Origin of the sequence: Thermoplasma sp. Kam2015 (assembly GCF_003205235.1) — an archaeon.
Taxonomy (GTDB): domain Archaea; phylum Thermoplasmatota; class Thermoplasmata; order Thermoplasmatales; family Thermoplasmataceae; genus Thermoplasma.
The window spans coordinates 1-52,744 of record NZ_QJSM01000014.1; the positions used below are offsets into that span (position 1 = coordinate 1).

The 52,744-nt window shown below is 44.8% G+C and carries 43 protein-coding genes and 1 pseudogene; 23 read left to right on the forward strand and 21 right to left on the reverse strand.

Features of this window, described 5'->3' with window-relative positions:
- Positions 1-296, forward strand: a pseudogene (locus tag DMB44_RS09380) (RNA-guided endonuclease TnpB family protein); the annotation flags it as partial.
- Between the two features lie 44 nt (positions 297-340).
- Here DMB44_RS09380 and amrS read toward each other — a convergent pair.
- Entirely contained in the window at positions 341-1,402 is a 1,062-nt protein-coding gene (amrS, locus tag DMB44_RS01295; protein ID WP_110640256.1) for an AmmeMemoRadiSam system radical SAM enzyme, read from the reverse strand.
- A gap of 175 nt (positions 1,403-1,577) precedes the next feature.
- Between amrS and menC the strand changes: the two genes are divergently transcribed.
- Positions 1,578-2,663 carry an o-succinylbenzoate synthase gene (menC, locus tag DMB44_RS01300; protein ID WP_110640293.1) on the forward strand — a complete coding sequence of 362 codons (1,086 nt, stop codon included), beginning with the start codon at positions 1,578-1,580 and terminating at the stop codon, positions 2,661-2,663.
- On the opposite strand, the gene DMB44_RS01305 is transcribed toward menC, so the two are convergent.
- Together DMB44_RS01305 and DMB44_RS01310 are read right to left on the reverse strand one after the other, a co-directional pair.
- Complete coding sequence (locus DMB44_RS01305; protein WP_110640257.1) at positions 2,655-3,623, reverse strand: Gfo/Idh/MocA family protein; 969 nt, start codon at positions 3,621-3,623, stop codon at positions 2,655-2,657. The two genes, menC and DMB44_RS01305, sit on opposite strands and share 9 nt — an antisense overlap.
- Positions 3,624-3,778: 155 nt before the next feature.
- Positions 3,779-4,546 (reverse strand): SDR family oxidoreductase, encoded by a 768-nt coding sequence (locus DMB44_RS01310; RefSeq protein WP_110640258.1) that lies wholly within the window; start codon positions 4,544-4,546, stop codon positions 3,779-3,781.
- A gap of 272 nt (positions 4,547-4,818) precedes the next feature.
- Here DMB44_RS01310 and DMB44_RS01315 point away from each other — a divergent pair, with 272 nt between their 5' ends.
- The 4 genes from DMB44_RS01315 (at position 4,819) to dph2 (ending at position 8,713) form a co-directional block, all read left to right on the forward strand.
- Positions 4,819-6,276 carry a sugar porter family MFS transporter gene (locus DMB44_RS01315; protein ID WP_110640259.1) on the forward strand — a complete coding sequence of 486 codons (1,458 nt, stop codon included), beginning with the start codon at positions 4,819-4,821 and terminating at the stop codon, positions 6,274-6,276.
- A gap of 61 nt (positions 6,277-6,337) precedes the next feature.
- Positions 6,338-6,850 carry a hypothetical protein gene (locus DMB44_RS01320; RefSeq protein ID WP_110640260.1) on the forward strand — a complete coding sequence of 171 codons (513 nt, stop codon included), beginning with the start codon at positions 6,338-6,340 and terminating at the stop codon, positions 6,848-6,850.
- 57 nt (positions 6,851-6,907) lie between these two features.
- Positions 6,908-7,594, forward strand: coding sequence for a hypothetical protein (locus tag DMB44_RS01325; RefSeq protein ID WP_110640261.1), 687 nt, complete (start codon positions 6,908-6,910; stop codon positions 7,592-7,594).
- A 99-nt stretch (positions 7,595-7,693) separates the two neighbouring features.
- Entirely contained in the window at positions 7,694-8,713 is a 1,020-nt protein-coding gene (gene dph2 / locus DMB44_RS01330; protein ID WP_237265218.1) for a diphthamide biosynthesis enzyme Dph2, read from the forward strand.
- Here dph2 and DMB44_RS01335 read toward each other — a convergent pair.
- A complete protein-coding gene (locus tag DMB44_RS01335; RefSeq protein WP_110640263.1) occupies positions 8,687-9,892 on the reverse strand; it encodes a tRNA (N(6)-L-threonylcarbamoyladenosine(37)-C(2))-methylthiotransferase in 1,206 nt (401 codons plus the stop codon). The two genes, dph2 and DMB44_RS01335, sit on opposite strands and share 27 nt — an antisense overlap.
- 234 nt (positions 9,893-10,126) lie before the next feature.
- Between DMB44_RS01335 and DMB44_RS01340 the strand changes: the two genes are divergently transcribed.
- Entirely contained in the window at positions 10,127-10,660 is a 534-nt protein-coding gene (locus tag DMB44_RS01340) for an Lrp/AsnC family transcriptional regulator (protein ID WP_010900686.1), read from the forward strand.
- 120 nt (positions 10,661-10,780) lie between these two features.
- On the opposite strand, the gene DMB44_RS01345 is transcribed toward DMB44_RS01340, so the two are convergent.
- Entirely contained in the window at positions 10,781-12,154 is a 1,374-nt protein-coding gene (locus tag DMB44_RS01345; RefSeq protein WP_110640264.1) for an aspartate ammonia-lyase, read from the reverse strand.
- Positions 12,155-12,343: 189 nt separating this feature from the next.
- On the opposite strand from DMB44_RS01345, the gene DMB44_RS01350 reads away from it, so the two are divergent.
- Both DMB44_RS01350 and DMB44_RS01355 read left to right on the forward strand, forming a co-directional pair.
- Complete coding sequence (locus DMB44_RS01350) at positions 12,344-14,110, forward strand: 2-oxoacid:acceptor oxidoreductase subunit alpha (protein WP_237265216.1); 1,767 nt, start codon at positions 12,344-12,346, stop codon at positions 14,108-14,110.
- A gap of 2 nt (positions 14,111-14,112) precedes the next feature.
- The gene (locus DMB44_RS01355; RefSeq protein ID WP_110640265.1) at positions 14,113-14,964 is read left to right on the forward strand and encodes a thiamine pyrophosphate-dependent enzyme; all 852 of its coding nucleotides are present in this window, start codon (positions 14,113-14,115) and stop codon (positions 14,962-14,964) included.
- A gap of 4 nt (positions 14,965-14,968) precedes the next feature.
- Here DMB44_RS01355 and DMB44_RS09225 read toward each other — a convergent pair whose 3' ends face one another.
- Positions 14,969-15,475, reverse strand: a complete 507-nt coding sequence (locus tag DMB44_RS09225; protein WP_153280101.1) for a hypothetical protein — start codon at positions 15,473-15,475, stop codon at positions 14,969-14,971.
- Between the two features lie 745 nt (positions 15,476-16,220).
- On the opposite strand from DMB44_RS09225, the gene DMB44_RS01360 reads away from it, so the two are divergent.
- From DMB44_RS01360 to DMB44_RS01385, 5 genes are all read left to right on the forward strand, one after another.
- The gene (locus DMB44_RS01360; protein WP_153280102.1) at positions 16,221-20,168 is read left to right on the forward strand and encodes an ABC transporter substrate-binding protein; all 3,948 of its coding nucleotides are present in this window, start codon (positions 16,221-16,223) and stop codon (positions 20,166-20,168) included.
- Between the two features lie 131 nt (positions 20,169-20,299).
- Entirely contained in the window at positions 20,300-21,391 is a 1,092-nt protein-coding gene (locus tag DMB44_RS01365; RefSeq protein ID WP_161952073.1) for an ABC transporter permease, read from the forward strand.
- Positions 21,392-21,401: 10 nt separating this feature from the next.
- Positions 21,402-22,361, forward strand: a complete 960-nt coding sequence (locus DMB44_RS01370) for an ABC transporter permease (RefSeq protein ID WP_110640268.1) — start codon at positions 21,402-21,404, stop codon at positions 22,359-22,361.
- Positions 22,358-23,932 carry an ABC transporter ATP-binding protein gene (locus tag DMB44_RS09385; RefSeq protein ID WP_161952074.1) on the forward strand — a complete coding sequence of 525 codons (1,575 nt, stop codon included), beginning with the start codon at positions 22,358-22,360 and terminating at the stop codon, positions 23,930-23,932. Before DMB44_RS01370 ends, DMB44_RS09385 begins: the two co-directional genes overlap by 4 nt.
- Entirely contained in the window at positions 23,932-25,365 is a 1,434-nt protein-coding gene (locus DMB44_RS01385) for an ABC transporter ATP-binding protein (protein WP_161952075.1), read from the forward strand. Before DMB44_RS09385 ends, DMB44_RS01385 begins: the two co-directional genes overlap by 1 nt.
- A gap of 329 nt (positions 25,366-25,694) precedes the next feature.
- Here DMB44_RS01385 and DMB44_RS01390 read toward each other — a convergent pair whose 3' ends face one another.
- A complete protein-coding gene (locus DMB44_RS01390; protein ID WP_110640270.1) occupies positions 25,695-26,636 on the reverse strand; it encodes a radical SAM protein in 942 nt (313 codons plus the stop codon).
- A 183-nt stretch (positions 26,637-26,819) separates the two neighbouring features.
- On the opposite strand from DMB44_RS01390, the gene DMB44_RS01395 reads away from it, so the two are divergent.
- The gene (locus tag DMB44_RS01395; RefSeq protein ID WP_110640271.1) at positions 26,820-27,017 is read left to right on the forward strand and encodes a hypothetical protein; all 198 of its coding nucleotides are present in this window, start codon (positions 26,820-26,822) and stop codon (positions 27,015-27,017) included.
- Positions 27,010-27,345, forward strand: a complete 336-nt coding sequence (locus DMB44_RS01400) for a hypothetical protein (RefSeq protein WP_110640272.1) — start codon at positions 27,010-27,012, stop codon at positions 27,343-27,345. Before DMB44_RS01395 ends, DMB44_RS01400 begins: the two co-directional genes overlap by 8 nt.
- On the opposite strand, the gene DMB44_RS01405 is transcribed toward DMB44_RS01400, so the two are convergent.
- The 3 genes from DMB44_RS01405 to DMB44_RS01415 all read right to left on the reverse strand — a co-directional run bounded on the left by DMB44_RS01405 (position 27,329) and on the right by DMB44_RS01415 (position 28,895).
- Positions 27,329-27,880: a GNAT family N-acetyltransferase gene (locus DMB44_RS01405; protein WP_110640273.1), complete on the reverse strand. Its 552-nt coding sequence runs from the start codon at positions 27,878-27,880 to the stop codon at positions 27,329-27,331. The genes DMB44_RS01400 and DMB44_RS01405 overlap by 17 nt on opposite strands.
- 31 nt (positions 27,881-27,911) lie before the next feature.
- Positions 27,912-28,196 carry a transcriptional regulator gene (locus tag DMB44_RS01410; protein ID WP_369907610.1) on the reverse strand — a complete coding sequence of 95 codons (285 nt, stop codon included), beginning with the start codon at positions 28,194-28,196 and terminating at the stop codon, positions 27,912-27,914.
- 429 nt (positions 28,197-28,625) lie between these two features.
- A complete protein-coding gene (locus tag DMB44_RS01415) occupies positions 28,626-28,895 on the reverse strand; it encodes a hypothetical protein (protein ID WP_110640275.1) in 270 nt (89 codons plus the stop codon).
- A gap of 221 nt (positions 28,896-29,116) precedes the next feature.
- On the opposite strand from DMB44_RS01415, the gene DMB44_RS01420 reads away from it, so the two are divergent.
- Both DMB44_RS01420 and DMB44_RS01425 read left to right on the forward strand, forming a co-directional pair.
- A complete protein-coding gene (locus tag DMB44_RS01420; protein WP_110640276.1) occupies positions 29,117-30,517 on the forward strand; it encodes an RtcB family protein in 1,401 nt (466 codons plus the stop codon).
- Between the two features lie 257 nt (positions 30,518-30,774).
- Complete coding sequence (locus tag DMB44_RS01425) at positions 30,775-33,600, forward strand: CARDB domain-containing protein (RefSeq protein WP_237265217.1); 2,826 nt, start codon at positions 30,775-30,777, stop codon at positions 33,598-33,600.
- Between the two features lie 20 nt (positions 33,601-33,620).
- Here the strand turns inward: DMB44_RS01425 and argS are convergent, their stop codons facing one another.
- The 5 genes from argS to aroB are packed head-to-tail and all read right to left on the reverse strand — an operon-like array spanning position 33,621 to position 39,173.
- On the reverse strand, positions 33,621-35,261 hold the full coding sequence (gene argS / locus DMB44_RS01430; protein WP_110640277.1) for an arginine--tRNA ligase: 1,641 nt from the start codon (positions 35,259-35,261) through the stop codon (positions 33,621-33,623).
- 27 nt (positions 35,262-35,288) lie between these two features.
- Complete coding sequence (locus DMB44_RS01435) at positions 35,289-36,521, reverse strand: 3-phosphoshikimate 1-carboxyvinyltransferase (protein WP_110640278.1); 1,233 nt, start codon at positions 36,519-36,521, stop codon at positions 35,289-35,291.
- On the reverse strand, positions 36,511-37,317 hold the full coding sequence (locus DMB44_RS01440; RefSeq protein WP_110640279.1) for a shikimate kinase: 807 nt from the start codon (positions 37,315-37,317) through the stop codon (positions 36,511-36,513). Before DMB44_RS01440 ends, DMB44_RS01435 begins: the two co-directional genes overlap by 11 nt.
- On the reverse strand, positions 37,298-38,104 hold the full coding sequence (locus DMB44_RS01445; protein ID WP_110640280.1) for a shikimate dehydrogenase: 807 nt from the start codon (positions 38,102-38,104) through the stop codon (positions 37,298-37,300). The genes DMB44_RS01440 and DMB44_RS01445 overlap by 20 nt, the downstream gene beginning before the upstream one ends.
- Complete coding sequence (gene aroB / locus DMB44_RS01450) at positions 38,091-39,173, reverse strand: 3-dehydroquinate synthase (protein ID WP_110640281.1); 1,083 nt, start codon at positions 39,171-39,173, stop codon at positions 38,091-38,093. The genes DMB44_RS01445 and aroB overlap by 14 nt, the downstream gene beginning before the upstream one ends.
- A gap of 168 nt (positions 39,174-39,341) precedes the next feature.
- Here aroB and DMB44_RS01455 point away from each other — a divergent pair, with 168 nt between their 5' ends.
- Complete coding sequence (locus tag DMB44_RS01455) at positions 39,342-41,183, forward strand: glycoside hydrolase family 15 protein (RefSeq protein ID WP_110640282.1); 1,842 nt, start codon at positions 39,342-39,344, stop codon at positions 41,181-41,183.
- Positions 41,184-41,187: 4 nt separating this feature from the next.
- Here the strand turns inward: DMB44_RS01455 and DMB44_RS01460 are convergent, their stop codons facing one another.
- Positions 41,188-42,204: an aldo/keto reductase gene (locus tag DMB44_RS01460; RefSeq protein ID WP_110640283.1), complete on the reverse strand. Its 1,017-nt coding sequence runs from the start codon at positions 42,202-42,204 to the stop codon at positions 41,188-41,190.
- Positions 42,205-42,308: 104 nt separating this feature from the next.
- Positions 42,309-43,985: a radical SAM protein gene (locus tag DMB44_RS01465; RefSeq protein WP_110640284.1), complete on the reverse strand. Its 1,677-nt coding sequence runs from the start codon at positions 43,983-43,985 to the stop codon at positions 42,309-42,311.
- Between the two features lie 155 nt (positions 43,986-44,140).
- Between DMB44_RS01465 and DMB44_RS01470 the strand changes: the two genes are divergently transcribed.
- The 3 genes from DMB44_RS01470 to DMB44_RS01480 all read left to right on the forward strand — a co-directional run bounded on the left by DMB44_RS01470 (position 44,141) and on the right by DMB44_RS01480 (position 47,161).
- Complete coding sequence (locus DMB44_RS01470) at positions 44,141-44,671, forward strand: DUF1936 domain-containing protein (protein WP_110640285.1); 531 nt, start codon at positions 44,141-44,143, stop codon at positions 44,669-44,671.
- Between the two features lie 188 nt (positions 44,672-44,859).
- Positions 44,860-45,186, forward strand: coding sequence for an SCP2 sterol-binding domain-containing protein (locus DMB44_RS01475; protein ID WP_110640286.1), 327 nt, complete (start codon positions 44,860-44,862; stop codon positions 45,184-45,186).
- Positions 45,187-45,190: 4 nt separating this feature from the next.
- Positions 45,191-47,161: a 3-hydroxyacyl-CoA dehydrogenase/enoyl-CoA hydratase family protein gene (locus DMB44_RS01480; protein ID WP_110640287.1), complete on the forward strand. Its 1,971-nt coding sequence runs from the start codon at positions 45,191-45,193 to the stop codon at positions 47,159-47,161.
- On the opposite strand, the gene DMB44_RS01485 is transcribed toward DMB44_RS01480, so the two are convergent.
- Positions 47,162-48,754 carry a fatty acid--CoA ligase gene (locus DMB44_RS01485; protein WP_110640288.1) on the reverse strand — a complete coding sequence of 531 codons (1,593 nt, stop codon included), beginning with the start codon at positions 48,752-48,754 and terminating at the stop codon, positions 47,162-47,164. It lies immediately after the preceding gene.
- Between the two features lie 153 nt (positions 48,755-48,907).
- On the opposite strand from DMB44_RS01485, the gene DMB44_RS01490 reads away from it, so the two are divergent.
- A complete protein-coding gene (locus tag DMB44_RS01490) occupies positions 48,908-49,306 on the forward strand; it encodes a PaaI family thioesterase (protein ID WP_110640289.1) in 399 nt (132 codons plus the stop codon).
- An 18-nt stretch (positions 49,307-49,324) separates the two neighbouring features.
- Here the strand turns inward: DMB44_RS01490 and DMB44_RS01495 are convergent, their stop codons facing one another.
- Genes DMB44_RS01495 through DMB44_RS01505 form a run of 3 tightly spaced genes read right to left on the reverse strand, consistent with a single transcriptional unit; the run spans position 49,325 to position 52,636 of the window.
- The gene (locus DMB44_RS01495) at positions 49,325-50,338 is read right to left on the reverse strand and encodes an acyl-CoA dehydrogenase family protein (RefSeq protein WP_110640290.1); all 1,014 of its coding nucleotides are present in this window, start codon (positions 50,336-50,338) and stop codon (positions 49,325-49,327) included.
- On the reverse strand, positions 50,335-51,444 hold the full coding sequence (locus DMB44_RS01500; RefSeq protein WP_110640291.1) for an acyl-CoA dehydrogenase family protein: 1,110 nt from the start codon (positions 51,442-51,444) through the stop codon (positions 50,335-50,337). Before DMB44_RS01500 ends, DMB44_RS01495 begins: the two co-directional genes overlap by 4 nt.
- A 1-nt stretch (position 51,445) precedes the next feature.
- The gene (locus tag DMB44_RS01505) at positions 51,446-52,636 is read right to left on the reverse strand and encodes an acetyl-CoA C-acetyltransferase (protein ID WP_110640292.1); all 1,191 of its coding nucleotides are present in this window, start codon (positions 52,634-52,636) and stop codon (positions 51,446-51,448) included.
- Positions 52,637-52,744 lie beyond the last annotated feature (108 nt).

Consider the following 52,744-nt stretch of genomic DNA (forward strand, 5'->3'; position numbering starts at 1 on the left):
AATACAAAGCAGAAGAGAAAGGGATCAATGTCATGATACAGGAGGAGAGCTATACAAGCATATGTTCGTTTCTTGATAACGAAAGCATAGAACACCACAACACGTACATGGGAAAGAGAATAAAGAGGGGTGTATTCCAGTCTGCAAATGGAACATTAATACATGCGGATCTGAATGCATCCTACAACACAATAAGAAAGGCAATCCCTGAAGCATTTGACGGGATAGAGGGTATTGGGTTATACCCGCGAAGTTTAAGCATCAAAGAGATGATAACTTCCAGAGGTGGATGTTAACATGGTTAACAGAAACCATAACCTCGCGATATAAGCTATATTTCTCAGAAAATGTAGTCAGATGTCCTATCGCTGTTCAGTGGTATATGCGGATCAAAGCCGCATTTTTTGCACCTTCCATTTTTGTCTAGGCCTACAACCTTTGACGAGAAGATGAAGCGCTCTATGAGAAGATTGCCACAGTTAGGGCAGTACGTGTTCTCGTAGTATCCCGGCACATTTCCTATATATACGTATTTGAAACCCATAGACACGGCAAGATCGCGATGCTTCTTCAGGGTTTCAACCGGGGTTTCTGGCAGATTCATCATCATATAGTCTGGATGAAACCTCAGAAAACTTATGGGTACATATTCTCCAATTATATCCATTATCCTCTTGAGCATTAATCGCGCATCATCTAGGTTGTCACCAACTTCCGGCACGACAAGGTCTGTTATCTCCACGTGTATTCCTGCAGCTTTCAGGCTTTCTATGGTTCTGAATATGGGTTCTGCTGAGGGCACGGATATGTATTTCCTGTAGAACGCATCGCTGGCGTTTCCCTTGAAATCCACAGTAGCGGCATCTAGGAAATCTCTGGCATAATCTACTGCTTCAGGCGTTTCGAAGCCGTTGGTCACGAAGATGTTTATCAGGCCTTTTCTCCTGGCTATGACACCGATGTCGTGGGCATATTCCATAAAAATGCTAGGCTCATTGTATGTGTAGGCTATGCCGCGGCAGCCCATGCTTATGGCTTCCTCCACTATCTGCTGCGGTTCATAATGATAGCCGGTTATCGTCCTCCTCTGGCTTATGTCATAGTTCTGGCAGTACTGACATGCAAAACTGCATCCAACAGTGCTGAGCGAATATATCATTGATCCAGGGAACATGTGAAGGACGGGCTTCTTTTCGATTGGATCCACATTTATGGCGGCAGGAATCCCGTATACGAGGAGATATAGGTCTCCATCGATATTCTTTCTGACGCCGCAAAAGCCGGTTTTGCCTTCTTTCAGTTTACAGTATCTGCTGCAGGCTGTGCACTCAACCATGTCATCGATCTTCCGGTAAAGAGTCGCTTTAACCGGCCTGTTGATGACCACCTGCTCTAATGGCATAATAGATCATAATATCAATGAAATGCAAGCATTTAGCTGTTTTGTATTGGCTGAATATATACCTTTTATCTTCTTCTTTTTAAGAAGTGCTTTATAGAATGGTTAGGGATTGGGTGGCTCATGCTGAGAAATCATGCGAGGAATAATTAAATAGCGGCCTTGGAATTAGATGATCATGCAGATCAATTTCTACAGGGTTAGAATCCCATTTCTAAGGCCATTCACAACGAGTTTTGGAACAGAGGAATACAGGGAGGCACTGCTTTTCAGGATTTCGCACGAAGGCATAGATGCATATTCCGAATCAGTCACATCGGTGATACCAGACTACGGATATGAAGATAACACCACTGCCATGCATGTGATAAGGGATCTTGCGGCAAAATATATCGCAGACCTACCTGATCCAGCCACATTTATGGAGAGGGTGAAGGGGATAAAGGGACACAATATGGCAAAGGCCGCACTGGAGATGCTGCTCTGGGATTATCACAGCAAGGCTAGCAATCAGCCTCTTTACAGATATTTGGGAAAGAGCAGAGGCTATGCCAACGTTGGAATATCCATAGGCATGGCTAAGATTGAAGATATGGAGGATCAGATAGAGAAGGCCCTATCGCTGGGATACAAGAGGATAAAGGTGAAGATCGCAAGGGGAAGGGAAAACATAGTCAAAGAGATACGCGATTCGTTTCCTGATATACCCTTGAGCGTGGATGCGAACGGAGATTACGGTGCGGCCGATATACCGAGGTTAAAGGATCTGGACAGGTACGATCTTGAATATATCGAACAACCATTTCCCGGTGATGATCTGATATATCATTCCAAGCTGAAAAAGGAGATCTCAACACCCATATGTCTTGACGAATCTATAACCTCTGCGGATAAGGCTCTGAAGGCCTTCGATATAGGAGCTGCTGACGTTATAAATATCAAACCAGGACGCATTGGGGGGTTCTCAGAATCGCTGAAGGTCGCAGAGATAGCTAGAGAGAATGGAGGTCATGTCTGGGTTGGTGGAATGCTTGAGACGGGCATAGGCAGGGCATTCAACATAGCCTTTGCATCCCTGGAGATGGTTGATTATCCTGGAGATACATCACCCAACGAAAAGTACTTTGGCAAAGACATCGTTCTAAACCCATTCAAGATGAAGAATGGGATCATAGAACCGTATCATGATGCTGGCATAGGGGTAAGGATCGATGAGGGCGCTCTGATTAGGTACATGGTCGAGGCGGGCACCATATCAATCTGATGAGGCCTTGTAAATCCTGTCGATTGTTATTATGTCTCTTAGCGCTATCTCCGGAGGCATGGGTACAGGTTCGTCCTTCTCCACCGATTCAAGAAAGCCTCCGATCTCCTTTTCTATCACGTCATAAGTTTCGACGGGAATATGCTTCCCGTTGACTATTATATCTCCATAGGCCGTCTTTCTCTTCCTCTGTGTCCACGGTTCCAATGGCTTCGTTCCGACATCTTCATAGATGCTTCCATTATCACCAATAATTTCAAATTCAGGTATCAGCGGATACTCTGGATAATTCCATGAATAGAAGAATATGCCGTGCATACCGTTTTCAAAATTGAACACCGCCTCAGCCGTATCTTCACCCACATAATCCCACGTTCTGTGTACGAACGATCGAAGAGATCTGAAATTCCCGCCAAAATTAAGCAGTGTATCGATATAGTGCGTGCCTTCATCGATCAGTATACCCCGGCCTACCATCCCCTTTTCGTTTCTCCAACCCTCCAGCTTTCTGTAGGACTGATGCCTCACTATAACTGTGTGCGGTGTCCCTATCTCCCCGTTCTTTATCCTGCGGAGGGCCTCCGCAACTGATGGATCGAAGTAGAACTGTTCGGCAACCATGAACTTCAATTTAGACTCATTTGCCTGCTGTATCAGGCTTATGCCAGAATCTATGTCAGGTGTTATGGGTTTCTCAACAAGCAGATTCTTCTTTGCTCTGATCGCAAGTGTACCCATTTCGTAATGCAGGCCATCAGGTACTACAAGATCTATAATATCTGCATTTGATCGCAGAGCATCTTCATAGTTTTCGTATACCTTAGATATTCTGAACTGTTCCATGCATCTTCTGGCTTCTTCCGGATCTCTCTCCACTATTGCCACATCGTAGCCGAGCTTTGAATAGATCCTTAGGTGCTCCTTCCCGAAACCCCTGCAACCAACCAATACAATATCCATATGGGCTTAAAATTGTCCTATGACACTTAAACCTTTTGATTATAATTATTTTATTTAATGATAACGTAAAAAGATAGCATGCCACTATGACCCTTAAAATTATGACCTCTCTGAACTGAACTTATTTTCAAAATGTGAAATAATAAAAAATAAGTTTATACGCTGTGGGTCAGGTTATCGATCCTGCCTCCGTCGATCACGATGACCTGTCCGTTCATGTATTCTGAATCGTCCGAGGCAAGGAAAAGCGCTACGTTACCAACGTACTCTGGCCTGCCGATCATTTTCAGCGTTGTTTTGGATCTGAAATCGTCTTCAAGCTTCCTGATCTCATCTTGGCTCTTTCCGCCTATGGTGAGATCGGTCTCGATCCAGCCCGGCGCTATTGCGTTTACCCTTATTCCATATTCTGAGAGGTCAAAGGCAAGCCTCTTCGTCAGCATGATGACACCGGCTTTGGTTATGGAATAGAATGTTGTGTTTCTGGCGGCGGTTCCTATTCCAGCGTTTGATGCTATATTTATTATCTTTCCCTTTTTCTCCTTCAGATCCTGGAGGAATTCGAGAGTTGTGTATATCTGCCCCATGAGGTTCACATCTATCATACGCCTGACCTTGGAGTCATCATACTGGTCAAAGGGCATTAGATACCATATCCCCGAGTTGTTGACGAGTATGTCTATCTTTCCCAACTTGCTGTGGATCTCCATTGCCATCCTGTGAACCTGTTCACGGTCAGATACGTCTGCCTTGAATATTTCCCCACCGGTTTTCTTTTTCACCTCAAGGGCACTTCTTTCATCGCTGTTGTAATTTATGGCTACTTTGGCCCCTTCTTCGGAAAATTTCTCTGCAATAGCCCTTCCAAGACCCTTGCTTGCGCCAGTTATGAGCGCAATCTTTCCTTCAAGCTTTCCAGACATACATGGTTATTAGGGCATCTTTGAAAAATATTTTCCAAATTGCATTATTATATATATTTAGCATCTTTATCGATTATTATTTGATATTAGAATATTTCATTGGTTCTTCTTATTTCCATCCATGTTGATCTATATTAATTTTGCTGGTATTCATCCATTCTTTATATATCAGGTCATCTAGGTATTTATAATGATGTATGAAAATATATATATTTTAAACGTTCCGCAATTTAATGTAAGAAAATTATTAAGTATTATGCGGATTTTATAGCATGGAATCTTCAGTCAGATATTCAGAACTGATCGAAAGACTCGATATGAGCAAGGTCACCAGATTCTACTGGCTTCTGACGATACTCGCTACCATAGGCGGATTCCTTTTCGGATATGATACTGCAAATATCGGATCTGCTTTACCATTCATAGAGAGGATATACCCAGGGATATCCGGATTTGTAGAAGGTTATTTGGTTGCGGGAGCATCTCTAGGCGCTGGCGTTGGTGCACTTGTTGCTGCAGGCCTTACTGACAGATATGGAAGAAAGTATCTGCTTATAGCGGATGCAGCCATATATGCGGCTGGAGCACTGCTTTCGGCCTTCACCGTTGATCTAGTCATGCTTCTGCTTTCAAGAACTCTGATAGGTATAGCAGTGGGTGCAGACTCTGGGATAGCAACTGCTTACATAGCTGAATATGCGCCGAAGGCTAAAAGAGGAACCTTGGGAATACTGCAGCAGTGGATGATAACGATCGGAATTCTCGGCGCTTATCTTGTTGGGATGGCTACCCTCTTCTTTGCTCCAGGTCTGGCGTTCAAGTTTGGCTGGAGGATAATGTTGGGGGTTGCCGCCATACCGGCAGCCATCGGCCTTGCATTCAGGTTTATGATGCCAGAGTCCCCCAGATGGCTCCTGGTCAAGGGAAAATATCGAGAAGCAGCCACATCGCTCAAAAAACTTGGAATATCAATGAATGAAGAAGAGCTGAAGTCTGTTAAACTTACACAGCCGCATGGTATAACTCCTGGTGTGAAGAGGGCTCTGCTGATAGTTGGCCTGTTCTTCGTGTTCCAGCAGATAACAGGAATAAACATACCATTCTATTACGGTCCGGTTGTTCTCCAGAACCTGCACATAGTGGGAAAATCGACGTCGCTCGTCTACAGCATATACTATTCGGTAGCGGCTTCTGCCATACTTGCCATAATAAACGTCGCGGCCACATACATAGGTTTCAGGTATATCGATTCTGTCGGTAGGAGGAAGCTGGCTCTGATGGGCTACGCAGGCATGACGTTCTTTGGAATACTTGGTGGCTTGCTGTTATACCTAAAGCTCGACATAGGCCTGTTCATAGCATTCGCCGGGTTCATCATATTCTTTGCATTCGGGGTTGGAGGAACAGGCTGGATGATACAGGGAGAATACTTCCCAACAAGCATGAGAGGCCTTTATGCATCGCTGGGTGCATTCATAGACTGGATTGCCAATTTTGCCATAGTTGAACTCTTCCCAGTGATGGATTCAGCCATAACGATAAAGAACGTGGAGTTTGTCTTTGGAATCCTGTCCCTTATAGCTCTGATACTGTTTTACTACATAATGCCAGAGACCAAGGGCCTTTCCGTAGAGCAGATAGACACGCTGTTCGAAAACAACACGCTGGGGCAGATGAAGAAAGCCTCCATATCAATAAGAAATGAGACTGCACCAGCCGATCCAAAATGACTTATTTTATTAAATTTTTATCAAAAACATTTTAATAAGGCAATTGTGTTCTCTTGCTATAATGAGGAAGAAGATCCTACTGATAGGTCTCATCATATTCATAATCGGAATCGCAATGACTGCCGGCGGAGATTATCTCGTGGGGCATTACACGGTAACCAGTACCGTTATGATGCAGAGTAAAGTTGGAATGAGCTACTATGAGATCACCATATTTGCGCCGTCTCTTCTAACTGTTGACAGCACATTTTCACCGCTATACCTGGTGTCATCGGCGAATTTGACCGGCCTCAATGCATCTAATGTGGCATCAAGATCCATAAGCCCGCTGACCACCACTTCGGTGTCCTCAGAGCATGTGTGGGCCTACGATCTCACAGCCGCAGGATCTTACTACATAGTGGCATTCAACAGCTCTGCTGCGGCCATAACTTGGAGTTACATACCTCTAGGTTACACATATCTGTCAGTTGTGATGCTGATAGGCATAGTTCTCATAATAGTTGGAATAATAATAGCAGTGATCGGTCTTATTCTAAGGAAAAAACAGGTGCCGGAAGAACCACAGATCTGATGCTTCACTTCCTATCGTGAAAATATTTAATAAATTACGAGATCTTCAATGGGTTTAATGCTGTTCAGCTATGGGCTATTGATCGCCTCATTTTTCGTCTTCGTGATTACGGCTATTTACTCATCGCTATCAGACATGAGGAAGAGGAGCGTTAATTCATTCACCTTTCTTCCCATGTTTGCAGTTGCTGCGCTGTATTATGCCCTTATACATGATTATTATCTTACTGCTTTCACCTTGACCATTGCCGCTGCCACATTCATACGCACAGATTCCTATATTTATCTAATCTTGCCCGTGGCCGCGTTTATAATGGCCATGATCCTTGGATGCTTGAGCATCGGATCAACAATAGCTGTTGTTCTGACACTGCTGGGTTACAGAGAGACTCTCTTTGGCATCGGAGATGTGAAGGCCGAGGTCTCGTATATACTGGCTTTCCAGTATATTAGCAGGCCCTTATTTGGTGCATCAGTTTTTGCGATCAGCTTTCTGATATACCTTTCAATATTCTCCGTTCTGGCTATAGCAGCATTCTATGTCCATGCTACGATTATAGGTCTAAAATTCAGAGGTATTCATCTCGCATACGACGAAGCAGAGTATTCAAGAAACAGGCAAAAGTACAGAGTAATCGGTTCAGGCGACCAGGCAATTATGTCATACAGGATGCCATTCCTCGTTCCCATAAACCTCGCTGCCTTATTCGCAGTTCTGATTGGACTGCCACAGATGTTCATTTGATATTTCATTCGGCGAGATGTAATTTAGGGTTATTTTCCCGAAAGGAAGAGATAAAATACTGGAGGGCAATGCATCCTCGATCAGGTGCATCAATTGGCTGTGGAACAGAAAATGCCAGAATTTGTCATTCGCGATGTGGAGGAGGCCGATGCCAGGCTGAAAGAGCTTGGATCAAAGAGAATACTCCTGCAGCTGCCCGACGGCTTGAAGCCCTATGTATTTGACTATTTCAATTATCTTTCCCAGAGATACGATGTTATAGTGTCTTCGTCCCCCGTGTATGGTGCATGCGATATCGGCCCTTCGTATCTCTATGATAGGGTAGATGCGATAGTTCAGATCGGGCATTCGGTAATGCGGAACATTAAGTATCCGAAGCCAGTAATATTCATTGAACATTACAGGGATGTTGAGATAAGGGAATTTGATACGAAACCCATTGAAAAATATTCTAAGATAGGACTCATCTATTCAATACAGTATCGTTTTGCTGCTCAACGCGTTAAGAGCATACTCGAGGCGAGGTCGTTCACCGTCCTTATAGGAAAATCAGATAGAAGAATGGCCTACGACGGTCAAGTTCTTGGATGCAACTTCAGCTCAGTTCACTCCATTGAGAATGAGGTGGACGCATTTCTGATAGTTTCCACCGGTATATTCCATGCGCTGGGATCGCAGATATCCACAGATAAGCCCGTGTTTCTATTTGATCTGAACGAGATGTCGTTAAAGCCTATGGAGAAGGAGGCTGACGCCTTTATAAGAAGGCGCTATGCACAAATATACCGTGCCATGGATGCCAGAAAGATATGCTTTATCGTTGACACAAGGATAGGACAGCGCAGGGAGCGGCTTGCCAGGAAACTGATGCAGGATGCAAAGGGCCTGGGTATGGAGGCGATACTGGCCTATACGGACAATATCAGCGATATGGACATGCAGAATATGGGTTGCAATCTCATCGTTTACACAGGATGCCCGAGAGTACCAATCGACGATCAGGAGAAATTTTCCGTACCCATATTGACGCCAGCCGAATTCGGGATGGCTTTTCTCAAATCAACGAACAGATACGTGCTTGACGAGATAGTTTCAGTCGACGATCCTGCCGATCAGTGAAGTGTTTTCGAAGCCGGTTATGCGAACAAGATGCCATGTGTATTTTCTGGCACTGGCTGGTACAATAACTGGCCTGTATGCCACATCCCTCCCGATCATGGTTCCCGGCTTCCCATCCTCAGTTATCAGTATTCTCTCCTCCCTTCCGATCATGGCTGAAAACTTCTCCTGAATCAGCTGCTTGTGCAGTTCCGCTATCTTTCGATCCTGATCCTTCAACACATTTGTCGGTTTTGGTCTGCGTTCGAAATCCGCCGTCAGCTCCCTTGGGGAGAACCTTGTGACGTTGACTATATCAGGCTTTACCTTACCTATGAGATCGTAGGTCAGGTCAAAACTCTCATCCGTCTCGGCGTGATACCCTATGATGACGTCGGTCGATATGGTAAGATCAGAAAAACGCCTCCTGAACGAGTTTACTATCTCAAGAAAATCTTTAACGGTGTATTCCCTGTTCATGGCCTGAAGTACATGATCGTCTCCGCTCTGAACCGGTATGTGAAGAAATTTGAACACCTTGGGATGATCGTAAGCATTCACAAGATATTCGATTATTTCTGAGGTATTCTTGGGTTCCATCATGCCTACCCTGATCATGAAATCCCCAGGTATTTTGGAAAGCATCTCTATTAGTGATGGCAACCTGATACCGATGTCCTTTCCATAGGCTGCCGTATCGAGAGAGCTTATTCTTATCTCCTTCTTTCCAGACTCTATGATCATTCTGGCCTGATTCACAATCTTTTCTGGTCTTCTTGAAACAAGCTTCCCCCTGGCGATATGCGATATGCAGAAGTTGCATCTGCCTGTGCAGCCTTGATTTATTGGTATGCCAGACATGATTTCAGCATCTATTATCGAGGTATCATCGAGGTATTCCTGGAATTGCTGAAACCGATCCCTGTCAATGGACTCGATGACTCCTCCTGAGAGTTCCCTTCCCTTTATCGCCGACAGGCATCCTATGACCTGGACTCTTCCGTATCTGCTCAGTTCCTCTATCCGGCGCATCATATGTTCTTCGGTCTTCTGTATGACTGCGCAGGTGCCTATTATTGAGACATCGGCTTCCTCAGGTCTTTTCACCAGTGTTGATCCCTCATTCAGCAATTTATTGACGTAGAGCCCAGTTTCTCCTTGATTCAGTGTGCAACCATAGCCCTCGTAGTAAATCTTCATTTGATGTGCATTTTTATCTCGTATATTAGTGTGATTTTCCGGGGAATCGGAAATTGATAACCATTTGATGATACGTCAAGTGTCGTAATTGACCATCGCAAAAACTAAATTACGGTTGTTATCGCATATTTGTTGATAGAAAATAATCCTTTTATAAAAAAATATTATTGCATCCGTTATTTAATAACAGAATCTTAAACTCAGAATTTATATATTTAAAATAAATAACTAAATATGGAAAAGAAAGACATATCAGATCAATATCTGGAGGGCTACAGCTGCGACGTGGCCATCCGCTGGTCCAGGATCGATCCATCACTTCTGCCTGTTGATGAACTAGACAAGCAGATAATATGCTTTCTCAGGTACAACGCAAGGATCTCAAATGCGGAGATAGCCAAGGCCCTCAATACCAGTGAAGCAACGGTGAGAAGGAGGATAAATGAGCTGGTCAGGAAAAAGATAATAATAGGATTCTCGGCTCTGGTCGATCTTCAGGCAGTGGAGAACAGTATAAAGGCCTACATAATAATAGACGTAGATCCTAATAAGATGGATGATGTTGCGAATTCCATAACTGATAACATAAACGTGTTGAGCCTTTATAGGAGGAGAGGAAAGAATCAGTTGATAGCGGAAACGCTGTTCCTGAATCTTGAGGCTATTGAAAATTTTGAGAGTCAGATCTCAAAGATGAGCGGCGTGAAGAACTTCGAAACCATGATCATATCTAAAGCCTACAGGAAGAACCCATGGATAGGCATATGATTTTTTCTAAATTTTAAACTCATAACATCATCCATCTTTATTTGACATTGTTATCTGCAATAGCGAAAAGGATCATCGTTGAACAATTGATCAGAAATGAAAAGATATGAAAATATTGGTTTAATCTTTCGGTACGCCACTGTCCATTATCTTCATATACTGTTCTTCCGTGAGCTTTCCGGTGGCTAGCACAAGGCTCTTTATGGACTTTCCAGTCTCAACAGCCTCCCTGACGATCTTGGCCACATTATCATAGCCCAGATACGGGTTCAGCAGTGCGGCGGATCCAAAGCTGTTTGCCAGATGTTCCCTGCATACCGGAACGTTTGCCTTGATTCCATCTATGAGCTTCTCCTTGAACATCTTAAGTCCATTTGTCATGATGTCTATGGATCTTGTAAGCTCGTAATCTATGTTGGGCATCATCACGTTGAGCTCAAGCTGGCCTGCCTGTACGCTCATATTGACGGCCTGCTGCGATCCGATCACTGAATGGCATATCATGTTCATAGCCTCCGCTATGGATGGGTTGATCTTTCCGGGCATTATCGATGATCCCTGCTGTACAGCTGGAATTATAATCTCATGTATGCCGGTGCCCGGTCCAGAGTATAGAAGCCTGATATCGTTGGCGATCTTTTCAACATCTAGGGCAAGGTTCGTGACGGAGTTCATAACCCTAGAAAAATCTGTCATGAACTGCATTATGCCAAGCAGATTTGAACTCTTCCTGAAGTTCTCCTTTGTGATCTCATTGATGTGCTTCACAACATTTTCCTGGTAGTTCTTTGCAGTGTTTATGCCGGTTCCAACTGCAGTACCGCCTATGTTGAGCTCCATTATGTAGTCGGATGCGTCTATTATCTCATCACGATCCTTCTTCATTGCATAAGCGTAGGCTCCGAATTCCAATCCTAGTGTCACAGGTGCAGCGTCCTGCAGATGCGTCCTTCCGGGCTTTGCTATGCCTCTGAACTCCTTGCTCTTGTTCTCCAGACTCTCTATGAGCTCGTTCAGCGCGTTCTTCAGCTTCCTGATCTTTTTGGAAACTGTCAGGCGCATCATGGTGGGGTAAACATCATTGGTTGACTGGCTCATGTTGACATGATCGTTGGGGTGGATCACGGAGTAGTCACCCTTGTTCTTGCCCATCAGCGTTAGCGCCACATTGGCTATGACCTCATTGGCATTCATGTTGTAAGAGGTTCCAGCTCCGGCCTGATACACATCGATCACGAACTGATCGTGGTATTTCCCGTTGATTATCTCATCGCATGCCTTTGATATGTAATCAGCCTTCTCCCTGTCAAGAGATCCACCATCGGCGTTCACAAGAGCAGCAGCCTTCTTGACCTGCGCTATTGAAACGATGTGATCAGAATCCGCGGTGAGACCCGTGATTCTGAAATTTTCCCTAGCCCTTGCGGTGTTTATACCATAGAAAACATCATCGGGCAGCTGCACTTCACCTATAACGTCCCTTTCTGTCCTCATGAGTGATTATCGTTTGAACATATAAATTTTTGATTGCTTCATCCACACAAGCAATGATCAAATTTTTCTATATGTCCATCGGCATGACAAATATCTACAATGACCATAATTGGTATTCTCTCTATGCTATATATCAATTAGTTCGGAAAAGAGAAAAAACATATTAATATCATCCGGTGATAACAATAGATGACAATCATGAGGCAAAACGAGGTCATTATCAGAGTAGCCGGTGCAGCCGGTGACGGTGTGCAGTCGGCTGGTGAGATCCTGGTGAGAACTTTTGCAAGAAGTGGGCTTTACGCCACATCCTACAATTATTATCAGGATATAATTAGGGGTGGTGAATCCTGGTATCAGGTGCGTGCTTCTGACGTTAAGGTGAAGAATCAGGGAGACGGTCTTGACATACTCGTGGCACTGAACCAGGACGGTGTTGAGAGACATACAAATCCAGATATAAACGAGGGCGGCGCTTCTCCTCTGGGAAAGGATGGAATCGCAATATTCGATAACTCGATCAAGAATTACACGAAGAGAGATACCAACTACTGTCCAATGCCGCTCGCCGATATAGCGGCGAAGTACAGCAAGAATACGCTGCTGAAGAATACTGTTGGTCTTGGCGCAGCGATAGCGGCATCGGGAATCGATTTCAACATCTTCGCTGACGTGATAAGGGATCAGTTCGGCAAGAAGGGAGATATAGCTGAACTGAACGTCAAGGCGGCAAAGGAAGGCTACGATTATTTCCTAGCAAATTACAAACCGCTTGGAAAGAAATTCAAATTCGGAAAGAAGAAGTACATGATCTCCGGCGGTATGGCCGTTGCACTGGGTGCTGTGGCCGGAGGACTGAAGATGTATGTTGCCTATCCTATGACGCCTGCATCATCAGCCCTTCATTTCCTTGCACAGCATGCCAAAAAGTACGGTGTTTTCGTCAAGATACCTGAAGACGAGATATCCGCTATAAACACGGTTATAGGCGCCAACTATGCTGGCGTTCGTGCCATGACCGGTTCCTCAGGAGGAGGCTTTGCCCTCATGACCGAGGCCGTGGGTTTATCCGGCATGACCGAGGTACCTCTAGTAATATATGAGGCGCAGAGGCCAGGTCCTTCCACTGGCCTGCCCACTAAGACGGAGCAGGGAGATCTCAATCAGGTTCTTGGTGCTTCGCAGGGTGATTTCCCGAGAATAGTGTTTGCTCCCGGCGACATAGAAGAGGCCTTCTATCTCACGAGGGAAGCCATGAATATAGCGGAAAAATACCAGACGCCTGTTTTCATAATGTCCGATCTGTATCTGGCCGAGCATTACGATACCATAGACAGCTTCGATTTGAACTTCACGATAGATCACGGGCTCAGGGCCAAGGACAATGAGCAGGATTACAAGAGGTATCTTATAACTGAAACGGGCATATCGCCGAGGGCAATTCCCGGACAGCCTGGAAACATGCACAACGAGGATTCAGATGAACACAATGAATACGGAGACGTCGTCAGCGATGCTGTGACCAATCCCCAGGACAGAATAAGGATGATGCAGAAGAGAATGCGCAAGATGGACACATACATAGAGGAGATGAGGCCTACGCCCACATACCATATAGAAGACGCAGAATACGTGATAATACAGTGGGGAAGTACGAAGGGGACTGTCGAGGAGGCAGTAGACATACTCAGATCAAAGGGCATAAAGATAGGCGCCATAGAGGTCAAGAATGTGTTTCCGCTGAATCCTGACATAGGTACTCTCCTCAAGAACAAGAAGAAGATCATAGCGGTTGAAAACAACTATTCTGGGCAGCTTTCAAAGTACATATCAGCTCAGTTCCTCGTAAAGCCAGATCTGATAACGAAGTATGACGGCGAGGCGTTTTATCCAAATGCGCTTGCTGACGAGATCGAGGTCAGGATTGGCAAGAAGAAGGAGGTCATAAGGGAGTGATCATGATGAACATGAACGATTATAAGAACAAGAGGGTGCCACCAGACTGGTGCCCTGGCTGTGGTAATTTCGCGCAGCTTTCTGCAATAACGATGGCTCTTGCTGAATTGAAGATAGATCCTAAGGATGTGGTTGTGGCATCTGGTATCGGATGCTCATCCAACATGCCTGAGTTCCTGAACACATACGGCTTCCATGGCCTTCATGGAAGGCTTGTTCCATTCGCAGCTGGTGTAAAATGGGCCAACTCAAAGCTGACCGTCATAGCATACGGTGGAGACGGTGACGGCTTTTTTGAGGGCACTCAGCATTTCTACCACACCGCAAAGAGGAATGTTGATATAACGTACATGGTATCCGATAACCAGGTCTTCGGTCTAACGACCGGGCAGGCTTCGCCTACCGCACCCATAGGGCTCAGAACAAAGACAACGCCGGACGGAAATATAGAGACTCCGTTCAACCCGATAGCCTTTGCGCTGAATGCTGGAGCCACATTTGTTGCGAGGGCATTCTCAGGAGACGTGAAACACCTTAAGGATATAACGGTTCGCGCTATAAAGCACAAGGGCTTTTCCTTCATAGATGTCATCAGCCCATGCGTTACATGGAACAAGGAAAACAGCTATGAGTACTTCAGGCCCAGAGTCTACCACCTTGAGAATAACGATGTCACAAACTTCGACCAGGCATATAAGCTCGCCTTTGAATGGGGCGATCACATACCAATAGGCGTTTTCTATGAGGTGGAAAGGCCAACATATGAGGACCTTGACGAGGTCCTAAGGGATGGGCCACTCATAGAACAGAAGGTACATACGCTTACCGAAGAGGATCTGGAAGAATTTGCATAATTCTTCAGTCCTTTTTAAATTTTGTTAGGTAAATTGCAAATAATATTGTTCCGGCTATCAAAATCAATATGCCGATTGATTCTATATAAACATTCGAATATGCAGTTTTTTCAATCTTCGTTGAATAGATCAATGAAGTATGTGAATTATTTTTTGCCAAAATTTGCACATCATAAGGGATGTTACTATATTGTGCCGGAAGGAATATATTGTAATTCGTTCGTGGTTCCAATGTGATATTTTCAATTAACTTTGTACTGATCACGGTTACGCCAGTAAAATTCCTGTACTCTGAAATTATGTAAATACGTATCCATGTGGTGGAATTGCCTGTTGTTATGGAAAGGTTTGATGGTATTCCAAAGAAGTTATATAACGTAATGTTTGAACTTCCATTGACTGAATAATCTTCGATTGAATAACTATGATATATCGGATGCTGGGTATAGGAATAACCTATAATACCAGATCCAAGTAAAATCAGCAATACAGATAACGCTAAGAGCTTCATTCCAGGCCTCTTCCCGTCCAGGGGCTTTCTATTCTTTGCTATTTCTATTCTTATTTTGGAAATTCTATCAATCCCCGTGCTATGTTAGAGATATGAAGCATATCCATTAATATTATGGTCACAATATTCCAGGAAACAGCACATTAATGGAACGCAAGTTAAATAAGACTACTAATTGAATTAATTTGGAGATCTGATAAACTCGATAAATTTTCAATCAAGAATGTTAGGCATATATAAAGTTGGTATTCCTATCATAGTGCATAACAATGGGCAAACTTAAAATAAAGGCTGTCTAATGTGTTATTTTGACCTCAGTTATATCAAAGGTTCCCTTCGCAATGTTGGTTATTCCTATTCAATAGGCTCACCTGGAGCGTATGATAGTCAGTTGAGTATTTCTTGGATTTATATAATTTCTAGCATATAATTGTATTAAAGCACCTAGATATTTTATTATCGATTATTAAGAACGATGTTACGTGAAGCGTTAATTATAGAAACCATGATAAAACTGCGTCTTTATCTTCCAATCTCGAGCATTAAATTTTGGGCATATAATGAATTTTCGAAATCATAATTGATCTATAAAAGACAATAGAATAATGCTTAAGAGAAAATTATGGCAATGCATTAGATAACAGAAGTCACGAAAATAATTGCCTTTATCAAGTGCATATATGATGTAATAAGATTTAAATATCTAAATTTACATAAACACCTGCATAAATTGGAGGATAAGAACATGGAAAGTAATCAGCCTAATATTCCTCCTGTTGGACCGAAGACGTCCAATACGAAGTGGTACGCGATAATAACAGTTCTTGTTGTTGTTATCGTTGTCGTAAGCGTATTGGGCTTCTATCATCCGGTAACAACAGGATCTAGTGCAAAGGTAGTATCTGCCGAATCATCAGCGGTGATAGGCCAGCCCTATAACCTGACAATACAGACCAATGGAGCTTTTAGCAGTATAACAGTATACTGGGGAGATGCTACGACTTCGATCATACCATATAGCGGTAGTGATAAGGTAACAGTTTCTCATGTATATAATAATCCGGGGAACTATTATATTTACTATGTCGTGAACTTCGGCGGATCAGTTTATCAGAGCACTAACTCTCTCATATCGGTTACATCTACTAGCACATCATTACCTAGCGAGGAATCAGTCGGTGATATAGCTCTTGTTCACAGCACTTCTTCACCACTTGTAAATCAGACCCAGCTTTTCAAACCGATGACGAATCTATCCTATGTTGTCGGTTACTTCACCCCACCAGCAAATACCAACTATGAGGTTGTTTCTCAGGTGGTATATCTTTATAAAAATGGATCTCTTGTAGAGAAAGTGAAAATGCCCTATTACTACAATTTCACCGATCAGGCCTACAAGTTGCCACCAAGCCAGGCATATTTAAATCTCACCAATCTTACCTCTGGATATTATGAGATAGGCATAGCTACCTATACTGGTAGTCTGGGTTACGAGAGTTTTCCAACAGCAATATACAATAGCACCATAATGGAGTATATGAAGAACCAGATGGCTTTCTACAATTACAATTCAACGACTGGTATGACGTCCATGACGCTGGCGAACGGTACTGTAACGTTAATGTTAGTCAGCCTTGGTTATCTCAAGGGAACTGAGGTTCAAAACTACGCGGGCACTGTTTTAAACTATGTATCACCAACCATTGTCAAATATACCAACGTTGCAAAATTAAATTATAGTGCGGGGGCATCTGTGAACTATCTTAAGGGGCAGTACGCTAATTTGAGTGCAAACGATTCATTTATGCTAGTTGCAAATTCAAACTTGGCTTTTATACCTATGACTAACGTTACATTTGCGTCTGGTTCAATGCTGAATATTTCATCAAATGCATATTACAATATAAGCGCAAAATCTGGCGTCATGTTCATGAAGAACGCTACAGCTTATCTCAACCAGACACTAAGATTCCCGAAGGCTAAAGGTAACGGTGTAAATGTCACTGTAAAGGCAGGAAACTCTGTAATGATCCCCAGTGGAACTACTATAACGTTTACCACGTATGGGAACTACACCTCATCAGGAAAGCTTTACTCTGTTATACCTGGTACACCTGTTACTGGGCCTATGCTGCTATATTTCAACAATACAACATCGTTTGAGACTTCGTCAATTGAATTAATAGGTGGAAGTGCACTATACTTCGACAATAACACGGAAGTAGAACTCTCTGAGCATAGTTTAATGGTGTTCGCTGCGGATTCAACCCTGATGAATCTTACATCGGCATCAGTTCTGGGAGGTTCAAAATTGACCTTTGTGAGCAAAGCTGAAACTGAATTTATGACGAATTCGACTGTAACATATGAGGCATCATATAACACGGTATCTTACGCGGCAGGAAGCGTCATCAACTATCCAGCAACATCTGGAGTGGGCCTCAACGCAGAGACCAATTTGACGTATGAAGTGAATACATCGCTGCTATATGTCGCCCCAGTGAATGTAAAGTATTTGGGTCCGAACGATACAGTAAATGTGACGCTTACGATACAAACTACTGGAATGACGACATCGCCTATAATAACCGGTGAGCTCAATGCTACGGCTGGCGTATTCCATACATTCTTCTATCAGGATCTGGTTATTGCACCCAGTGCTGCACTCTACACTGTCACAACCGCAGTGACCACTTTCGTAAACGCGGAAGCGGAAACAGGAGCATATAAGACGCTGGATGGTGCTATAGCTTATGATACAGTCAGTGGAGAGATACTTGAAAATGTGTATCAGTTCCTAGTGATGTATAACGGATCCTCATCAAGCTCATTCGTACCACAGCTTGCAGCATATCTTCCGACCACATCTAACGGTGGTATAAATACAAATTACAAGAACTATACAGTTACTACGCCTTGGCATACAACATATACGGTCCACATCAAGCCGTATGAGAACTATACGTTCCACATAAGGGCCAACGCGACCTGGCAGAATGGGCAGCCCGTAACAGCATGGGATGTCTACTATTCATACATAAGGACTTTGCTGTTCGATGCAGGATCGCCAGAGACTCCGGGCTGGATAATAGCCCAGGTGCTCTTACCTGGTAATTACTACACTTCAAATACGTTCTGGAATATAACCCAGAATATGACCGTCAATAATGCGACGAACAATATAACATTCCACTTCCAGAGACCTTTAACACCTAACTTTGTGTTCGAACTATTATCCGCAAGTGGAGACTTCGTCATGGATGCAAACTGGATTGTCGCTCATGCAACTGCATCACAGCCAGCCCTTGCATGGAAGGCGGGACTAACACCTTACGCATTACCATGGAATGCTACTGGCTTCAACGAATACAAAGCACAGGGGAGTGCGTCCGACTATAACGAGTACTTAGTGAACAATGTTATGGCTGATGGCCCATACGAGATAGACTACATCATTCCATCATCAGCAGTTGTTCTTGTTAAGAACCCCAACTTCAATCCACCAGGCCCATGGTTCCCAAGGGCACATATAGACAAGGTCGTCCTCGAATACATAGGAGAGACCTCAACGAGATACCTGCAGCTGAAATCTGGGTATGCCCAGACTGGCGGAATACCGACCAGTGATTGGAGTCTGGTTGAAGGTCTTAATGCCTCTCACATAGACTATTATCTATCAAAGCCTTCGCTGAGCATATTCTGGTACAACTTCAATACCAATGTCAACACGACCATGCTATCTACGCTTGACAAGTCAGCGAATATGCCTTCTGCCCTCTTCAGTGTCCTCCAGATAAGGAAGGCCTTTGCCTATGCATACAATGAGAGTCAGTATCTTAACAAAGATGTAGGAAATGCTGTCTACAATGTTACTTTCGCCATACCCTATGCTGGGATGTTGGATGCTGGAATGCTTGGCTATCAGTCAATAGCTGAGCTCAATGCAGCGACGAACCATCAGGTACCATACTTTAATCTAAAGCTTGCGACTGAATACTGGCAGGAGGGAGTAGCCACTTGGAATAAGCTAGTATACAACAACACGCATAGCAGTGCTTACAATATAACGACTGCTTCAGACGGCGATTACGAATATATGGGAGCTCCGCTGAACATACCGATAATAATATTCAGCGCGGATCCTGTTGACCTAGCCGGGGCCACACAGTGGGGTACCTATCTCTCCTCATTCATAAAGGGCGCAACCTTCCCGGTGATACCGCTTGCGTTCCCGAGCATACTGGGATACCAGGTACAGGGTCAGAACCCGATGCCAATATACGAGCTTGGTTGGGCTCCAGACTACCCATACCCGACAGATTACCTGGGACCGATGGCATTGCCCGAAAATTCTACGACGTATCCTGGTCCGAATGACATGACTCCATATTGGATCGGATACAATACAAGCAATCCTGCAAGGAATACTACTGAGGCAAGGTATCTTCAGGAAATGATAGGTTACTATGACAACGGCACAGCTGCATCCAATACCAGCGTTGCGCTGATGTGGTTCCATAAGATGAACGAGGAGCTCATCAATATGACGTTCTACGTATACATAGAACAGGCCGTCGACTTCCAGATAATATCTGATAAAGTTCCTAAGAGTGTAATGATAGATTGGGAGCAGAACGTCATGTGGACCATAGGTGCGGGTGATCTACTGTACAACTATCTGTACTATAAATGATAAGGAATCAGTGTGTAATAACTTATAATATTTTTTATAAAAGCTATTTCTTTTATTTTTCTCGTTTTGATATTTTTCTATGGATTCTATTTGTTGCAAAATTCTTTTATACTGCATTTCGATGAATGCATATGGAGTTACGTTTCTTTATCATCAGAAGAATACTCCTCCTGATACCAACATTGATAGGCTTGACTCTATTGACATTTATACTTATGAGAGCTCTTCCGACATCCCTTCTACTTTCTCAATACGTCAATCCTCACAGTACGTTGCCTAGATCGGTTCAGATCGCACATGCCAGGGCATTACTGGGTCTCAATTATCCTGTTCCTGTTCAATATTTCTTCTATTTGGCTGCTCTCTTTCATGGTCAATGGGGCTTTATGGTAAGTAATTTCTATACTGGCCCTGTTCTGACAGGCATTGAAGAATTTTTCCCTAACACGCTTCAACTTACGATATTTGCGGTCATACTTTCGGTCTTGATATCAATTCCTTTGGGAACCTATATTGGATCAAAGCCGAATTCAGTAGCTGATCACGCTGGGAGGATATTCTCACTTGCCGTTTACGCTATGCCAGCTTTTGTTCTTGCGCTTCTTTTTCAGATAGTTTTTGGAAGAGGTGCTATTACTGGCAATCCACTTGGCATATTTCCGATATCTGGTACGTTCAATTATGCATTGGTTCCATTTCCGGTCCCATCTTGGTTAGTATCGCCAAACACCAGTGCTCTTGTAAGCCATCCAACCCATCTTATAATATTTGATGCTCTGATTCATCATGACTATGCAATAGCTTATAGTGGGCTTCTACACATTGTGCTTCCAGTGCTAACTTTGACGTTAGGGATACTTGCTGGTATTGTAAGATTCCTTAGGGCAGGAATGATGGATAATATGAGGCAAGAATATGTGAAGACCGCTCGCGCTAAGGGTGTTCCAGAGAAAATCATAATAAAAAGGCATATAAGGAAGAACGCCCTCATTCCAACTGTGACAGTTCTAGGTTTGCTATTTGCCAGTCTTCTGGGTGGAGTTGTTCTGATTGAGGATGTCTTTGACTATCCAGGGATGGGCCTCCTGGGCATAAATGCAATTACCAGCTATTCTATATATGGCGTGATGGGCGTAACCCTGGTGTTTGGCCTGGTTCTTGTATTTGCAAATCTTATCGTAGATGTTGTATATGCTTTCCTTGATCCGAGGATAAGGTACTGAGGTGCAGTAAATGGCAGAAGTAGAGGTGTTCAGAACAAAGCGTAAAGAAGAAAAAAAGAGATCGGCAAGGCTCGAAGATTTCTTGTTCACTCTTAAATTAATAATGCATAACAGGATAGCCTTTGCCGGTCTGATCATAACGCTTGCGTATTTCGTCATAGCAATAATAGATTATATAGATCCGAGATGGCTCGGCGTGTCAAATCTCAGCGATGCGCTGGCATTTCTTCACGGTAAAGCGTATTATCCCAGCGCTACGCTGGTTACTCCACCAACATTGGCCCATGGCTGGTATTATTGGTTAGGTACTACGGAATACGGCATACCTATACTCCCCGATATGCTTGCTGCCTTGAAGGTAGACTTGACGCTTTCCGTCGAGATAGTTCTAACTGGCGCATTGATAGGGCTCATACTCGGCACGGTATCCGCTTACTATGGCGGTCTGATCGATGAGGCGATGATGAGAATAACTGATATATTCTTCAGTATACCTGCTCTTATTCTTGCATTGGCCATAGCGTTCATTATAGGCTTGACATTCACAAATATAGCGCTCGCCTTCATCATAGTTTGGTGGCCCATATACGCTAGGTTAGGTAGATCTCTGACTTTGTCTATCAAGAACATGAATTTCATAGAAGCAGCCAATGCTGCTGGGTCTTCTTCAGCTAGAAATATATTCTATCATGTCATTCCAGGAGTACTCTCACCATTGTTTGTTCAGTTCTCGCTGGATATAGGTACTGTGGTACAGCTTTTTGCAGCGCTTGAATTCCTGGGTGTGGTTCCTGTAGATCCATTCCTTCCTGAACTTGGAAGGATGATGGTCTGGGGCGAGACCTATCTGATATATGGCAAATGGTGGGCTGTTATTATACCTGCTATATTCCTAATGATTTTTACAATATCAGTCAGTTTACTTGGGGACGGTCTTAGAGACGTTCTCGATCCGAGACAGAGGAGATGATGATGATTCAGGAGGAACAAACTAAGGAAAGAGAAGTTGAACCTGTCGTGAAGGTTTCTAACCTCGTGACGCAGTTCTTTACATACAAAGGAATTGTTAAGGCTCTTGATGGGGTCTCATTTGAGATAAAACCAGGTGAGATACTCGGGCTTGTGGGTGAGAGTGGTTGCGGTAAAAGTGTCACTGCAACCTCTATCATGGATCTCATACCGGATCCACCCGGTAGAATAATATCTGGTTCGATTTATATAGATGGCTTCAATACATTGGCGGATCTCGACAGGCAGGCTAAAATAATCATAAAATCAGAGACAAATGTAAAGGTAAAGAGAAATAAACGTTATATTAAAAGGCACAACTTTATAATGTCTCATATAAGGGGCAATAAGATCTCTATGATATTCCAAGAGCCTTCATTATCAATGAATCCAGTTATGAGAATAGGCGATCAGATCATTGAGGCCATCCTTTTGCATAGCAAAATAGAGATCGCTGATAGTATCATAAGAAGAGAGACCATGACAGATCAGGATATTCAGAAATTCTACGATGAAGCAATAAAGATAAAGAAGCATTTGGATCTGAGGAGATTTGTGCATCAGTGGTCTCAGGATTATGGAGTAGCGGAGGCAGAGGACGGCCTGATAGAGATCATTGAAAGGAACGATCAGAACGCAATGCAGGAACTTAGAAATATAATAGATGAGCAGAAGACAAAGATAAATCTCAAATATATACAGCAGGAAAGAGAATATGAAAGATATAACAACATGCTATTTGACCTGAATCTTCAATTGCTTGAGGCTGAGAGCAGAAATGATGCGCTGAAGATCAATGAACTGCGCAGCCAGATAAAGAGAGTGCAGGCTTATATACGATCCAGATTCACTGGATATAGATTCATCAAGAGGTTCATCGGAAGGAAGATAGAGGAACCATTTAGAAAGGAGGCCAGAAGAAGGGCACTGGAACTACTTAAGCTGGTTAACATTGCAGGTCCTGATCGCGTCATAAACTCATATCCACATGAGCTGAGCGGCGGAATGCTGCAGCGATCCATGATAGCTATGGCTCTATCATCGAATCCGAAGATCCTCATAGCAGATGAACCAACAACTGCCCTTGATGTTACTACTCAGGCTCAGATTCTTGATATCATGAAGGATCTCAACAGGGTTACCAAAACATCAATACTATTCATTACGCATGACCTGGCAGTGATAGCTGAAATGTGCCATCGTGTTGCTGTTATGTATGCCGGCAATATAGTTGAGGAGGCACCGGTTAGAGAGATATTCAAGAATCCGAAGCACCCATATACAGTAGGCCTGTTGAAGGCCATACCGAGACCAGATGTTAAGGTTAACAAGTTTGAGAAACTGGAATCCATAAAGGGATCTGTACCAAACCTGATAAATCCGCCATCCGGATGCAGGTTCAATCCTAGATGCCCCTTTAAGATGGATATATGCGAAAGAGAAAAACCAAAGCTTGTGGACATAGGTAATGGCCATAAGGTTGCGTGCTTCTTATTCGAAAATCAGGGTGGAACCAAAAAGGAGGCGGAATGATGGAAGATGAGATTATACTATACGTCTCGCACCTGAAGAAATATTTCGATATTCCGAATGGACTTGGAAGAAACCTTGGGTATGTCAAGGCAGTGGATGACGTCACATTTACCGTGAAGAAAGGTGAAACGCTGGGAATCGTTGGTGAAACTGGATGCGGAAAGACAACCCTTGGTCGAACCATACTTCAACTGACTAAGGCCACGGACGGCAACGTTTATTTCCATCTGGATCAGGATATAATGCGAAGAGCAATAGAGATGGAGGAAGAATACTATTCTCTCAATCAGAAGAAGGAAAAAACTGAAGAAGATAAGAGAAGAATAAAGCAGATAGAAGAGGAACTAATACCGTTTAGGAAAAAGTATTCGCTTACAAAGATGAAGCCTAAGGAGATCAGAGAATACAGGAAATACATGCAGCCGGTTTTTCAGGATCCATTTTCGTCGCTGGATCCGAGAAAACTCATAAAGGACATCATAGCAGAGCCCATGAGACTTCTCACGAAGATGAGCAAGGACGAAATAATGGAAAAGGAGAAGGAACTTATCAACGAGATAGGGCTAAGCGAAGACCATCTCTACAGATTCCCCCATGAGTTTAGTGGAGGGCAGAGACAGCGTATAGGAATAGCGAGGGCAATATCTATTGAACCAGATATGCTGGTTCTTGACGAGCCAACTTCTGCTCTTGATGTTTCTGTGCAGGCCCAGATACTCAACATGCTCAAGGAGATCCAGCAGAGAAGAAATCTCACATACCTCTTCATCTCGCATCATCTTAACGTGATAAGGAGTATGTCCGATCGCGTGATGGTGATGTACCTCGGAAAGGTAGCCGAGATAGCTGAGACGCACACGCTGTTCACCGAGATGTTGCATCCATATACGAAGGCACTGTTATCTGCCATACCGATACCGGACCCTGAGACAAAGAAACAGCATATCATTCTTGAAGGTGAAATACCGAGTCCAGTGAACCCACCGAAGGGATGCTACTTCCATAACAGATGTCCTGAGGCCATGAGAAACTGCGGATGGTCTCCTAGGGATCTGTCTGAGCCGATAAGAGATGCATTTGATGTGTTCAGGAATCCAGAAGCAGAGGCTCTACCTGAAATCTCAAAGATCGTTATTGACGAAGATAACAACGTTCTCCATGTCAGATTTTCAAACGTCGTTCAAGAAAAAGATAGAATAATGTCTGTAGTCAAAGGGATAATAGACAAGGAATCGCTGGGCAAACGTGGCATAATGTACAAGGCCATCGAAAATATTTCATGGGAACCGGATGGAAAGTCGATTGCGATCAAGATGATCGAACCAGATATTCCAAAGCTGATAGAAGCCAAGAAAGATCACTATGTTGCCTGCCTTCTTTACGAGGTCCCCGTCAAGGAGGAACTGACAAATGCGCCAAGTACAGATAATTGAGAGGGAGGAAGAGGAAGAAATAAAGGAAAGCAAGCAGCTTACGCAGAGGGAAAAACTTGAATACATATTCGGCGATTTTCTGCGAGGATTTTACTTAGTAGGTTGTCTGTTTCTGGATATACTAGTGGTCGGTTTCTCTGTAAGTTTCATCCCTAATTTTTCCTTCTATGAAGCTGCAGTTTCTAACATTTTTGGACTGAATCTGCTGTTGTTATATTCAGTAATCGCTATCGTCTTTTTAGAATGCATATTAATATATTATCAAGCAAAGGGATTCAAAAGGTTTTTCCTAAGAGAAGGCCATTATCTATAAAATAGTAAAGGTATTCTCAAAAGGGAATATCCTTCACCCTCCTCTGTTCTATATATTTTATGTGTCTCTTCTTGATGTGATTGAACCACCAAATCTTTCCGATGAGTGTCGCTGCCTCGAAGTTTCTGTCAATTGATGGCTCAAGGAAGCACTCTGTGAAGCACTGGTTGCAATGATTGTCGTATATTTCCCATTCAGGTTTTTTGTTCAACACAACCTCCACGTGATCAAAGCACGGATGTACTTTTCCCCTGTAGTCTGTATAGAATATTTCCTGACCAGCCTTGCACTGTAGCTTTGACTTCCCATCTATATAGTTCACAGCTTCCAGATAATAGGATCGCATATTCCCGAACACATGCCTGTGATAGTTCTCATAAGCATAGCTGAAAGCCTGTCTGATCATATCGTTTGTCACCTGAAAATCCTGGAAATAATAAGCATCTTGTTCGGGGAAGCACATTGAGAGCGGAACACCAAGTTCATTGTTTGCAAATTCTGCTATTTCTCCAACCTTAAAGTAGTTGAAGTTGGTGACAAGCATGTTGGCTGTAACGATCTTCACGCTGTTTTTTGCCTCCTTTATCGTAGAAACGACCGTATCGAATATCTTCAGTCCCCTATACTCATTATGTTCCTCAGGGACGTTGCTGTCGAGAGAGATCGTGACAGCATCCAGATACGGATATAGCTTTCTGAGCACATACGGATTCGTTCCATTGGATGCTATATGGGTAAAAAAGTGGTTTTCCTTCAGCTTTCTCACTATATCCACAACGGATTTGTTGAGTGTCGGTTCGCCACCGGTCACGGATACTATCTTAATACCGTTTTTCTTCATCTCCTGAATGTGTTTATCTATCTGATCTTCTGGAAAAAATATCTTACCCTGCCAGGCATTGCAGCTTTTGCATCTGAGGTTGCAAAAGTAGTCAATATTCCATATCATGGTTTTCATATACTCACGTAACCCAACAACTAATTTAATTTTTTTAATTCATCATCACGACAAATGCTCTCGGAATTCGCATTTGATCCGAGAGTCATCATGGAATGCATATTTTCTTGATATATTTTTCGTGCATCAGAAATATTGATTTTTGAATGCCAAATTTATATATGCATTAAATATATTCATTCAATGGCTGAGGAAGATCTGATACTGCGCATTAACAGAGAACGTTCGTATTATAAGGCGATGATCTTTCAGATAGAGGAGGAAATTGAATATTTAAAGGAAAATACTGCTCAGATCTATGACGATCTGAAGACTGTGAATAGAGACAAACAGATGGCCGAAAGGATTATAACATGGCTGGAGAGGGCCATTAATGAATAGGTTGCAGGGCATCAGGAAATGTATAAGCATAAGCGAAGAGGATCTTGAAAGAATAAAGGCAGATGAGAATCTTTCAAAGGCAATGGAAGAATTGATTGATGTTTGTGAGCAATATCAGGAAGCGCTGAAGAAAAAATCTGATATCGAGTCGAAATATGCCTCGGCAAAATATTCGCTGTTCTCGGCTTTGGAGGATATGAAGCGCATGGCAATACAGATCTCAGGTCTTATGGAATATACCAGGATGAGAAACATGGAGATACCGGATAATATTTTGGATTCAATATCATATATAATAGAAAAATATATGGTCACGCGGATGGATTAGGTATATCCCTCAGATTCGGATCGACATAATAGGTCATCAATACATCGTCTACGAATTGTCCCTCTATGATGAACTGTTTTTTTCTGTAGCCTTCCACCTCAAAGCCGATCTTCTTATAAGCATTAATTGCGTTGATATTCGTAGAAAAAACTTCCAGATTTAGTTTTTTTATTCCCTGATCCTCGCACCACTCAATTGCCTGTCTTATCATCTTTGTGCCGAGGCCCTTATGCCTGTGCCCTGCCATGATGGCGATGCCGAGGCTTCCGGTATGCTTGTTCTTTCTGTATATGCCGCGCTGTACGGTCAAAACACCTACAACTTTCCTGTCCAGGACGGCCACGAGCGTCAGATCATCGAGGCTCTTTATCCTCTCTTGCTCAGCTCTCTCTGTGAGCATATAGTATTCGCCCACAAGATATACCTTCTCATCCATGACGCTTTGCATGCAGTTTATAATACCGGCGGCATCACTCGGCTCAGCCTTTCTGATTACGTATTCATGTGTGAGTTCAGTAGGTTTTTTCCAAAGCATTCGATTTAAAAAATGTAAAACAACTAATTAATCATTTCTTTTGAAGCATCCTCTTTACCTGCTCTAGGATTGCATTTGCCTCCTCTACGGCTTTTTCTGCATCGCCTATTATCTGATCCTTATGCTCTATGAAATCTGGTGTCAGTATTGCACCCTCCCTTGACGGGGAAATTATGTTCTCCTGCTCCAGTATACGGAGAGAGTACCGTATCTTGTGTTCAGGAATTCCAGTCTCCTGAGATAGTTTTATTATACCAATGGGCTGCTCCTTCAACAACACATCTATGACTGAGATATGCCTTCTGAGAGTCTCCATGTCATTTATGAGCTCCCTGAATATTGAGTATTCCTTCATGTTCGTATATCACATGCTAGCATATATTTTTATAGTTATCCTACAAAATGATCAAAAATTGGTATTTTCTCGGTTCTCTAAAAATATTTGGCCATAATTTGCGTGATCCACAGTGTTGAAACCTTCAGTTCTCAGAGAACCTCAGGGTATGATTGAAAATTCTCCATGATACGATTGAAAAGTCCCTGATCCAAAAAGATCAAATCCATGCTCTATCTGTAGAACTCATATTGTACATCTCGATATTGCGAGATCATGAATTGATTCAGCAATAGCCGACCGATCCTTCTGGCCTTTCATCCATCCTATAATCCCTTGCACATCTTGAAAGATCAATGGATACCGTAAACAATGGAATACTGACTCTGATAATGATCCAGCACCAGTCCTTTAGTCAAAACTTATCTTTACATCATTGCCGTCATAATCCACTATGATTTTCTCACCTTCCTTTAGACTGAAAGAACCGGTGCTATTCAGTATTTTTTTCATTATAGCTAGTCTTTCCTCAATGTATCTATCAAATTTCGAGGGATCTTTAGACAGCGCTCTTATTCTCTGTGCATTCAGTATGAGCGCAGCTTCGGTCTTCAGTTTGAACCTTATGTTTTCATCGAAGGATGCCAGATCATAGATCTCTTTGGGCAACTTATATCTCACATCTTAAAGGAATTATTAATCATATCGATGGTCGTAGACGGTTCTTCATCCTCAAGAAGTTATATCGTTCATTGAAATGCTCAATGGGTGCATCTTCTTTATGATGTTTTTAATGGATATGTGAATCAATAACTGATGCATTGTTTCCTCATTGCGATGGTGAAGAGATGTCCGCCAGTCTTTGCCATGAAACTTTATGATTCTATTGGACATCATGGATTATGAATGTTAGGAGGATAGATGACTATACCTACATGATCGATAAGGAGGATGATATGCTGGTGCCGGGTATAGTCTATTCCAGCGAAGCTCTCTTCAAGGAAAGCATTGATGAGGGGTCGCTGAAGCAGGTTATGAACGTTGCAAAGCTTCCGGGTATAATTAAAGCGTCATACGCAATGCCAGATATACATCTTGGCTACGGATTTCCCATAGGTGGCGTGGCTGCGTTTGATGCTGAAGAGGGAATAGTTTCTCCGGGTGGCGTCGGGTATGATATAAACTGTGGCGTTGCTCTCGTTTCAACGGGTCTAACTTATGAAGAATTCAAGCCGAAATTGAAGGTGGTCACCGATGATCTCTTCAATGAAATCCCAAGCGGGCTGACCTCAAGGAAAGGCCTTAAGGTTTCATCCTCTGATCTCAGCGAAATACTAAGGTTCGGCCTGAAATGGGCTATGGATCATGATCTTGCCATACGTGATGATTTGACTCATACCGAGGATGGTGGTTCCATAGAGAATACAGGATCAAACGTATCCAAGGCAGCTCAGCAGCGTGGAATCAGCCAGATAGGTACTCTGGGTGCCGGGAATCACTTTCTGGAGGTTCAAAAGGTCTCCGATATATTCGATAAGGATGCCGCGAGTAGATTTGGCTTAATGGAGAACGAAGTCACCGTTATGATCCACACCGGATCAAGAGGTCTCGGTCACCAGGTGGCAACGGACTATATCAGGATGCTCAGAGAGAGCGATCAGGCAATAAGGACTTCAGATGCTGAACTCATATCCGCCCCCATAAAATCCCCCCTTGGTGAAAAATATCTGGATGCAATGAGATCCGCTGCGAATTTTGCCTTTGTCAACAGACAGATCGCCATATACCGTATTCGAGAGGTCTTCGAAAGGCACTTCGGTGTAAGGCCAAAGCTGGTATACAGCCTGGCGCATAACATAGCTAAGGAAGAAACTCACACGGTTGACGGTTCAAGGATAAGAGTCATTGTCCATCGTAAGGGTGCAACTAGGGCATTCCCATCTAATCTCTCTTCATCGCCTTTTGAAGATACTGGTCATCCTGTACTAATACCAGGCAGCATGGGAACAGCTTCATACGTACTTGTTGGCCTTCCAGATAATTTGACTAAGTCATTTGGTACAACTTGCCATGGGGCAGGTCGTGTGCTGAGCAGAAGCCAGGCTGTCAAGAGATATGCTGGTATTGTGGAAAAGGAGCTGGAGAGGAAGAGCGTCTATGCAAGGCCTGCGACAAAACAGGTGTTATACGAAGAGGCTCCGGAGAGCTATAAGAACGTCGATGAAGTTGTCGAAGCTGTATATGGGGCTCGCCTGGCAAGGCCGGTTGCCAGAATGATACCGCTATCCGTGGTGAAGGGCTGAAACCTTATACTCATAAATCAGAACATTTCCTTGAGGATATGCTGAAACGCTGATGGAAAAATCAAAGAATTAACGATTATCCTTGAAGAATCATACGTTATGCTATCAATGGTGTCAAAAATATTGATGGCTAGGTATCTTCTAAATTGATCGTTAATGATACATTGACAAATGATGTCAGGGAGGGGCAATGATGCAGAATGATCACAATATTTATAAGAAAAGTTTTGTTTAGCCCAAAAAAAGGGAGGATATCGGTGAACAAATCTACAATTGCTATTGCTATTGTTTCAATAATAGCATTGAGTTCCCTTGCGGGAATGAGCTTTGCCATGACGCCACAGGCTGGCTATGCCAATATAACGGTATCGTATTATGGAGGGCCAGCAAAGGTACCGGTAGAGGTACTCAATTTCAATGGAGTTGTTGTGGCGTCAGGAAGCGGCCCGCATCTTAATGTTTCTCTTCCATATGGTAAGTATTACGTCCAGGTTCCAAACTATATAGGGCCGGGTTCCACAGGAAATTTCACGATATATTATGAGAGATCAGTGGCATTCAATCTCACCTCGCCATATATGAACGTGCCAGTCTCGTTGACCGCGTTCCCCACCTATGGAATTAACGTTACATTCTCCGGCATTCCGAACGGGGCAGTAGTGCAGTTCCAGACACAGGATGGATTTGTGTTCAACCAGAGCAAGGTATTCACTAAAACCTACACATTCCAGCTTCCCATAAAAGTGCCTTTCTATGCCGTGTTGAATTACGCAGGTACAAATTCAACGTATCTGGAGGATCTCAGCAGTTCAACGGCAACCTTAACTATAAGTCCAATCACCGCTACATTCTATGGTTATCCAAATGTGAATTCTGGAACTGTGGTGGCCATCGATCCTGTAGCACCTTATAACTATACGGTTTCGCATTTTACAAATGGTTCATTTGCCATTTATGCTCCAGCAACGGATATAATACTGGTTGAATCGCCAGGATATCAGCCGTATGTTTTCAAATCGGCCAAAAACGGAGCATCGATTACCCTGACCAAGGATGTTTCGAATGTGTACTATAACTACAGCATAAGCCAGAACCTTCAGACGATGTACCAGAACATAACATTTCAGCTGAATAATGGAACGGCGTTCCCCAACTATTTCCCCAATTCAAGCGTTGGATCTCTATACTGGCAGATGAAGCTTGACGGAATAACAACAGCGGCACTTCAGAAATATTTCTATGGGCTCGCACAGAATTACACATCTAGGACATTTCTTGTAAATGGCGTTTATTATAATATAACTGGGGCGCCAACCGTAAAGGTATACAGCACTGATAACTCAGTCCTGGCCTATGTAAATGCCACATACAGAAACATATCGTCCGTCTCAGGCCTGAGCTCGGTTAATATTTACGTGTATGGTACTCAGAACACGCCTGGTTCAATACAGTACAATTTCAATCTGACATACCATAACAACAGCCTTGCAGTATCCTCGTCCAATGTTCCTCTGATATCCTCATACCGTTATGTGAAAATATCACCTCTCTCTGCAAACACAATGGTAAACCTGAAGTTTTCACCAGTACAGAAACCAGTGATATCGAACAATACCTACACGCTGTTCTGGAAGAACATGGTGTCAAAGAACTATATCCTGAACAATAATGCGTCTAATGCATACTACGTGGTACCGCTGAACCAGACGGTTTATATAAATGCATCCACGGCCTACTTCAATCCAGTAACAAATTCCAACGATTATACTCGGGCCAACTTCACATGGACCATAAATGGAACAACTGAATATGGCTACAATGTCTCTTACAAATTCTATGACAGAACCAATTCTGTCAGCGTAAGGGTGATGAGCCCATCTGGTGGTGTGGCCTATTCTAATTTCACAGTTGTAGGACTGAGCAACACAACACCCCTCACCGCCTTTAAATTCTCTGCATCCCTTAATGGAAAGGCCATAGGTGTATCACAGCAATATTACTCCGCTAACAATACGTATTTCATATCGCTGAGCGTTCCTCAGTCAGCAAGTGTGAGCTACAGCCTATATGGCACATCCCTCAAGGTATCATCATACAGCGTCTTTCTGATGTACAGCTGGCACTTCCCAGGCCAGACCTTCATAGGGCAGAACGTATCTTACGCATTCCAGCATCCGAGCATTGCACCAGGCTATCTGAATCAGTATGCGTATGCAAACGTTACCAGTGAAGTCGGAAACACAACGCACGTTATAATGCATGTGTACGTCAATGATACGACACCCCCATCTGCTACTTTCTTCATGACCTACAACGGAACTTACATAAAGAACCCGATAGCCGGTAAGACCATAGTGATAAGCGCAAACAACACAACGGATCCGTACTATCCATTCAGTCAGCTCAGGTTCCAGTGGAAGATAGAATATGTGAATGGAACCGTCGCCCAGCCTTCTTCTACAACCTTTACGAATATAACATCTATGAACATGAGCTATCTCGTTATACAGTTCAACACCGTTAACAGCATGATAGTGTCATTGAACGTGACAAATCCATCCGGCATATCTGGATATTACAATAAAACGGTCTCCATGATCGTACAGAGTCCGAGATTGGTTGTGAACTCAATATACTCACCAAAAGCAGCATATCAGGGTTCCTCCGCCAAGGTTTATGTTAACGTGTCTAACCTCGGGACTGTCAATGCATACGATGTCAACATAACTCTGTATGTGAATGGCAAGGTGGTTGGATCTACAACCGTGAGCGAGATCAAGGCAGGCAAGTCATACAATGCAACGGTCACTTGGGTGCCACCAACATCAGGAAAGATATCGCTTTATGCTACTGCCGAGGTTGGAAATGAACCTTCAGCATTCGTGAAGGCCGGTGCACTGACACAGGAGGTCAGCGTGAATCCGCCCGCCTACAGGACGCCTCTTATAGTTGTCTCGGTAATAGTCGTGCTTGTGATAATCGTCTACGTATATTACAGGCTAAGGTCAGGTGGCGGTAAATCAACTCAGCAGAAGACAACACAGCCAAAGACTGAACTGCCGAAGCAGCAGAAGAAGAAATAAAAACAAAATTTTTTGATGTTTTACATCTGTTCTATCATTTTTATTCCTATCAGATTGCCTGCATCAGACAGGATCTCCCTATACGCTTTGACTATCCGTATTCTCCTTGCATAGGTTGATGGATCTGCGCCGATGACCCTGCAGGAACCATAGAAATCATTGAATTTCTGCACAAGTGAGATGAGGTATCCGGCTATGAGATCAGGTTTGAGATCATTGGCAGCGTCCTTCAGATAGTATGGATATACGTACATCATCTTAACAAGTTCCGCCTCCTCTGGATCCATTTCCGTTCCATAGGTCTCTTCAGGTTCAGAGGCCTTTTCCAGTATGCTCGTGGCCCTTGCATAGGAATACATTATGAAGGGTGCGGAATTCGCCTCAAAGTTGAGGGCCTCATCCCACCTGAACGTTATCGGCTTCGGGGCGCTTACCCTTATTATGCTGTACCTCACAGCTGAGGTTGCTATCGCATCTGCGATCCTCTTTCTATCGTCGTCGCTTAGGTCCGGCCTCTTCTCGTTTACGATTTTCAGAGCCTCCTCATAGGTCTTGTCAACGAGATCCTGGAGCGTCACTATGTTCCCGCGCCTCGTCGACATCTTACCGGTCTCAAGCGTTATGAAGCTGTAGTAGAGAAAAGACAGCCTGTTTTCAATCCTTAGCATATGCCTCAGCACATGATCTAGGGATCTGGCATGATCCTTATGATCCTCACCAAGCACATCGATTATCCACTCGCTGTTCTCAGCCTTGAGGAGATGATAGGCAATATCTCTGGCGAAATAGAGCGTAGTACCGTCTTTCCTGGTCAGATATATCTTCTTTCCAGGAATCTCTATGAATTTAGCACCGTCGTCATCCTTCGTCTCAAGCATGCCTATTACCTTCTTCACGCTCCCATCTCTGAGTAGGTCGGATTCCCAGTCGAACTCATCGAACTCTATGCCGATCCTCTTCAGCGTTGAGGCAATACCGTCGAGCATAACGCCAGCGATCTTTCTCAGCATGCCATAGACCTCAGGATCGGCATTTTCATACCTTTCAATATTTCTCTCTATCTCCTTCTCGATCTCTGGATCCTTCTCGAGATCACGATATATCTTCTGATAATTCTCGAGGAGGCTGTCTATGGTCAGAGGGCCGCCATATCTGATATATGCCGTGTACAGGGATATCATCTGCTTTCCAGAGTCGTTTACAAAATACTGCCTCACAGTTCTGTATCCGTATCTGGACAGTATTCTGTATACAGAATCACCTATGATAGAATTCCTGGCCCTACCTATATGCAGTGGTCCGGTTGGATTTGCGCTAGTATGCTCCACGCTGACCCTGTCGCTCTCCTGGAAGACGTTTGGATAGATCCCGAATTTTTCAATGGAATCTATAACCTCATGAAGCATGTAGGGGCGCTTAATCCACACGTTTATGTAGCCGCCTTCGGAAGCCACCCTTTCAACATAATCCTTGCCGGAAAGCGATGTGATTATATCATTTATAACGTTTTCTCCCCCATCCGGAGACTTCAAGATCCTGAAAACCCTGACAGTTATGTCTGAATGACCCGTATCATCTAAGTATACATCATTCTCCGAGATCTTGAACCTCTCATTTACCGTATCAAATATTGATTTTCTCAAGTCCTGAAAAAGGAGCATGCGTGTTAATCAACACCGCATATAAAATTAATTTGATTCCTCAATCCTTGCGAATTTGGACAGTTCTTTGAAGAAACCTGGAAAGCTCTTGGATACCCTGGATTCGTTCTCTATATCTATCTCGAAACCGGAGACTGCGGCAGCGATTGCAGCGCTCATTATCATGCGGTGATCCTCATAGGCCAGCGTACCGGGGTTCTTCAGATCTCCCTTCTTTATGAAGAGATCCTTTCCGTTATCCTCAACGATTGCGCCAAATCTGGAAGCCAGGTCTATCATTGCCTCGTATCGATCGCTCTCCTTTGTCTTGAGCCTTGCATAGTTATCTATCTCGACGCCAGCGTCAGAAAATATGCCTATTACGGCCAGCGGCGGAGCAAGATCTGGGTTATGATCCGCATCCATGGTTATGCGATTCTTTATGCCCGGGAGAACCCTCACAGTATCCCTGTCTATGGCGAGGTTGTCCCTGAATATATCGAGCAGTACAGAATCAGGCTGAATTCGAGACATCCTCTTTATGTTGAAACGCATGTCCACCTCTTCTGACAGAAGCCCAAGAACCAGGAAGAATGCCATGCTCGAATAATCTGGTTCTACATCTATGGTCGTCTTCCAGACACCTGAAGGGTTTATGGTGATCGTGCGTTCCACATTGACGAAGTAACCAAGATCATAGAGAACTCTTTTCGTTATGTACACGTATCCTGGTGACCTCATGTTCTTCACCAGGAACTCGCCTCCGCCCTTCTTCGCGTAATAGAATATCATGGAAGACACGAACTGCGAACTAACACCGTCTATCTCCACATACCTTTTCTTGGACGCGGATCCGTCCACATCGTAGAATCCGTCCCCGTTGAGTGTGAGGCGCACATCGTTGGCTTCAAGAGCCTTAACGAGCGGTTCCATGGGCCTCTTTGCCAGACCGGGCTCGCCTGAAACATGTGTTATGCAGCCGGAAGAACCGAGAAGCCCCAGAACTATCCTGTAGGACGTTGCGGATTCACCAACGTATATTTCCTCCGGGCATCTCAGCGAACTCTTTATCCTTATGCTGCTGTCATTAACCGTTATATCGGCACCGGCCTTCTGAGCTATGTCGATGGCTATAGCGTCATCTCCGGTTATGGTGACGTAGTTCAAGGTGACGTTCTTGTTGAGAAAGGCCGATCCGAGTATATACCTCTGTGTGAAACTCTTTGACGAGGGTAGGACAGCGGTACCGCTGCCACCAGCTCCAAGTATTTTAACTGTCATATTTCCAGTAACGTATTCCCTGGTTGTTTATCTTTGTGACTATCCCGAAACCGATATCGGATCTTGCCTTGACGGCCGAGGATCTGTTCCTGAATATGCCGAAGACTGCCGGGCCCTTGCCGCTCTGTGATGAATACATCGATCCATTCCTCAGCATTTTGTTCATCACATCGAGGTTCAGGCCGAATATTGAACCGTAGATGAGGCCATTAGCCACAGCAGCATCAAAGACTCTCCCGCTGAATGCAAGGTTCTCAACGCTCCGTATGGAATTCACGTAATTACCGTCTATCCGCAGTTTTCCAGAGGAACGTTTGTCTCCATCTGCGCAAACCAGAACCGAGAATTCCGGAAGCATGCCGCGCCTCAGTATGCGCATCTTTCTGTTATCCGTGAGGCAGTAACCGCCGTACATGGCCTGGCAGAGGTCATCCAGCGCACCGGTTATTGAAAAGCCGGACATCTTTGATACCTCTGCGGCGGATCTCAGCAGATCCAGATCCGATATTTCCTTTCCGGAATATAGTGCCATTCCCCTGGCAAGTGCCAGTATATAAGCGCTGCTGCTCTTCAGACCGTAACCAGAGGGTATCCTGCTCTCGACGGAAAACCTGAAGCATGTGTCTATGGATAGGGACCTGCGCAGATCCTCAGATATCTTCATCTCACGATCGCATGTACCCTCCCTGACGGTAACTGTCAGCGGCAGATCGATTGAGAATGCACCGCCTATGCCGTCTATGAATGCGGATACTATGGAGATGCCTCCATGTGTTCTAACTCTGACGAATTTCATCAAGGGCCTCCTCTGAATACATCCTGAACAGTCTTTCCGGCCTGATGCCAAAGACAAGATCTAGGGTTCTCAGTCCCTGCCCTATGAAGACATCCATCCCAGATACGGCCTTTCCACCAGCAGCCCTGATCGACTCTAGAAATTCAGTCATAACCGGGTTGTAGACCATGTCTAGCCCTGTGGTTCCAGGCCTGAAGGAGAAGTATCTGAAGGGGTTTCCTTGGCCAAAAGTTCCAAGCGGTGTGCAGTTTATGAACATGTCGTAATCCTTATCGGTATCCTGAAGTATGCCTATACCTGAAAAATCCAGCTTATTTCTGGCCCTATCCACATTCCTGGTGATAACGTCAATCTCACGTGCGCCATGATCAAGCAGATATCTGATGACTGTTCTGGCTATTCCGCCTGTACCTGACACAAGCACGCGTTTACCAGTGACGCTCGCTCCATTCTTCGACAGCGCATAATCTATGCCATCATAATCCGTATTGTATCCCATCTTCAGGCCATCCCTGTTTATGACTAAGTTCACCGATCCGATCTCAGACGCAGTCCGGTCCAAGCGATCTAGAAACGGTATGACTGAGACCTTGTGCGGAATCGTGACGTTGAATGCCTCCATGAAGCCTGAGCTCTTCATGAATATCGGAAGGACAGAATCATGTACATCGATAGCTAGGTACATCGCATCGATGTCCTCATCACGGAATATCCTGTTGTAGACTATCTGACCAATTGAGTGCGATACTGGATGGCCAATGAGGCCTGTGATTCTATTTCCGCTCATGCTCTCTGATGAATGTGTTCAGCCCGTCGCTTATCATCCTCTCGGTCACCTTCATCGTTATCACGTTTCCGACCTCTGCAGGTACTGGCATATTTATGTAGCCCTCAGCCATCTTCTTGTCATTTGAAACGTATCTCACTATGTTATTGACGCCTATGTCTGATATTCTGACTCTCTCTATACCGTAATTATCTGCGAGCCTCATTATATGTTCGATGACATCGGGCTTCGTGTTTCCATATTTTTCCCCTATGTGGGCCTCAACCATCATGCCAGTTGCGACCGATCTTCCATGGCTTATCTGTCCCTTTGAAGCGCCCTCTATACCGTGCGCTATGGTGTGACCGAGATTTAGAACAGATCGTATTCCGTTCCTGTCATAATAGTCACGGTTCACTATGTCAGCCTTTATCTTTATGCTCATCTTCACTATGTCTGCGGAATGTTCGATAAAGTTGGACAGGCTTGTCTCTGATACCTTCTTGAACATGTCGCCACCTGCTATGATGCTGTACTTTATCACCTCACCCATGCCTTCCCTTATTATCTCCTGAGTGCTCTTCAGGAATTCCAGGTCATCGATGATGAGATAAGGGTTGTAGAACGTTCCGATGACATTTTTCACATCAGAGAAGTCGATGCCGTTCTTTCCGCCTATGGAACTGTCGACCTGCGCAAGCAGCGTCGTCGGCACAGCGATCATGCGTATGCCTCTTTTGTATGTAGCTGCAACGAACCCCGCAAGATCGCCCACCGTTCCACCCCCTACGTATACGAGGAGCGAATTTCTGCTGACCTTCTTCTCGACAAGCACTTTTATTATTCTCTGATAGTTCCTCAGGGTCTTAAGCGATTCTCCATCGTTGAGCGTTATCTTAATCGTACTGCTTCCATAATCTTCCAGTGGTGGAATTTTCGGACCGAAGAGCTCTTCCACCCTTCTGCTTATCATGAAGACGAGCGTATCATAACGACCAACCTCATCATTGATGTGGCCAGTGACGTTGTCCCCTATGACCACTGATATATTTTCTCCATTCATCGGCAGGACGAATCTCTGAGTATCCACATTTTGCTTATTGTTAAATGAATATAAACTTTTTTGTATTATTTATATATCTATATAATATATCGTATTTGCCAGTTGATATCACACTCCTATGACGGTGAAACGAAGTGTGTATGAACGCAGATAATGTTAATATCCATGATCTAAATACGCAATGAACTGACTACTATGGCCTTTCATGGTCTCGTTAAATATAGTGATATTACTGTTGATGGTTATCCAAAGATACAGTACCACGGTTTTATCGGCAATAACCGTACAGCCATGCTTGTGGCGATGAACGGTTATATAGATTGGGGTTGCCTACCGAACTTCAATTCTCCTGCGGTATTCTCATCCATACTTGATAAGAAGAAGGGGGGCTATTTTGCTATCTTTCCGTCAGATACCACAGACGTTTACGTGGATCAGTACTATAAGGAACTCACCAACATACTTGTGACGGAATTCATAAAGAATGGAAAGGTTTTGTTGAGACTCACGGATTTCATGCCGGATTCTGAATATGGAAAGATAAGTTTTCCAGAGGTGCACCGATTCGTCGAGACCTTTTCAGATCCAGTTCGCATAACGGTTGACTTCAAACCAACATTCAACTACGCTACCGAGAGGCCATTGATAGAGAGGGTTCAGCATGGATTCATCTTCAGCACCGAGAAGGAGAACATAGGCATATCCAGTGAGTATCAGCTGAGGAGGAATGCGGATCACGTGTATGCGGACATAGATATGGATCCGAGAAGTTCATCGTGGTTCGTTGCGCTTTACGGCATTCACCATCTCTACCGCCCAACAGATTACAAGTCATACCTCCGCCTGCAGGAGACAACCGATTACTGGAGGAAATGGGCATCAAACTCCACATATGCAGGCATGTACCACAGCATGGTTATGAGATCCGCACTTGCTCTGAAGGTTCTGTTCTATGAGCCGACTGGAATGATGGTTGCGGCTCCAACTGCGAGCCTTCCGGAGGCCATAGGCGGCGAGAGGAACTGGGACTACAGGTATACGTGGATAAGGGATACAGCCTATGTGATAGAGGCGCTGGCTTCCATAGGTTATAAGAGGGAGGCCGTATCTTTCCTCTACGATATGATGGACGTCATATCCAGGGAAAACAAGATCAGGACCATATACAGCATAGACAACTCGGATGATCTCGTGGAGAAAGAGCTTGATTTTGAGGGCTATCGCGGTTCGAAGCCTGTGAGGATAGGAAACAAGGCAGTCGATCAGCTGCAGATCGATCAGTACGGTTCCATAGTCAGGGCGATACATGCTATGGAAAAAGCCGGAGGAGTCGTCAATTCATACCTGTGGGACTTTGTGGAGGAGATGATGGCCAAGATCGAGTACCTCTGGAAATATCCTGATTCAAGCATATGGGAATTCAGGACAGAACCAAAGCAGTATGTGTATTCGAAGGTCATGTCATGGGCCGCGTTTGACAGCGCAATAGCCATAGCCAGGGATCTTGGGCTCAGTGCACCGATAAAGAGATGGAAGACCATACAGGACGAGATATGGAACGATGTTGTCAGCAAGGGATTCGATTCGGAAACCGGCAGTTTCGTTCAGTATTATGGATCTAAGAATGTGGATGCATCATTGCTGCGCTTGCCCATACTCGGCTTCATTCCTGCCAACGATCAGAGATTCATCGGGACCATGAAGCGCATCGAGAACGAGCTCATGGTGGACGGCTATCTGTTCAAAAGATACAAAGAGGATGACGGGTTAAAAGGGGATGAGGGTTCGTTCCTCATGCTCACATTCTGGTACATCGAGGATCTGATACTGATGAAGAGGCTAAAGGCTGCCAGATCGGCTCTGGAATCGATCATAGAGAAGGCAAACCACCTGGGTCTTTACTCTGAGGAGATCGACGAGAAAACTGGAGATTTCCTCGGGAACTTCCCGCAGGCATTATCCCATCTGGGAATAATAAGGGTTGCACCAAAGCTGGAAGAGGCCCTGTTGAAAAGGGTATCAAAGATAAATGAATGAGATTTCATTTCACTAAGCCTGATGTTATCTTATCGATCCTCTCCATGTCGTCGTCGCTCAGCTTCACGTCAAGCGCAGCCAGATTCTCATCGAGATAAGCCTCTCTAGTGACGCCAAGTAGCGGTATTATGGGAATCTTCTCGATCTCAGAACGCTTGATGAGCCATGCTATGGCAAGCTGGCTTCCAGTTATATCCTTCTCCTTGGCTATCTCTAGAAGATCTCGAACCACCTTTTCGTTCTTCCTGCTGAACTCTATGAGCTCTGGATAGTATGAGGATCTCGATCCGGATTCAGGGGTCTTTAGGTATTTTCCTGTGAGAACACCCTGCGCCAGCGGAATATAGGCCAGAAGTCCCAGTCCATATTTCACCGCCACCTTCAATTTATCTTTTTCTATATCGCGCTGCAGTATGTTATACGGCTCCTGCATCGTCACGAATGAATGCAGTCTGTGGTCTTCCGATAGCTTCATGAAGTCCTCGATGTCTGAAGCAGAATGGTTGCTCTCGCCCGTGTATCTTACAAGGTCAAGATCAACTAGATGGCTAAGCGTGGTCATCGTTTCAAGATGCGGTGTATTCGGATCCGGCCAGTGCATCTGATATAGGTCTACGTAGTCCATATCCAGCCTGTTCAGGCTTTCTCGTATCTGCCACATAATGTGCTTCCTAGACAGCCCCTCCCCATTTGGAAATGTGGAAACAGGTCCTCTGACCTTGGTGGCAACAACGATCGATTCTCTATCGTACCCCTTCAGAGTTCTACCGAGAATCCTCTCTGAGTTGCCGATATGATCTATATGATCCTCATTCTTTTCAACTCTGCCATGGTAAATATTTGCCGTATCGAAGAAATTGATCCCTACATCATAGGCCCTTCTAACTATCTTGTAGAACTCAGCCTCATCTACCTTTTCAACACCATCCAGATGATACTTGCCAGATCCAGGTAGATGCCAGGTGCCTATTGCCACCTGTGAAACCATCGTTCCAGAATTTCCCAGTCTAACATATTTCATGCATCTCCTATTTCCGCATGTATGAAAAAGTTTTCAGTACATCAGTTATAACATTTAAGGAAAAAGCCACCTTACAAAAAAATTGATAAAATATGGTGGTAGGATCAGGCTCTGGCGAACTGTGCCAGAGAAGTTATCTCATCAGTTCCTTCCACACCCCATCTCTTTACCTTATCTATGTCCACGCCTGCTTTCTGGGCCTTCTTCTCTATGAAGTCCATCATCAGCCTTCCTCCGAAGGAGATGAGGCCGCCGGTGGCAAGCTTCAGGAAGGCGTTTCCGTGGGCATCCTTGAAGCCGTCTCTTGCCGCCATCTTGGCCAGATGCCTGTAGGATGCGTAGTAGACAGCCAGGCCATTCACGTCCAACATGCTGGTATTGAATTTCTTCGATTTGATCCTTCCCAGCGGCACGTTAACGAGCGGAGTCACGGTGAACTCGAATGGACGGCCGTCAACATAGGAGTTGCTGAGCTTGTTGATCAGCGCGATCGTGTCCCAGAGATCCTCAGGCGTTTCACCCTCCTGCCCGACCTGTATGGTGAAAGCAGATCTCCAATAATACTTGGTTTCCACAGCAACTCCCTGCCATACGATATCCTGCCAGGATCCGTCTACGCCTATCCTAAGCGGAAGAGTCTTGTTGGGCATGTGCTTTTTTGCCAGCTCCTCGCTGCCGGTTTCAAGTCCAGTCTGAATACCTATCCAGTTCCTAGGGCCAGCCTTGAGTATCTTTGAGAATTTCTCCATCATCTCCGGGTATCCGGCCGGTATTGATATTCTTCCGTGGGTTGGATTCGAGGTTTTAACGCCTGGAACGCTCATCACTGTGGAGAACAGCTCGCTCAGCGCCTCTTCGTTTGGCTCAAAGAAATGGCCATGCTTGTAACCAAATATTTCGTCAGAATGCAGCCAGGCGTTATCTACGCCCCCTGCAACGTTGATCTTTATCTCATCCACGATCATGTTCAGCGGCATGTATCTTAACGGTCTGAGCGTGACTTCGCAGAAATCGCAGCCAACTCCGCATCCACGCATCACCTCAACCATGCCCTTCATGGATGGGTTTATGATCTCCGGTATATCCTCAAGCCGTGGATATGCTGACTGTGTTATTCCCCTCGCCAGGAATTTGTCATCCTTCTTCAGCACCTTATGGAAATTCTCATCATAGCTCATGTATCCATTGAAGAACATCTGTTTATCGATGTTGTCTTCCGCTACCTGCCTGAAAAGCTCTGCAACAACATCGTCGGTCTCTCCCTGCACATAGTAATCCACCTTGTACTTGTCGATCTCATCCCTCAATATGGTGAATTCCCATACTCCAGGGCCTCCGACTATCAGCTTGGCTTTCTTGCCCTCCCTCGCCTTGTTAACCTTTTCCATGAGGCTGTCCCATTCGCGTCTGACCCAGGCGTCCAAATCCCCTCCAAACAGGGCATAATAGGACATCGTTGTTGGTCCGAGGCCAAGTGGATCCATGGTAGATACTCCTATCACTTCAGTCTTCTCGTCAACGTATTCGCCCAGATAATCCTCATCGACGACCACTACGCTGTCTCTTCCGAAAGCTCTGACAAGCGACGCCTCTATCTTCCTTATGGCGTATGGTGCATACTTCACTATACCATTAACATTGGGAGGTTCTGGGCCTTTCAGAAAGCGGTATATTGGCCCGGGTATCGTCTTTCCAGGTGCGCATGGTAGAAAGTCCAGCAGTGGAAAATGTCTGTATTCATAACTAAGTGTGGTGTCAGATACGAGCACGAATCTGGTCATTTTATCTTCATATGTAGACTCTCTTTATTCATAAACTTTTCCTCCAAAAACTGATAAAAATTGTATTGTCTGACAGTCTGGAAATTTTTTCACTATGAAATATCCGTTTATTTTTAATTGAAAAATATTATATTTAATCATAACATCGCTAAGCTATGAAAGTGGAGAAGATAATGAATTCAAATTTCAAAACGGTCAACTGGAACGCTACAGTATTCGATGCAGTGAAGATAATGAATGAAAACCATCTCTACGGCCTCGTCGTTAAAGATGACAGCGGCAATGACGTGGGATTATTGAGTGAACGCAGCATAATAAAGCGCTTCATACCGAGGAACAGGAAGCCGGATGAAGTTCCAGTCAAACTCGTCATGAGAAAGCCGATACCTAAGGTGAAAAATGACTACGATGTTAAGGATGTGGCAGCCTATCTGAGCGAAAACGGTCTTGAGAGATGCGCAGTCGTTGACGACTCTGGAAAGGTTGTTGGAATAGTCACGCTGACCGATCTGTCAAGATATCTGTCCAGGGCATCCATAACGGACATCCTGCTCTCGCATCGTACAAAGGATTATCAGCACATATGTCCCAAATGCGGCATAGGTGTTCTCGAGCCAGTTTACAATGAGAAGGGCGAGATAAAGGTCTTCAGATGTTCCAATCCCTCCTGCGACTATGAGGAATGAGATCTCTAACCAGGCAAAAATGACAAATTTTTAGATGTCCTAGCATATAAACTGGAGTTCCGGAATAGAAATAAGAATTATATACCTTTGAGTTTATAATCTGTATATTCTGAATAAAAAGATCGTTAATTCGTGTTCATGATATTTAAACGTAAAAAATTATATTGGGTCTGGCTCTATACATAAATATGGGTTCAAAGGATCTCATAGATAAGATGATAGGGAAGGTTCCGGAAAAGGACATGTCGGATATAGCTAAATCCAGCAAGATCGTCAACATCGATCTCACGGATGCCAGCCCGTTCCAGATCGTCATTGGAAACGGCAAAATATCCATCGCGGATGGAAAGGCAGAGAAGGCTGATGCTACGGTGAAATGCACGGATCAGGTACTCAGCGATATAATAACCGGGAAGCTAAACGCGTTTTCTGCCTTCATGGGTGGTAAGGTTACGGTCTCTGGAGACCTGTTCTTCGTGCAGAAGATCATAACAGTGCTGGGCAAGGCGAAGTGAGATCATGGAGATAAAGAACGTAACTGTTATCGGATCCGGAATAATGGGGCACGGAATAGCTGAGGTCATTGCTCTGGCCGGCCTGGACGTCAATCTTGAGGACGTATCCGAGGAGGTTCTGAACAAGGCGAAGGCATCCATAAGCGCAAGCCTGGACAGACTGGTAAATTCTGGCAAGCTGAAAAACAAGGAAGAGGTGCTCTCCAGGATACATTACTTCACACAGATACCTGAATCGGTCAAAGACGCGGATCTAGTCATAGAAGCCGTTCCTGAGGTACTGGAGATAAAGAGGAGTGTCTTCGATCAGCTGGATAAGAGCACCAAGGATAATGCAATACTCGCAACAAATACATCCAACATAAGGCTGACAGAGATAGCTGAAGGCATAAAGAAGAAGGGCAAGGTCGTCGGCATGCACTTCTTCAATCCGCCGGTCGTGCTGAAGCTCGTTGAGGTAATAAGAAGCCAGTACACTGAGGACGAGGTCTTCAATTCCGTGTTCGAATTCTCCAAGAAGATCGGGAAGACGCCCATAAAGGTGTACAAGGACACGCCTGGTTTTGTTGTAAACAGGATCAATGCGCCTGAATCGCTGTACTTCTGTCTGGTTATAGATAAGGGGCTGGCGAAACCTGAAGAGGTTGACAGGTTCGCAAGATCGCAGGGTCTTCCCATGGGGCCCTACGAGCTCATGGACTATGTTGGCATAGATACAGTGTATCATTCGCTCCAGTACTACGCAAAGGAGCTTTCGCCTGATTATTCCAAGTGTCAGGTGTATACCAGGCTATTCAATGAGAAGAAGCTGGGATTGAAGACAGGCGAGGGCTTCTACAGATGGGTGAATGGAAAGGCTCAGATACCTGAAGCCAAGCCCACAAAGGCCGTAGAACTCATGGATATATTCGCTCTTGAGATAAATGAGGCTGTCAAAATCATAGAGGATGGAGTCGCTTCACCGGACGATATAGAGACGGGAGTGAAGCTGGGCATGAACAGGCCTTTCGGTCCCATAACCGTGGCAAAGGGTTTGACGAACGCCGAGGTCAAAGCGAAGCTGGAATCGCTCTATCAGAAGTTTGGAGTTGAGATATTCAAGCCTGCAAAGTCAATAGCAGAGGGCAGGTTGAAGTCGGTGATATCCATGCAGGTTGCTCCTAAGGCAGAGGAGAAGAAGGAAGAGGCTTCATACGTCTCCTCAAGCGATCCGGTGATAACTGAAATCAAAGGTAAGATAGCCATCCTCCGCATAAACAATACAAGGAACAATCTTATCAATGCAGCGGTCATGGACGGGCTGGAGAAAGCCCTGAACGATCTCTGGAACAACCGCGACATCAGCGTAATCATCGTTACAGGGAACGGATCGGTGTTCTCTGCAGGAGCGCAGCTCGATTCATTCTTCAATAGCACCTTTGACTTCATGGAATTTTCCAGGCGTGGTGAGCGCGTGTTCAAGCTGCTCAGCGAGATACCAAAGGTGACAATAGCCGAGATGAAGGGCTACACGCTAGGTGGTGGCTTTGAGATGGCGCTTGCCTGTGACATAAGGGTTGCAACTGAAGATGTACAGATAGGCTTCCCTGAGGTTACACTCGGCTTGGTTCCGGGATGGGGAGGCACACAGAGGCTCTCACGTGCGGTGGGTCAGTCCAGAGCTGCATATTACGTGCTGACAGGCGAGAGGTTCACCGGAAGGGAGGCTTACGAGATGGGCATAGTATCGAAGGTCTTCAGCAAGGACACCATAGATTCTGATACGCTGAATCTCGCCCAGACAATTTCCGAAAGGGTAGCGCCAATATCGGCCGCTCTGGCAAAGAGGCTCGTGTTGAGGAGCACGAATACCTCGCTGGATGATGGCCTTGAGATGGAAGCCATATCCATGGGGCTTCTCTACGGAACGGAGGATCTCAAGGAGGGCATATCTGCATTTCTTGGCAAGAGAAAACCAAGCTATCAGGGGAAATGATCATTTTTTAATCATTTCCCTGAGTACCTTTTTATCTATCTTTCCCGTGCTTGTCTTTGCAAACTCCTTCACATTTATAAAATCATCAGGGATCCAGAACTTGGCGATTCTACCAGCATTGACCATGTCAAGGAGGTGTTTTCTGATATCGTCTGGTTTTGCCGTTCCCGTGTAAAATGCTACAGGTCTCTCACCCCATTTCTCATCCGGTTTTCCAACGACCGCATTTTCAATCACGCCAGGACAAGAACTTATGGCGTCCTCAAGTACGAGCGATGGTATGAATTCACCGCCAGATTTGACGGCATCTTTCTCCCTGTCAACTATCCGTATGTATCCGTATTCATCCATGACAGCGAGATCGCCAGTATGCATCCAGCCTCCGCGCCACAGCGATTCAGTACCCTCGTTGTTCTTAACATATACGCTGGTGAGCCATGGCGATCTTACGACGATCTCTCCTATGGTCTTCTCGTCCTTCGGGACATCGTTCATCTTGTCATCCACGACCCTCAGCTGCACCAGCGGGATCGGAACGCCTGTCTTGAGCCTGAACTTCTTTTTCTCAGATTCAGGCATTGACTTCACGCGCTCGTTATACGTGGCCAGCGTCAGTATTGGTGCCGTTTCAGACAGACCATACCCGGAGATTGCGGTGATCCCCAACTTCTCTGCAGCGTTTGCAAGGCCTTCTGGTAGGGCACCGCCGCCGACAATGGCCCTTATTCCGCGTCCCGCTATCTTCTTCACGTTTGGATTCGTGACGATGAGATAGAGGATCGAAGGTACCATCGCTATTACGCTCACGTTGTACTTGTCTATTAGGTCTATTATATGATCGAAGTCATATCTTCCAGGAAGCACGTATCTCCTTCCTGCCAGTATGGACATGTACGGTACGCCCCATGCATGCACGTGGAACATAGGAACAAGCGGCATTATGGTGTCCCTTGAAGTCAGGTTTATTGGGTCATCGCCCAGTGCCAGACCAGATGAAATGGAATGTAGCACAATCTGTCTGTGAGTGAACTGAACCCCCTTGGGTATACCAGTTGTACCGGAGGTGTAGAATGTTGTGGCCAGATCGTTTTCCGATATTTGAGGCAGCTCTATATCTGAATAGGAATCCTTCATGAGGTCATCGTAGACGTACTTTGGAGAGAGTAAATCAGGGATCTGGCCTGTCTCGGAATACACTATCCAGCCCTTTATGAAGTAGAACGCCTCCCTGTTCTTGGATAGGATGGGAACGAATTCATCCCTCACGATGACGTATTTGTCCTCGGCATGATCCATCGTGTAGTATATGAGATCCTGCGGATACCTAACATTGACCGTATGGAGAACCGCACCCACCATTGGAACGGCGAAATACGCCTCGAGATAAACATATGTATCCCAATCGATGACTGCAACTCTGTCCCCTTTCTTCACTCCTATTGAGATGAGGGCCTTTGCGAGTTTTTCTACCCTTTTGCTGAATTCCTCGAAGGTGAATTCCCTTCGCCCAGTATAATTTATCTTCTGTGCAGGGTTCGATGATACACCGCTCTGGAGAAGCTTATCTATAGTGAGTTCGTATCTATATTCCATATCTTTATATTGCATTTGATGATAATATATTTTCTGTGACTGTATGTAGAAAAAACTACATGTTTAGATATCCAGAAATAAGATATTTGCTTTCAAATAAGATATGCGATAATGAGATCATAAAGCTTTATTGAATCAAAGAATACAGGAGCAATGTTTGATGGTGAAGACCTCAAGAAGATATTCGCCATGGATGGATTCCTCAAGAATATAGAGTTTGAAGTATCTTACATCAGGGAAGGATCCATAGAGATAAGCGTACCGTTGAGGGAAAACCTCATGCGTATAGGCAACATCATGAACGGCGGCGCCATAATGGCGATCTCAGACGCAGTTGGCGGACTCACAGTTCTGACCTATGGATCGGTGTTAAATCAGGTTACAGTGAACTTCAGCACGGAGTTCATAAGACCTATAGGCATAGGGCCGGTGGTATTCAGAAGCAACATGGTACGAATAGGGAAGAATATAGCGTATGTCGATGTGGAGGCCCTAGACGGAAAGGGAGACCTCTGCTCAAAATCCATGGGCACATATTATATATACAGATAAAAATAAAATATGATTATCCTAAATCATTCCTCCTCTCTCCCCTATCACCACCTCAGAGATGATCCCGTTCTCCCATGAATCGTCGCCAAAGTAAACTGCCAGAGCCATTGCGTCTCTATAGTACTTCTCTATCCCGAAGTCGTGTATGTATCCGTAGCCGCCGTGTATCTGCAGTGAACTTCTCGTAGCCAGAAGCGCAATCTCCTTGGCCTTTATCTTGCTCAAGGCCTTTGCATATTCACCTTGGTTTCCGTAAAGGTAGTACCTTATCAGTTCTATCTGCGTCCTTGCGGCTACGATCTCATCGAATATGGGTGTGTAATCCTTAAGCGGGTGATCGAAGGCGGTCCTGACCTTGGAATAGTCCGCGGCCTTGGCCATTGTTCCGTCGGCAACTCCAAGAAAGATGGCCGCTATCTCGCCGTCAGAGTTCTTCAGTTCTGTCCTGAGCTTCTCCTCTGAACCAACCTTCTCGTAAGTAGACGAATCGAAATCAACATCGGAAAGATCCATACCGCGCAGGCCGAGATGGTTCTTGTTAACAGCGTGCATGCCGGATCCGACCGCATATATGCTGCTTCCGTCGCTGACTATTATTGACGAAGCCGTTCCATTAATAACGTTCGCGCGCCTTCCGCTTATCTTGCCGCCCGCCACATTCAACGGCTGCGCTTTGCTGCGCAGATAGTAAGGAGAAAGATCGACCGTCACATCGATCTTACCGGATAGTATGTCCTGCTTGCCGCTGGCGTCCGGATGGATCTTCAGGTACAGGTTTGTGAGGAATATCCACATAGACACTGAGGGGGATGCCTTCGCGGTCTCCTCCAGTATTATCATATACCCTTTCTCGTCTAGTCCTGATCCTCCCTTTTCAGCGGGAAGGGTTGCGCCCAGAAAGCCCTGAGCCGCTATCTTCTCCTTCAGAGATCTCGGTATGCCGTTTATCTCTATATCCTTGGACACCGCTTCGATCTCCTTGTTGGAAAATTCTCTGACGGTATTCCTCAGTATTTCATATTCTTCCATCATTGGGTATCACCCACCTTGAGCATTCTGGCTATGACCAGTTTTTCTATCTCGCTTGTGCCCTCCCATATCTCCATTATCTTTGCATCCCTAAACGATCTCTCTATGCTTGAGGAGAGGCCGTCTATGCCCGTGATCTCCATGGCCTTTCTCGATACGTATACGGCTGTTTCAGCTGCGTAGGCCTTTGCCATGCTTGTAACGGCTGGATTTGGATTGAAGTTGAATATGAATGAGGCCGCTTCATAGGTAAGTAGCTTTGCCGCTTCAATGCGTGTAGCCATATCGGCTATGGTGAACTGGACGCGCTCTGGCTGTGACGTTATGGGCCCATCCTTCTGGAGTATGTTGACAGTTCTCTCCAGGATACCTTCGGCTATTCCAAGGGCCTGCGCCGCCACGTAGGCTCTGCTTATATCGAAGAAGGTCATTATGTAGTAGAAGCCCCTTCCAGGTTCGCCCACAAGATTTTCGGCTGGAACCTTCACATTTTCCAGAGTTATCTCTGCAGTATCCGTTGCCCTGACTCCCAGCTTGCCGTGGATCTTATTCGATTTGAAGCCTTCGAAGTTGCGTTCCACGATGAATACGCTCATTCCCTGGTGCTTTTTCTTCTCCACCGATGTCCTTGCAAGCAGTACAAAGAAATCCGCGATGTCGCCATTAGTGATGAACATCTTCGATCCGTTGAGTACATAATGATCTCCCTCCTTGACAGCTGTCGTCTTTATATTTGCCACGTCGCTTCCACCGCCCGGTTCCGTGACGGCGAGACCCATCTTGGCCTGGCCCGAAAATACCCTGCTTAGGTATTTTTTCTTCTGGTCGTCATTTCCAAAAAGGGCTATGACCTCATTTCCGAAGAACGGCACAAGCATGGATATTCCCATGCCTGCATCATACTTGCAAAGCGCCTCGGTGGCCACAAGGATGTTCCAGGGATTGGAGTAATCAAAAACCCCCTCCTTCAGCATCCTCTTCACAACCTCCTCAGGATATTTCTCCTGGAGATCGTATTTCGTGGCCTCCTCCTCGGTGAATTCTCTTCTGGCAAAATCCTCTACCTTCTTCCTGAACTCCCTCTGCGCCTCATCAAGTTCGAAATTCATATCAATACCTCTCAAAAACAACGGAGTAACCCTGTCCTCCGCCGACACACAGCGTTGCTACACCGTAGTCCTTCTTCTTCTCGTTCATGATCCTTGCCAGTGTACCTGCGATCCTTGCCCCAGTTGCTCCAAGGGGATGGCCTATCGCTATAGCTCCGCCGTGTACGTTGACGCGATCCTCTTCTATTCCCAGCTCCTTCATGGCGTTCAGTACCACTACCGCGAACGCTTCATTTATCTCCCACAGGTCTATGTCGGATACATCCATCTTGGCCTTCGCCAGTGCATTTCTCGTTGCGGGTACTGGCCCCTCACCCATTATGGACGGGTCAACGCCTGCCCAGCCAAATGATACTATCCTCGCCATTGGCTTTAAACCGTATTCCTTTACCTTCTTCTCGGACATGATCAGTGTCAAAGAAGCTCCTGCATTAAGCGGTGATGAGTTTCCTGCAGTTATGACGCCATCATCTCTGAATGCTGGTTTCAACTTCTTCATGTCCTCAAGTGAGGTGTTCTTCCTGATGCTCTGATCAGTATCGATGACCTTCTCTTCGCCATTTATCTCGACCTCTATCGGCACTATCTCGCCTTTGAAATATCCTTCATCTAGCGCCTTTGAGGCAAGTTGATGGCTCCTCAACGAATATTTGTCCATCTCATCCCTTGTTATCCCCCTAAGGGCGGCGAGCTTCTCCGCGGTTAGTCCCATTGAATAACCGGTATTCATATCGTAATGCATATACTCTGGCCTGACCATGAGCTTTATGTTTGGCTTGAGGAATGGGCTGTTTCCCATCGGTACATGCGTCATGTGTTCGTAACCGCCAGCAAGAACTATGTCCGAGTTTCCGGTCATTATCTCCATGGCACCAATGGTTATCGCGTTGAGCGATGATGAGCATGCCCTGTCCAGGGCCATTCCAGGTACGCTGTCTGGTAGGTTTGCGAGCAGTATTGGATGCCTGCCTCCATAGGTCCAGTTCTCGTCCATCTGGAGCGCGCATCCTGTTATCACGTCGTTTATCTCCTCCGGTTTGATACCGGTTTCATCGATGACAACGTTGATGAGCTTTGCCATAGCTTCGTCCATCCGTATGGAATTAAAGACATCTCGCTCCGGGTCGTTGGGCCTAGATCTTGAAAATGCGGTCCTTTTGAAGTCGACGAGGTACACGTTCTCTCCGTTCATTTCACATCGATATGAATAAGTTGAAGATGCAATATAAATTTATTCTGACAATATTTATATTTATCATATTCTACATAAAAAAATAATTCTATATATAAAATAGAATAG

Bases quoted from the DNA above. Each gene is read 5' to 3' on its own strand.
- amrS (WP_110640256.1), bottom strand. From the start codon at position 1,402: ATGCCATTAGAGCAGGTGGTCATCAACAGGCCGGTTAAAGCGACTCTT.
- menC (WP_110640293.1), top strand. From the start codon at position 1,578: ATGCAGATCAATTTCTACAGGGTTAGAATCCCATTTCTAAGGCCATTC.
- DMB44_RS01305 (WP_110640257.1), bottom strand. From the start codon at position 3,623: ATGGATATTGTATTGGTTGGTTGCAGGGGTTTCGGGAAGGAGCACCTA.
- DMB44_RS01310 (WP_110640258.1), bottom strand. From the start codon at position 4,546: ATGTCTGGAAAGCTTGAAGGAAAGATTGCGCTCATAACTGGCGCAAGC.
- DMB44_RS01315 (WP_110640259.1), top strand. From the start codon at position 4,819: ATGGAATCTTCAGTCAGATATTCAGAACTGATCGAAAGACTCGATATG.
- DMB44_RS01320 (WP_110640260.1), top strand. From the start codon at position 6,338: ATGAGGAAGAAGATCCTACTGATAGGTCTCATCATATTCATAATCGGA.
- DMB44_RS01325 (WP_110640261.1), top strand. From the start codon at position 6,908: ATGCTGTTCAGCTATGGGCTATTGATCGCCTCATTTTTCGTCTTCGTG.
- DMB44_RS01335 (WP_110640263.1), bottom strand. From the start codon at position 9,892: ATGAAGATTTACTACGAGGGCTATGGTTGCACACTGAATCAAGGAGAA.
- DMB44_RS01340 (WP_010900686.1), top strand. From the start codon at position 10,127: ATGGAAAAGAAAGACATATCAGATCAATATCTGGAGGGCTACAGCTGC.
- DMB44_RS01345 (WP_110640264.1), bottom strand. From the start codon at position 12,154: ATGAGGACAGAAAGGGACGTTATAGGTGAAGTGCAGCTGCCCGATGAT.
- DMB44_RS01350 (WP_237265216.1), top strand. From the start codon at position 12,344: ATGACAATCATGAGGCAAAACGAGGTCATTATCAGAGTAGCCGGTGCA.
- DMB44_RS01355 (WP_110640265.1), top strand. From the start codon at position 14,113: ATGATGAACATGAACGATTATAAGAACAAGAGGGTGCCACCAGACTGG.
- DMB44_RS09225 (WP_153280101.1), bottom strand. From the start codon at position 15,475: ATGAAGCTCTTAGCGTTATCTGTATTGCTGATTTTACTTGGATCTGGT.
- DMB44_RS01360 (WP_153280102.1), top strand. From the start codon at position 16,221: ATGGAAAGTAATCAGCCTAATATTCCTCCTGTTGGACCGAAGACGTCC.
- DMB44_RS01365 (WP_161952073.1), top strand. From the start codon at position 20,300: ATGGAGTTACGTTTCTTTATCATCAGAAGAATACTCCTCCTGATACCA.
- DMB44_RS01370 (WP_110640268.1), top strand. From the start codon at position 21,402: ATGGCAGAAGTAGAGGTGTTCAGAACAAAGCGTAAAGAAGAAAAAAAG.
- DMB44_RS09385 (WP_161952074.1), top strand. From the start codon at position 22,358: ATGATGATGATTCAGGAGGAACAAACTAAGGAAAGAGAAGTTGAACCT.
- DMB44_RS01385 (WP_161952075.1), top strand. From the start codon at position 23,932: ATGGAAGATGAGATTATACTATACGTCTCGCACCTGAAGAAATATTTC.
- DMB44_RS01390 (WP_110640270.1), bottom strand. From the start codon at position 26,636: ATGAAAACCATGATATGGAATATTGACTACTTTTGCAACCTCAGATGC.
- DMB44_RS01395 (WP_110640271.1), top strand. From the start codon at position 26,820: ATGGCTGAGGAAGATCTGATACTGCGCATTAACAGAGAACGTTCGTAT.
- DMB44_RS01400 (WP_110640272.1), top strand. From the start codon at position 27,010: ATGAATAGGTTGCAGGGCATCAGGAAATGTATAAGCATAAGCGAAGAG.
- DMB44_RS01405 (WP_110640273.1), bottom strand. From the start codon at position 27,880: ATGCTTTGGAAAAAACCTACTGAACTCACACATGAATACGTAATCAGA.
- DMB44_RS01410 (WP_369907610.1), bottom strand. From the start codon at position 28,196: ATGGAGACTCTCAGAAGGCATATCTCAGTCATAGATGTGTTGTTGAAG.
- DMB44_RS01420 (WP_110640276.1), top strand. From the start codon at position 29,117: ATGAATGTTAGGAGGATAGATGACTATACCTACATGATCGATAAGGAG.
- argS (WP_110640277.1), bottom strand. From the start codon at position 35,261: ATGCTCCTTTTTCAGGACTTGAGAAAATCAATATTTGATACGGTAAAT.
- DMB44_RS01435 (WP_110640278.1), bottom strand. From the start codon at position 36,521: ATGACAGTTAAAATACTTGGAGCTGGTGGCAGCGGTACCGCTGTCCTA.
- DMB44_RS01440 (WP_110640279.1), bottom strand. From the start codon at position 37,317: ATGAAATTCGTCAGAGTTAGAACACATGGAGGCATCTCCATAGTATCC.
- DMB44_RS01445 (WP_110640280.1), bottom strand. From the start codon at position 38,104: ATGAGCGGAAATAGAATCACAGGCCTCATTGGCCATCCAGTATCGCAC.
- DMB44_RS01455 (WP_110640282.1), top strand. From the start codon at position 39,342: ATGGCCTTTCATGGTCTCGTTAAATATAGTGATATTACTGTTGATGGT.
- DMB44_RS01460 (WP_110640283.1), bottom strand. From the start codon at position 42,204: ATGAAATATGTTAGACTGGGAAATTCTGGAACGATGGTTTCACAGGTG.
- DMB44_RS01465 (WP_110640284.1), bottom strand. From the start codon at position 43,985: ATGACCAGATTCGTGCTCGTATCTGACACCACACTTAGTTATGAATAC.
- DMB44_RS01470 (WP_110640285.1), top strand. From the start codon at position 44,141: ATGAAAGTGGAGAAGATAATGAATTCAAATTTCAAAACGGTCAACTGG.
- DMB44_RS01475 (WP_110640286.1), top strand. From the start codon at position 44,860: ATGGGTTCAAAGGATCTCATAGATAAGATGATAGGGAAGGTTCCGGAA.
- DMB44_RS01480 (WP_110640287.1), top strand. From the start codon at position 45,191: ATGGAGATAAAGAACGTAACTGTTATCGGATCCGGAATAATGGGGCAC.
- DMB44_RS01485 (WP_110640288.1), bottom strand. From the start codon at position 48,754: ATGGAATATAGATACGAACTCACTATAGATAAGCTTCTCCAGAGCGGT.
- DMB44_RS01490 (WP_110640289.1), top strand. From the start codon at position 48,908: ATGTTTGATGGTGAAGACCTCAAGAAGATATTCGCCATGGATGGATTC.
- DMB44_RS01495 (WP_110640290.1), bottom strand. From the start codon at position 50,338: ATGATGGAAGAATATGAAATACTGAGGAATACCGTCAGAGAATTTTCC.
- DMB44_RS01500 (WP_110640291.1), bottom strand. From the start codon at position 51,444: ATGAATTTCGAACTTGATGAGGCGCAGAGGGAGTTCAGGAAGAAGGTA.
- DMB44_RS01505 (WP_110640292.1), bottom strand. From the start codon at position 52,636: ATGAACGGAGAGAACGTGTACCTCGTCGACTTCAAAAGGACCGCATTT.